A 57671-nucleotide genomic window follows, 5' to 3' on the forward strand; every position below is an offset into this window, starting at 1 on the left:
GTCGGCCAGCGCGTCCGGTACGGCCACCTGGTCGAGCGTGATCGGCTCGTCCAGGAACGGCAACCCGGCCTGATGCGACAGCAGTTGGGCGACCGTCACGGCACGTTTGCCGGCCGCCGCGAACTCGGGCCAGTAGCGGCACACCGGCTGCGCGGGATCGAGGAGGCCGCGATCGATCAGCACCGCCAGGCACGTCGCGACCAGGCCCTTGGTGACCGACCAGACCACCTGCACGGTGTCCGGCTCCCAATCGCGTCCCGTGTCCGGTTCGGCCAGTCCGCCCCACAGGTCCACCACCGGCGCCCCGTCCAGATGGACCGCGAGCGCGGCGCCCACCTCGCCGTTGATCGCGAAGTTCTCCTCGAACGCGGCCTGTACGGGCGCGAATCCGGGCGCGACGAAACCGTCGACGTGCATGGTGTGGTCCTTTCGCGAACGCTCGGGGTCCCCCACCGGCGTCGGCGTGGTCGGCAGCCGTCGCCTCGTCAGTTTCGGGGGGTGACGCCTTCCAGCACGAGCGCCGTGAATTGGGCTTCCAGTTCGGGCAGGGTGCGGTCGATGCCGGACTTCCAACCGGCGGTGAGCCACAGTGGATAGGCCAGGTAGCGGTAGACCAGCTCCGGATCCAGATCGGCGCGGAACTCCCCGGACTCGATGCCCTCCTGAAGGGTGTTCAGCCACAGGTCGCGAACCCGGGCACCGTCCGCCGCCAGATGCGCGAAGCGCGGCAGTGTGGCCAGGTAGGCGTAGTCCCGGACGTACATCGTGGCCGCGTCGGGGTGGTGCTCTATGGTGCGGAACGCGGCGTGCACGAGTCCGCGCAACCGGTCGCTCGAGGTGCGCGCGTCGGCGAACGCCTCGTCGTACCAGGTCGACAGGTCGCGCATCGCGCCGGTGAGGATCTCGTCGATCAGATCCTCTTTCGAGCCGAACCAGTGATAGATGCTGCCCGCGAGAATCCCCGACGCGTCGGCTATCTCGCGCACCGTCGACGCGACGACTCCCTTGCGGGCGAACAGCGTTGCCGCCTCGGACAGGATCACCTCCCGGCGCGGAAGTGCTTCGGGTTCCGTCTTCCTGCGTGACATGAGCGCCCGTTCTCGGTCCGGCGGGTGGATGCGGCTGCGTCGTGCGGTGCGTGCAGCCTAACCGCAGGTGGAGCGGTTGCCGTTGATCGGTGGGGGATTGCCTTCAGGGAGAACCGAACTGCCTATCTAACATTTGTTAGATTGTGCTGAACCTTCTACGCCAGTTCTCGAATCGCTGTCAAGGCCCTTGCGGGCAAAGGGCGTTGCGGTCTAGCTTGTGCCGCATCCGGGACTCCGTGGGGGATGGCCGGGCGGGGAGACGACGCGAGAGGCGTTGGCTCCCATGGCTCGATGGACGGCACGCACGGCGCATGCCGTGCGCACGACACGCACCACCAGAGCGGCACGAGCAGGCCGAGGACCCGCCGGGAATCGATTCCGGACGGGCGGCCCCGTCGTGTCCGCTCGCACCGCGCCGGTCACCGGCGTTCGCGGCGGTGCGTCGACCGAGCTCCCGGCACTCGTGCACGGTGCGGTCTGACCATGGTCACCTTCGTCGCGCCGTTCGCCGCCCCCGCGGTGTCCGGCCGCCTCGGGGCCGATCCGGGCCGACTCCGGCTCGCCGGGCGTAGGTTGCCCGGTCGCTCGGGTGCGCCGTCATCCCTCGTTCCGACTTCGGTGTTCGCGACGCGTCCCGATCGGGTCGTGCTCGGGTGCGTCGACCGGGCCGGGGGCGGCCGGTTGCTCCGAACCAGTACCAACCATGTGTCGTGGCCGGGAGGTGACGCCGGGTCAGGAGGGGAGTCGGCGTCTGTCCGGTTCGCGGAGGTTGTCCCGGATACGTCCGGGTCGGTATCGGACGGGGTGGGGGAGCCCTGTTCGAGCGCCGATCCGGCTTCCGGATCGGCCTCCGATACGGGTGGCGCGCGGGTGGGGGGTGACGCCGTGTCAGGTATGGCGTCCGGTCCCGTGCGCTGCCCGGGGGAAGGGTCCGACGCCGGGGCGTGCCCGCATGCGCGCCTCGGCTCGGGCCCCGGAAAGCCGCGCGGCCGGGGGGCGGCCGTCGCGGCGCGGCAGGTGTTGCTTGGGGAAGCGACACTCGCGGGCCCGCCCGCGCGGGTGCGAACGACCGTTGCACACGCGCGGGATCCGGGCCATGCCAAGGGGGGCGACCATGCCTGACCCGGCGCGCCGGTACGTCCCGGGGCCCGAGCCGGTCCCGGCCGTCGCGTCCGATCAGGCGCGACGACCGGTCCTGCGGGTCCGGGACATCCGGGTGGACTTCGGCGCATTACGCGCCGTGGACGACGTGTCCCTGACGGTGGATCGCGGCGAGGTGCTCGGCGTGATCGGCCCGCGGGGCAGCGGCAAGACCACGCTGCTCAACGCGATCACCGGGGTGGTGCCGGCCGGCGGCAAGTTGTTCGTGGACGGCCGGCCGGTCCGCCTGGGCAGCCCCGAACGCTCGCGCGGGGCCGGCCTGGTCCGGATGTTCCAGACCCCGCAGCCGGTTCGCGCGTTATCCGGCGCGGACAGTGTCGTGCTCGCCGGCTCCGAGACCCGACACCGGCTGCTGCTCGCCTCGTGGTTGTTACGCCCGATGATGGCGCGGGTCGAGCAGGAGCGCAGACCCGGCGGGCCGGCCGCGCCGGGTCGGGCGGGCCCGCGCGGTCGCCCCGAGCGGAACGCGGGCGTGCTCACGTACGGCGAACGACGGCTCCTGGACATCGCGCGCGGCATGGTGGCCGTACCGCGTGTGCTGCTGCTGGACGAGCCGAGCGCCGGATTGACACCGCGCGAGACGGAGGCCCTGCTGCTGCTCCTGCGCGGTGTCGCGGCGGACGGCGTGGGGCTGCTCGTGGTGGATCACGAGAGCGACTTCGTCGACGCGGTGTGCGATCGGGTCACCCTGTTGGAATCCGGCCGCGTGGTTGCGGAGGGCACGCCGGCCGAGGTGCGACGGGACCGTCGCACCATGGACGCCTGTTCGGGAGGGCACGCGTGATGACCGAGACCGAGTCGCCGCACGCCGAGATGAACACCGTCGGCGCGATCGGCGCGATCCACGACATCGACGAGATCGAGGAAAACGGCGGGATCGAGGAAGACGACGGGGTCCGTGGGATCCCGAACGGGGGAACAACAATGACGCACACGCTGCTCGAAGGCGCCCGGTCCGCGGTCGACGGTCTGCCCGGCGACCTCGGGGCCCTGCCCTACGAACCCGACGCCCCGCGCACCCAGACCAGGCTCGTGGCCACGACCGCCGCGAAGCCGGACCCGCGCGGGCCGCGCGTCTCCCGCCGGATCACCCGCGCGCGGCACTGGATCCGGCTGCGCCGGGCGTAGCCCGGACGGCGGTCGTATCCGCCCGGGCCCGGCGTGTCACGCCAGGGCGCGCGGATCGGTCCGCCCGACAACCCCGGCGCGCGGATCGGTCCGGCCTACAACCCCGGCGCGCCCGGCGGGTACTTGATCGCGTTCTTGACCATCTTGTCCCGCAGCGCCTGCGCCGGGTCGATGCCGAGCTGCCCCGCGAGTCCGAGCAGGTAGGCGAGGACGTCCGCGATCTCCTCCCGGACATGCTCGCCGCGCTCCGGATCCGACATCACGTCGGCGGCCTGCTCGGCAGTCAGCCACTGGAAGATCTCCACCAGCTCCGCCGCCTCCACACTCAGCGCCATCACCAGGTTCTTCGGCGTGTGGTACGGCTGCCAGTGCCGCTCGGCGGCGAAGGCGGCGAGCGCGGCGGTCAGTTCGGCGAGTTCGGAATCGGCCGGGGGAGTGGTGTCCATGCCCCATGCCTACCGCATCCGACGCGCCCCGGTCGCACCGGTGGTGTCACCCCGGCGAGGGAGAATGGCCGCGGGGTATGTCCGGCCGGTCCGGCCGCCCCGACCGCCGTCGTCCGCCCTGGAAGGTTCGCATGAGGGTCGCCACCTGGAACATCAACTCGATCGGGGCCCGGCTGCCCAAGCTGCTGGAGTGGCTGGAGCGGGCCGCGCCCGACGTGGTGTGTCTGCAGGAGCTCAAGTCCACACCCGAGGCCTATCCGAGCAAGGAACTGGAGGAGGCCGGCTACACGTCGGCCGTCAACGCCGGTGGGCGCTGGAACGGTGTCGCGGTGTTGTCCAAGGTCGGCCTGGCCGATGTCACCCTCGGGCTGGAGGCCGGTCCGGGCTTCCCCGAGGTCGACGGCCCGCACGAGGCTCGGGCGATCTCCGCGACCTGCGGCGGCGTCCGGGTGTGGTCCGTGTACGTGCCCAACGGCCGCGAGGTGGACAACCCGCACTACGCCTACAAGCTGGAGTGGCTGAGCGCGCTGCGCACCGCGGTCGCCGCCGACGCGGCGGGCTCGCGACCGTTCGCGGTGCTCGGCGACTTCAACGTCGCGCCCACCGACCGCGACGTGTGGGACATCTCGCTGTTCGGCGAGAACTCCACCCACGTGACGCAGGCCGAGCGGGACGCGGTCACCGCGTTGGAGGGCGTGGGACTGCGCGAGGTGATGCCCCGGGCGCTGAAGTACGACGTCCCGTTCACCTACTGGGACTACCGCGAGCTGGGCTTCCCGAAGAACAAGGGCATGCGGATCGACCTGGTTTACGGCAACACGCCGTTCGTCACCGCGACCACCGACGCCTACGTCGACCGCGAGGCCCGCAAGGGCAAGGGCACCAGTGACCACGCGCCGGTCGTGGTGGACCTGGACGTGTAGCCGCCGGCCACCCGGTCCCGGAGCCGGCCGCGCGTCGTCTCCGGGACCGGCCGCCGGTACGGATCCCGCCGGCAGGACCACGGCCGCTACAGATACAACCCCTCGCCATCGTGCCGGGGCCGCTCGACCTCGACCGGCGCCGCGCCGTTGCGCAGCGCGTACAGCTCCGCGAGGGTCGCGTGCGTGCCGATGCCGTCGGCGGTGCCGAGCCACTCGCGCGCCTCGGCGAAGTCCAGCGGGCCGACGTCGATCTGGGCCAGGCAGCGGCCGGGGCGCACCACCGCCGGGTGCAACCGGCCGAGGTTCTCGTTGGTCGTGATCGCCACCATCACGTTGCGGCCCTGACCGAGCAGACCGTCGGTGAGGTTGAGCAGCCGGGACAGCGCCTGACCGGCCGAGCGCTTGGCCTCGCCGCGGATCAGCTCGTCGCAGTCCTCCAGGACCAACAACCGCCACCGCTGCTTCTTGGACTTGTCGTGCGTCTCCTCGTCCTCGTCGCCGCGCCCGATCGCCACGTCCATCAGGTAGCCGGTGTCGCCGAACAGCGCCTCGGGATCGAGTACGCAGTCCATCCGGCACCAGTCCTGCCACGAGCGGGCCAGCGCGCGCAGGGCCGTGGTCTTGCCGGTGCCGGGCGGACCGTGCAGCAGAATCAATCGCCCGGACACGTCGTCGGGCGTCACCTTCATCAGTCGGTCGAACGCGCCGGCGGTCGGCGCGGTGTAGTTGCGCCGGATGTCCTCCCACGGCGCGGCGGTGATCGCCCGGGTGGTGCGGTACGGGCCGCGCCGGGCGGAGAAGTACCAAAAGCCCATCGCGACGGCCTCGTCCTTGGGCGGCGGATCGGCCGCCGCTCCCTTGACCGCCTTCTTCAGCACCGCGCGGCCGACCTTCTCGTCGACGGCGGTCACGGTGACCTCGCCGCCACCGCTGCGCCAGCGCACCGAGCGCAGGGTCCAGCCGTCGCCGACGGCGAGCTGGGAGGAGCGGTCGTCCTCCTCGACGGCGCGGACCACCTTGGCGCCGCGCGGCACGAGTCGGGCGCCGGGCTTGACCCGGTCCAGGCGGGTGGTCCTGGCCCACGGCTGGGCGCCGGTCACGAAGGCGGCGAGGGCGAGCCCGTCCACGGCGTCGTAGGGGGTGTCCGCGTCGTCGAGTCCGAAGACGAAGGGCAGCAGCGTCGAGGGGTCGTCACCGGCTGAGCTCGGCGCCCCATCCGATGGGCGGGACGTCTGGCGAGGCATCGACATGAATTCGATGATCCGGTGCCCCGGGCCGTCCGTACAGAGGTTTTCGCGTAGCGCTTTTTCCCGACCGGGCGGTGCCGGCCGGGGTTCGAGGACCGGGTTCAGGCGTCGTAGACCGCGTCGAACGCGGCCAGCGCGGTGGTGATCGCCTCGTCGCGGGTCAGGCCGAGCCGGTGTGCCCGGTGGGCGTACTCCAACGCGGCCTCGCTCGCGGCCCGGTGTGCGGTGTCGCCGACGGCGGCGACGAAGCTCCCGGAACGACCCCGGGTCTCGATCACGCCGTCGGCCTCCAGTTCGCGGTAGGCGCGGGCGACGGTGTTGGGCGCGAGGCCGAGGTCGCCGGCCAGGCCGCGTACGGTCGGCAGCCGGGTGCCGGCGGGCAGCGTGCCGGCCCGGGCCTGCTCGGCGAGCTGGGCCCGAATCTGCTCGAACGGCGCGACGGGCGAGGCCGGATCGACGGTGATCACCATGGCCGCGAGCCTAGGGCCTGGCGGTGCGGCCCGGCGGCAGCACGGCCGCGCGCCCGGAGCCTGGCTGTGCGGCCCGGCGGCGGCATGGCCGAGAGTCAGGCCGCCTGCGCCGGGCACCACAGCCAGGATCCGGGCGCGGCACCGGTGTCGGAGCCGGGCACGTCGCCCGATCGTGGGGCCGGGTCAGGACGCGTCGACCGTGGTGACCGGATCGCTCACCCGCTGCCCGGTCGGTGCTCGGGACAACGTCCTGACCTCGGGGATCACGAACACCGCGAGCACCAGCACGACACACGCGCCCGCGCAGGCCCACAACATGTTCGGGTAACCGAAGGCGTTGCCCGCCGGGCCCGCCAGTGCGGTGCACGCGGGGGCCAGGGCCATCGAGCCGAGCCAGTCGTAGGCCGAGACGCGGGCCACGTACTCGGGCGGGATCTCCTGGTGCAGGGCCGACATCCAGCACACGCCGAACACCTCCATGCCCACCCCGCAGACGAACATCGACAACGCGAGCAGCGGCCACGGCGCGGGGATCGCGAGCGCGACGAAGGTCGGCGCGACCGGCAGGAGGCCCCAGTTGCCCACCCGAAGCAGTCGGCGCGGCCGATACCGCACCTGGATCAGACCGCCGACCAGGGCGCCCAGGCCCAGCGCGCTCAGCGCCACCCCCCACGGCCAGGCCGCGCCCCAGTGCTCCTCGGCCACCAACGGCCCGTACACCGTCTCGCCGGCGGTCATCACCCCGTTCAGCAACGCGAACTGCAGCACGATCCCCCACAACCAGCGCCGCGCCACGAACGCCCGCCAACCGTCCACGAGTTGCCGCAAGACCGAGTCGTCCTCGACCGGCCCGGACGCGGGCAACCGCATGAATAGCCGCAGCATTGCGGCCGACACGAAGCAGGCGGCGTCCAGCACGAGCACCACCCCGGGCCCGATCGTGGTGGTCAGCGCCCCGCCGAGCGCCGCCCCGCCGATCTGCGAGCCGGTCGCCGCGACCCGGTACGCGGCCAGTGCCGGCCCGGCGTGCTCGGCCTCCATCGAGGCGAACAACAAGCCCTGTGCGGCGGGCAGATACAGCGCCTGCGCCGAACCGCCGATGCCGGAGAGCAGCATCATCACCCACAGGCGGGTGCCTCCGGTGAGCACGTAGACCCCGAACACACCCTGGGACAGCGCGTTCGCGATGTTGGCGAGCACCATCACGTGATGCCTCGGGAAACGATCCGCGATCACACCGCCCAGCAGCAGGAAGCCGACCAGCGGCAGGGTCCGCGCGGCGGCCACGAACCCGACACCGGTCCCGCCGCCACCGGCCTCCAGCACCGCGAAGGCCGCAGCGATCAGCGCCCCGGAATTACCCAGCCCGGTGACGAAGGTGGCCCCGGTCTGCAACACATAGTTGCGGCTCGCCCACGTGGGCAGCGCAAGTCGGCTCGACATTCGTGACTATCGGCACAAACACCGGGCCGCTGTCGAATGATTTCCGGGACACCCGTCGGCGACCGGGCCGGTTGCCGCGCCACGACCCCGGCACGGGAAGGCGGAAGTGCGCGGCGCCGCGGGCGCGGCTGCGGCACGGTGGACCCGTCGAACCCAGCGTGGTCACACGCTCGCCGAAGGGGGAATCCGTGTCCGACATACCGTCGATCCGGGCGTTGTTCGCCGTGGATACCGAGAGGTTCACGCATCACCGCCGGGACCCGGACGACGAGCCGCACGTCGGCGGCTCGGCCCGGGGCGTGTGAGATGAGCCTTCCCGACGAGCGGCCGCTCGACCCGGCCGCCTCGGCTCGCGCCGTCCCGCCGCGCGAGGGCGCCGCCGGACCCCTGCGGTCCGAGCGGCGGATCGACCCGGCACAGGTCGACCGGGACCGAGCGGATGGTGAGGGGCGATATGAGGACCGGCTGGACACGGACCGGCCGGACGAGGACCTCGTGCGTCCGGACGCGGCCGGCACGGTGATCGTCAACCTGGACGGCACGACCGGGACGCACGTCTTCGGCGCACGGATGTTCGCGGACCTGACCTCCGGGGCCGGCCCCGGCAGCGCGGGCCGGTTGCGGCAGGCGCGCGAGGGTCCGATCTGGCCGGAGGAGAGCGAGTTCGTCCGGCGCACGTTCGTGCCGCCGAAGGGCTACCTGCGCGCCCGCAGCATGATGGCCCGCCACCTGATCCTGCTCACCGGCGAGGCGGAGTCGGGCAAGCGCACACTGGCCCTGCACCTGATGCAGGACCAGTACGCCGGGAAGGTGATCGCGCTCGACCCGGACGAGGACCTGACCACCCACCGGATCCAGCGCGGCCGGGGTTATGTGGTCGACTCCGCCGCCGCGGACCCGCTTGCCGGCTACGCCCGCCACGACCTCGAACTGCTGCGCGGTCGCCTGGTCGAACGCGACAGCGTGCTCGTCGTGACCGCGGTCGCCACCGCCCCGGTGCTCGCCCTGTGGGCACCCTGGCACGTGCCGTGTGAACGTCCCGACCCGCTCCAGGTGCTGCACAGCCACCTCGCCCACCACCTGGGTCGGGACTGGGAGCGCCGCCACCTGGACCTGGTGGACGAGGACATCGCCGAACTGGTGCGTGCCGACGGGGGCCGTCCGGACCGGGCCTCGGCCGTCGCCGGCGACCTGGCCGATCTGGCCGACGGCAGGTTCACCAGGACCGAGGTGCTGAACGTGCTGCGCGATCGCGACCACGCGGCCGTGGCCGGCTGGCTGCGGGCGCATCCCGGGCGCGCCGACTGGGCGCTGATGATCGCGGCGGCGGTCTTCGAGGGGCACGACTACGGCATCGTCACCGAGCGCGCGGGGGCGCTGCGCGAGACGCTGACCGAGCGGCTGCCGACCGGGGCCGAGGAACCGGCCGAGGACTGGCCGCCACGGGCCCGGGCGGCCCGGTTGGACCTGATCGACGCGACCACGATCGCCGCCGACGCGACGCGTGACGGTGCCCGCTACCGGCTCGACGTGGTCGCCTTCGACCGACCGCACTGGGCGGCGTCGGTTCGGGCGCACGTGTGGGACGCCTACCCGGACCTGCGCGACCCGCTGCTGGACTGGTTGGCCGCGACCCCGCGGCATCCGCCGGACGTCCACCGGGTCGCGGCGCGCGCCGTGGGCGACCTGATCGCGACCGGCCGCGGGCACCGGCCGTTGGCGCCGGTGCTGCGCTGGGTCCGGGACGACGCCAGGCGCGCGATGGCGGTGCCGGCGTTGCGGGCGGCGGCCCAGGACGCGGTGGTGGCCACCCAGGTGCGGCGCCTGTTGGCGGACTGGAGTCGGGACACCACCCGCTCGGGGCTGCGACTGATGGCGGCCCGGGCGTACCCGGGGCTGGCGTCGGTCTATCCCGGCCGGACGTTGACGGATCTGCTCCGGCTCGCCCGGACGGGGGATCGCGCGGTGGCGGCGGCGGCCCGGGAGGGTCTCGCGGCGCTGTGCCGGGACGGCATGCGCGCCGAGTCGGTGCTGGAACGGGTGGAGGACTGGGAGGAGGCGCGGGCCGCCGCCGAGGTGGCGGCCGTCCTGGTCGGCGAGGACGCCGACGGCGAACTGTTGACCGGCGAGCGATTCCTGGCCGTGGTCCGGCACGCGGTGTGCGATCGGGACGCATACCCGGTGGTGGCCCGGCTGTTCACCGAACTGCTCGGCACCACGCGGGGCGCCTCGACCCGCGCCGCGGCGCTGCGCGCGTCCTTCGTGCTGCTGTTTCGCACCGGCCGTGGCCGCGGCCACGGACTGGAACGCCTCGCGTACGACCTGACCCGGCTGGCCCACCGGGGGCTGCCCGACGGCGGCGTGATCGACATCAAGGTGCTCGAACCCGCCATCACCGCGTTCGAGGAGCCGCCGACCCGAGCGAACGGGGGAGCAAGCGCATGACCGACGACCGGATTGCCCTGGTCCGGCCCGCCACCGGCTCGCGCATCCTGACCTACCTTCGCCATCGGTTCGGGTCGCGCGCCGATCATGTGCTCGTGGTCCCGTCGAGCGCGAAGCCGGGACCGACCCTCGCGGAGGTGCGCAAGGCGCGCGAGCTGTGGTGGGTGGCGGTACGCGAGTTCGCCGACATCCGCGAGTTCGAGCTGCGGGCCGGACCGGACGGCGAGCGTGCCTGTCGGGTGCAGGTACAGCTGCACTGGTGGGTGCACGACCCCGCAACGGTCGCGCGTCTTCGCCCCGTGGACGCGGTCGCCTTCATTCGCCGTGACGTGGAGAACCGGATCCGCAAGGCGATGGCCGTGTCGCATGACGCCGACGAGGGCCGGGTCCAGGACGAACTCGATCTTGTGGCGGCTCAGCCGACGGTGCTGGCGGAATACGGACTCGGCTATCGCCCGGCGGGCGCGATCCTGCTTGCCGAGCCGATTCCGGACAATATCCGGGACGCGCTCGACCAGGCGCGCTGGGCGGTGCCTCTGGAAAAGGAGCGACAGCGGCTCACCCGAATGCGGCTGGATTTTCACCAGGCGCTGATTCGAGAGGGGCCGAAGGCGCTGATCGCGTACTGGCTGACCCGGTTTCCCGATCGAATCGAGGCGGTGGTGGAGCACCTGGATCGCCGTGATTCGGCCGCGGCCGCGGATTCCACCCTGAGTACCGAACTGCTCGCGTTGCTCGGCGACGCCGACGACTTCGAGCGCAATCAACTACGGAAGGCGATCGTGGCCGGCCTTGCCGCGTCCGGGCCGCGTGGCGTGGAGGTGCTGCGCGGCCTGGGCCTGTGGGACGACCTGGTCGAACGCGGTTCGGACGCGAGAGACGAACCGGAATCGGGCGGATAGCGAAATCGAGCACGACCAGGGGCCGCACACCCATGGTAATGTGCGGCCCCTGCGGTCCGGCTGTTTCGCGTCGACATTCCGCCGGCTGTTATTCCCTCCGGCCTGTCGCTCCGCTCGAAGCCTTGCCTAACGCTCTTCGCGGAACAGTACGTGCTTTCCGGCGGCCGGGTCGTACTTGCGCAGGCTCATCCGGTCGGGGTCGTTGCGCCGGTTCTTTCTGGTCACGTAGGTGAAACCGGTCCCGGCGGTGGACCGAAGTTTCACGATCGGACGAAGCTCACTGCGAGCCATGGACGCCTCCCGGAGTTTCGAAGTGTGTCCCGATGGCTGCTTCAAGGCATTGGGACGACCGGTTATTCCACGGCTTCCACGCGGGGGAGGGTCACCCCGTCGGCGCGCGTCGGGTAGGCGCGCGGCATCGGCCGGCGGGGCGGTGGCGGGGGATCGAGGACACGCTCCGGCGACCGCGAGATCGCCCCGGAAACCCCGGGCGCGGTGGGGGTGCGCGATGCGATGCTGGCCCGGTGAATCGATCGGACGTGCTGCTTCAGATCCCCGCCGAGTTGCAACAGTTCCTGCCGCCGAGGCTGCGTGGACTGCCGGTGACCATCCCCGCCGACGGGGATTCGACCCTCGGGCACCTGGTGGAATCCGCCGGACCGCCGCTGCCCGAGGTCGGCGCGCTGCTGGTGGACGGTCGCGAGGTCGGGCCGGGGCATCGACCGGCCGGCGGCGAGGTCGTGGACGTGCTGCCGATCCGGCGCCCGCAGGCCATCCCGGAATTCGCCGACGCGCCGCCGCGCTTCCTGCTCGACGTGCACCTCGGCGCGCTGGCCCGTCGGATGCGTCTGATCGGGATCGACACGGCCTATCACAACGACTGCGACGACCCGACCCTGGTGATCCAGGCCAACGCCGAGCGGCGGGTGCTGCTCACCCAGGACCGCGGTCTGCTCCGGCGCAAGAACCTGTGGTTCGGCGCGTACGTGTACGGGATCCGCGCGGACGGCCAACTCGACGACCTGCTCCGCCGGTTCGCGCTGCCGCTCGCACCCTGGACGCGCTGTACGGCGTGCAACGGCGAGTTGCGGGCGGCGACGCGCGAGGAGGTCGAGTCCGAGGTCGAGGCGGGCACGCTGGACCGGGTGGACGCGTTCGCCCGATGCCGCGCGTGCGACCGGGTGTACTGGCACGGTGCGCACGGCGGTCACCTGGACGAGATCGTCGAGGCCGCACGGCGCACCGTCGCGGGCATCCGCTGACGGTCGCCGCGCACGGCTGCGACCGGTCGCGGACAGCAACCGTGCCCTGTCGCGGCCCCGCGCCGATGGTTACGGTCGGGGCATGGATGCTCGCACCGGCAGGCGCTGCCACACCGTACTGAATCCGCTGCATTCGCTGGTCTACTTCGCGCCCGAGGCCGACTCCGAGTTCGTCGCGGTCGGGTTGCGGAAGGGACGGATGGGCTACTTCGCGTCCCGGGCCGCGCCGATGGGGGCGGTCGGTGCGGCCACCGTCCGGGCGACCTTCTACAACTTCAGCCCGGTGCTGATCGGCCGGCACATCCCGGCGGCATGGGCGCTGGCCACGCCGGAGGCGGTATACGCGGCGCGACTGCGGGTGGTCGACCAGGCGCTGCGCCGGGTCCTCGGCGAGGACCTGGTGCGCTCGGCGGAACTGCGCGAGGCGGCCGAACTGGCGCTGTCCTGCGCGTGGGCGGGCGGTCCGGAGGCCCGGCCGCTGTACGCGGCGCACGCCGAACTCGACCCGCCCGACCCGGCGGTGCAGCCGCACGTCGCGCTGTGGCACGCCGCCACGCTGATCCGCGAGTATCGCGGCGACGGGCACCTGGTGGCCCTGGTCGAGGCCGAACTGGACGGCATCGAGGCGCTGTTCACGCACACCGCGACCGGGCGCGGGTTCGTCCCGGAGTTCGCGATCGGCAATCGCGGTTGGACCGTCGAGCAGTGGGAGGCGGCCCGCGACCGGCTGGCCACGCGCGGCCTGGTCGACGCGGCCGGCGCGCTCACCGACGCGGGGCGCGAGTTGCGTCGTTCCGTCGAGGAACGCACCGATCGCCTCGGCCTGGCCCCGTTCCACCACCTCGGCGACACCGACACCGCCCGCCTCACCGACCTGGCCGCGATGCTCACCGGCACTGCCCTGGCCAACGGCGCGTTCCCGCCGGGCGTCTTCGCGACGCCGAAGGGCTGACCCGGGCGGCAACGCCGACCCGAGGCCGGGCCGGACCCGACGCGGGGTCCGGCCCGGCCCATCCGGTGCCCGATCGAGGACGAGGCCGGATCGGGCACCGACACCCCGCGTCGGCACCTCGCCTCGGCACCCGCCTCGACACCCCGCCTCGACGTCAGCGAACCCGACCCCGGGCCCGCAGCGGTACGGACGGCAATGCGGGCGCGTCCATCCGCGGCCCGTCGTAGCCGTTCACCGTGCCGAAGTCGGACCCGTTCGCCCACGCCGTGCGCGCGGCGGTGACCTCCTCGCCCGTGCGCGCCACGAAGTTCCACCACATCACGATCTCCTCGGCGAAGGGCTCGCCGCCGAGCAGCATCAGGTCGGCTCCGTTCGTCGACCGGATCGAGAGCGAGGTCCGCCCGCAGCCCAGATACAGCAGCCCGCCGGGAGCGAGCGGCACGCCGTCCACCTCGGCCTCGCCGGACATCGACATCACCGCGTACTCGAAGTCCGGCTCCAGCGGCGGCCGTACGTCCGTGTCCGGCGCCAGGGTCAGGTCCGCGCCGACCAGCGGGCTGTAGGTGGTGCCCGGCGAGGTGGACCCGTCCAGCGTGCCCATGATCACGGTGGCGGTCAGTCCGCCGCCGGCGACCACCGGGAGCTCGGTGTGGTGCTCGAAGTGCGGGTCCACGCCCCGATGCGCGTCCGGCAGCGCGACCCACAGTTGCGCGCCGTGCAGCAGTCGGGCGTGTTCGCGCGGGGACTCCTCGGAGTGCGAGATGGCCCGGCCCGAGGTCATCAGGCCCAGCTCGCCGGGTCGCACGGTGGCCAGGCTGCCCAGGCTGTCCCGGTGCAGCACGCTGCCCTCGCGCAACCAGCTCACCGTCTGGAGCCCCAGGTGTGGGTGCGGCGGGACCTGCATGCCGGGCGCGTCCGCGATGTCGTCCGGGCCGTAGTGGTCCACGAAGCACCACGCGCCGATCATCCGCCGGCCCAGGCTCGGCAGCAGCCGGCGGACCATGTGGCTCTCGCCCAGCGGCACCTCGCGGGACTTCAGCAACTCGTGGACGGGTGCGCCGGGGACGTCGGCCCGGCCACCGCACGTGGTCAGGGTCGGTTGGGTATCGAGGTTGCTCATGGCGCCAACGCTACGCGGACCGGGACGTCGGCCCACGGACCCGGCGGGTGGGGAGCACGAACCCGGCGGGGCCGGCGGCGAGGACGGCGAAGTCACGTCCTAGGATCGGTATCGCCCTGGGATGGGTGGAAAACGGACGATCCCGCGAATGCCACCGGGGCGTTTCGCGGCTCGGAAGGATGACACGCGTGCGGCTCGGCTTCCTCACCCACGTGGCCGGAGCCGGCGACGACGCCCGCGCGGTCTATCGCGAGACCATCGAACTGGCGGTCGCCGCAGAGGAGTTCGGCTACGACTCGTTCTGGGTCGCGCAACACCACCTGGGCGCGCAGGGCGCGTCGGCGCCCTCCCCGTTCGTGCTGCTCGCCGCGATCGCCGAACGCACCACCCGGATCCGTCTCGGTACGGCCGTCGTGGTGGCCCCGACCGAGCACCCGATCCGGCTCGCCGAGGACGCCGCCGCGCTCGACACACTCAGCGCCGGCCGGCTGGAACTGGGCCTCGGGGCGGGCTCCGACCCCGCGACGTTCGAAGCGTTCGGCGTCCCGTACCAGGTTCGGCACGCCCGGCTCCGGGAGACCGTGGACACCGTGCTCGACCTGTTGACCGGCGCCGACCTGGTCCCGTCCGCACCCACCCTGCGCGACCGGATATGGCTCGGCACGGGCAGTCCCGAAGGCATCGCGTGGGCGGTCGAACGCGGCCTCGGCATCCTCTCCGGCCGCCGCTCGAGCGGCCCCGCCGGCCCGCTCCCGGGCGACCGCGAGGCGGCGGAACACCTGGCCCGGTACACCCCGACCCGCGTCGCCCTCTCCCGTCCGGTGCACCCCGGCGCCTCGACCGTCCTGACCGAGCGGCTGATCCCGTGGATCACCCGGGGCCGAGCCGCCGGCCGCTTCCCGGTCGATTTCACGCCGACCGACTACCTGGCAATCGGCAACATGTACACGGGTACCCCGCAAACCGTGGCCCGGTCCCTGCGGGCGGACCCCGGCTATCCGCACGCCACCGAGCTCCTGTGCCACACCCAGCCCGCCCGGCTGCCCCCGGCCGCGCTCCTGCCCGTCATGCGCCGCACCGCGCACGAAGTCCGGCCTCTGCTCCGCGCGGCCGCGGCCGAGGTGACGTGAGCCCGGCCGACACGACGGGAGCGGCAGCCGGGTCGACGCCCTCGTGCTCCCGGGCGGGCCCGGGAGCGGTCAGGATTCCCGGTGCGCACCCGCCGACGGCACCGCCTGGAAGAAGCGCGGAGCGGTGAATCCCCGGGTCGCGAAGGACTTTTCCACCGCGTCCGCGACCGCCGCGCACCGATCCGCGTCGACCAGTGCGATCGCCGAGCCGCCGAAGCCCCCGCCCACCAACCGCGCCCCGAGCGCGCCCGCGGCCAGCGCCGTGTCCACGGCGGTGTCGAGTTCGGGGCAGGAGATCGTGTAGTCGTCCCGCATCGACACGTGCGACGCGGTCAACTCGGGCCCGATCGCCCGCACGTCGCCGGCCCGCAGTGCCTCGACCACCCGCAGCACCCGCGCGTTCTCGGTGAGGATATGCCGCACCCGACGGCGCAGCGGCCCGTCCGGCAGCGCCGCCAGGGCCGCGTCCGGGTCGGCCACCTCGCGCAGCGACGGCACCCCGAGCAGTCCTGCCGCCTCCTCGCAGGAGGCCCGCCGTTCCGCGTACCCGCCGTCCACGAGCGCGTGTCGGGCCCGGGTGTCGATCACCAGCAGACGCAGCCCCACCCCCTCGCAGTCGAACGGGACATGAGTGCCCGTCAGATCGCGGCAGTCGAGGAAGAACGCGTGGCCCGCGACGCAGCCGAGCGAGGCCATCTGGTCCAGCATCCCGACCGGGACGCCCACGAAGTCGGTCTCCACGCGTTGCGCGATGCGGGCCAGCCCGACGCGATCCAGGCCCAGTTCGTACAGGTCGTCGAGCGCCAGCACGACCGCGCAGGACAGCGCCGCCGACGAGGACAGCCCCGCGCCCACCGGCACGTCGCTGTCGATCCGGATGTCGGCGCCGCCGACCTCGTGTCCCGCCTCGCGCAGTGCCCACAACACGCCCGCCGGGTACGCGGCCCAGCCGGCCGGTGCGCCGGGCGCCAGGTCCTCGATCGCGATGTCGAGCGATTCGCTGCCCGCATGGCCGGACGCGAGCCGCAGTCGGCCGTCCGTACGTCGCCCGACCGCCGCGCGCGCGGTGTGCGGGATCGCGATCGGAAGCACGAACCCGTTGTTGTAGTCGGTGTGTTCGCCGATCACGTTGACCCGGCCCGGCGCCGCCCAGACGCCCTCGACACGGAACTCGCTCATCGCACGGCCTCGCCGTCCCGCAGGAACGACCACGCGTCCGCGACGATGTCCTCGAGCGAGGTCCGGGTGGGACGCCAGCCGAGCACGTCGCGCGCCCGGTCGGCGGCGGCGACCAGGACCGGCGGATCACCCGCCCGGCGCGGCGCCTCGTGCGCGGGCACCGCGCATCCGGTCACGGTGCGGACCGCGTCCACCACGTCGCGGACCGAGAAGCCGGTGCCGGTGCCGAGGTTGCAGATCAGGTGCCCGGTCGCGGCGCCACCCGCCTCGGTGGCGTCCAGCGCGAGCAGGTGCGCGTCGGCCAGATCGGCGACGTGGATGTAGTCGCGTACGCACGTGCCGTCGGGCGTCGGGTAGTCGGTGCCGTACAGCGCGACCGAGCCGCGCGTGCCGTTGGGCACCTGGAGCGCGAGCGGGATCAGGTGGGTCTCGGTCGCGTGCCGCTCGCCGTACCGGCCGTGGGCGCCCGCGACGTTGAAGTAGCGCAGGCTCACCGCGCGCAGGCCGTACGCGGCGCAGTACGAGGTGATCAGGCGATCGACCGTCAGTTTCGAGGCGCCGTACGGGTTCGTCGGCGCGCACGGCGCGTCCTCGGTGATCGGCGAGACCTCGGGGGCGCCGTACACGGCCGCGGTGGAGGAGAACACGAAGCGGGTGACGCCGTGCGTGCGCAGCGCGTCCAGCAGCGCGAGCGAGCCGCCGACGTTGTTGTGCCAGTACTCGGCCGGGTCGGTGACCGACTCGCCCACCAGGGAGGACGCGGCGAAGTGCAGCACGGCGTCGAACGAGGCGTCCAGATGTTCGGCGGCGTCCTGGACCCGGCCCTCGACGAGTCGCGCCTTGTCCGGGACCGCGTCCCGATGCCCCGTGGACAGGTCGTCGAGCACCACCACCTCGTGGCCGGCCGCGACCAGGTGGGCGGCGACGACGCTGCCCACGTAGCCCGCGCCGCCGGTGACCATGAGCTTCATTCGCCGACCTCCCGCAGTCGTGCCGCCGCGGTCTCCGGCGGCACGTCGCTGATGAACACACCCATCCCCGATTCGCTCCCGGCAAGGTACTTCAACTTGCCCGGTGCCCGGCGAATCGAGAAAAGCTCCAGGTGGAGCGCGAAGTCCTGGCGCCCCGAGCGGACCGGCGCCTGCTGCCACGCGGAGATGTACGGCGCGGGCTCGCCGTCGAACAGCCGGTCGAAGCGGCCCAGCAGGTCCAGGTACATCGCGCCGAACTCGGCGCGCGCGGCCTCCTCCAGCGCGAGCAGGTCCGGCACCCGGCGGTTCGGGTACAGGTGCACCTCGTACGGCCAGCGCGCGGCGGCGGGCACGAACGCCGTCCAGTGCCCGCCCTCGGCCACGATCCGCGACCCGTCCGCGCGCTCGTCGGCCAGCACGTCGTCGAACAGGTTGCGGCCGGTGCGGTGCCGGTGCGCGGTCGTGGTGGCGATCATCGCGGCCGTGCGCGGGGTGACGAACGGGTAGGCGTAGATCTGCCCGTGCGAGTGCGGCAGCGTCACGCCGATCTCCCGGCCGCGGTTCTCGAAGCAGTACACCTGCTCGACGCCGGGCAGCGCGGACAACTCGGCGGTGCGGTCGGTCCACGCGTCCAGGACCAGGCGCGCGCGCTCGGGGGTGAGGTCCTTGAAGGACGCGTCGTGCTCGGGGGTGAAGCACACCACCTCGCACCGTCCGCCGGACGGTCGGCGCGGGAACGGGGCGTGGTCCCAGCCGGGTTCCGGGCCCGCCGGCGGACCGCCGTCGGCCGCGGAGGAGCCGGACATGGACGGGAAGCGGTTCTCGAAGACGACGACCTCGTAGTCGGACTCGGCGACCTCGGTGGCCCGCTCGGGCGTGGACGGGCACAGCGGGCACGCGTCGGCGGCGGGCAGGTGGGTCCGGGTCTGCCGGTGCGAGGCGACCATGACCCATTCGTCGAGCAGTCGGTCGTAGCGCATCTCCGAGCCACTGACCACGGGCGCGAGATCGCGGTGGTCGACGGCGGTGCGCACCGCGTCGTCCCGGGTGTCGTAGTAGACGATCTCGCGACCGTCGGCCATGACGGCCTGCGTCTTCTTCATGCGCTCATTTTGCGAAGCTTTCCAAAACTTGTCAATGAGAAAGGAAAGATGCCGGCAGGCTTGCCATTTGGCGGGATCGACCGGGGGTCACCTGCGGTTTGACAAGTTTCGAAAGGTGTCCGCAAGATGCTGCCCATGCCTGACGACGACACCGACGGACTGCCCGCCGAGGGCCGCCGCGCCCGGATGGCAGCGACGATCGCGGACCGGGGTTTCGCCAAGGTCACCGACCTGGCCGAGGCGTTCGGCATCTCGCGGGTGACGGTCCGGGCCGACCTGGAGGTGTTGGAGCGGCAGGGCCGGCTGCGCCGGGTCCGCGGCGGCGCGATGTTCACCGGCCGCGACCCCCGGGTGGAGCCGTCCTTCGAGGAGGCGTTGACCTCGGCGTCGCCGGCGAAGACGCTGATCGGGCGGGCGGCCGCGGCACTGGTGTCGCCGTCCGAGAGCGTGGTGCTGGACGTGGGCACGACCACCACGTTCGTGGCCCGCGCGCTGGTGGACCGCGAGGAACTGCGCGACCTCGTGGTGTTCACCAACGGGCTGACCATCGCCCTGGAGCTGGAACGGGCGATCCCGCGGTTCTCGGTCGTGGTCACCGGCGGCACGCTGCGGCCGTTGCAGCACTCGCTGATCAATCCGCTCGGCGACCACATTCTGGAGCGGATCCACGCCGACACGGTCTTCATCGGTTGCAACGGCGTGCATCCCACCGGGGGCATCACCAATGTGAACCTGCCCGAGGCCGAGGCCAAACGCGCGATGTTGCGAGCCGCGGGTCGCCGGGTCGTGGTCGCGGACGGCTCGAAGCTGGGCCGGGTCGAACTCGCCGAGGTGTGCCCGCTGGCGGACATCGACCTGCTGATCACGAGCGGCGCGGCCGATGCGGAGGCGCTCGACGCGCTGCGCGACGTGGGGCTGGAGATCCTGGTCGCGGAGTAGGCGGCCGCTGCGCGCAGCGGGTGCGGGGTGGGCATGTACCGGAGCGCGCGGAGTAGGCGGGCACGGCGCGAAGCGGGTAAGGGTGGGCACGTACCCGAGCGCGGGACCCTGCCCGGACCCGAGCCGGTCCTCCCGCCGTGGCCCCTCACTCGGCCGCCGCGACCCTCGGCGCGCCCGTCCCGGCCCCCTCGCTCGACGGTCGAGGCGCCCTGGTTAGGCTGCCCTTGCGAACGGTTCACCCGGCTTCGACCGATTCCGGGTGTCGCAAGAGGGAATCCGGTGCGAATCCGGAACTGCCCCGCAGCGGTAAGTGGGAACGAAAGTCGTCATCACGCACTGGGCCCCGGTCGAACGGGTCCCGGGAAGCGACGACCGGTAGGCATCCCGGCCACACCCGTGGCTCCCGGGACCCGCCCACGAGTCCGAAGACCTGCCGTCGCCCGCGTACGCCTCACGCACGCGGACTTCCGGGACCTCGCGGGCGGGTCCGTCGGACGACGGCGCCGTGCGGTGTCCGCCGCCGTACTCCCTCCCGAGTTCCCCCGACGAGGACTCGCAAGGGAGAGCTTCGACGATGCGTACGCAGATACCCGGGCGGATGCCGGCGGCACACCGATATTCGTGGGCCGCGGCGGTGGCCGCCCTCGCGCTGTTCGCGACCGCGTGCGGCGGCGCCGTGCGGGACGACAAGGCCGCCGCTCCCGCACCCGCCGCCTACAAGCCGTACGCGGACACCGACAACTGCGGTGTGACCACGAGCTACGACCGGCCGCCGCAGCGCGCCGCGACGCTGACCTCCAACGCGACCGAGCTGATGCTCGAACTGGGCCTGGCCGACCGGATGGTGGGCACCGCCTACCTCAAGGGCCGGACCATCGGCGACAAGTACAAGGAGCCGTACGCGCGGATCCCGGTGCTCGCCGACGCGCAACCCTCGCTGGAGAAACTCCTCGAAGCCACCCCCGACTTCGTCTACTCGGGCTACCCGGACGGCTTCTCCGAGTCGTCCGGCCACACCCGGGCGCGGCTCGGCGAGTTGAACATCAAGACCCACCTCAACCCCGAGGGCTGCGCCAAGGCGCCGGTCACCTTCGATCAGCTCTACGGCGAACTCCGCTCCATCGGCGGCATCTTCGGCGTGCCCGAGCGCGCCGAGCGCTCCGCCGCCGCGTTCCGGCAGCGGCTCGACGCGGTCACCGCGCGGCTCGCCGGCGCCGCGCCGGTCAAGGTGTTCGTGTACAACTCGGGCGCCGACGCCGCGCAGACCACCGGCGGCAACTCGATGCTCAACGAGATCATCACCCGTGCCGGTGGCACCAACGTGTTCGCCGACCTGAACGAGCGCTGGACCAAGGTCTCCTGGGAGCAGGTGGCCGAACGCAAGCCGGACGTGGTGCTGATCTACGACTACGTGACGCCGCCGGTCGACGCCAAGATCGCCACCCTCAAGGCCACTCCGGTACTCGCCGACGTACCGGCGCTGCGCGCGAACGCCTTCCCGGTGATCTCGCTGTCCGTAGCGCAGCCCGGGCCGCGCTCGGTGGACGCGGTCGAGGAACTCGCCAGGCAACTGCACCCCGACCGGCCGTGACGGTCGATCGGGACCCGGTGGCGGTACGGGTCGCGGTCCTGCGCGGCGAGGGCCCGCCGACACCACCGGTCGGCCGTGCGGCGGTCGTCCCGGGCGGCCGGGTCCGCCTTCCGCTGGTGGTCGGCGGCCTCCTCGTCGCGCTGTTCGCGGCGGCCGCGGCGGGGCTGCTGGTGGGGTCGGTGTCGGTGCCCTGGTCGGAGACGTGGCGCATCCTCGCGCATCGCGTCGGCGGAGACGCGTGGGTGCGGCCGTCGTGGAGCCGCGCACACGACCTGATCATCGCCGACACCCGGTTGCCCAGGGTGCTGCTCGCCGCCGTCGTCGGCGCGACGCTGGCCGTGGTGGGCATGGTGATCCAGGCGATCGTGCGCAACCCGCTGGCCGGTCCGGACGTGCTCGGCGTCTCCTCCGGCGCGGCCACCGGAGCGGTCCTGGTGATGCGCTGGGGCGTCGCGTCGATCGGCGGCCTTTCGCTGGGCGCGCTCACCCTGAACGCGGCCGCGTTCACCGGCGGACTGATCACCCTGCTCGTGGTCTTCTCGGTGGCCCGCTCCGGCGGCCGGGTCACCGCCGTGCGACTGGTCCTGGCCGGCGTCGCGGTCAGCGCCGTGTTGTCCTCGCTGACCAGCCTGCTCGTGCTGACCTCACCGGATCCGCAACTCGCCGCCCAGGTGCTGTTCTGGACGCTGGGCGGCTTCGGCTCGGCCCGCTGGACCCTGCTGCTCGTCCCCGCCCTCGCGCTCGCGATCGGCCTGGTGGTGCTGCTGCTCCAGGCGCGCAACCTCAACCTGCTCCTGGCCGGCGAGGAGAGCGCGGCCGCGCTCGGCCTGGACGTCCAGCGCTTTCGGCAGGGCATGTTCCTGCTCGCGGCGGTGCTCACCGGGGTCGTCGTCGCGGTCAGCGGCGTGATCGGCTTCGTCGGCCTGATGTTGCCGCACGTGGTGCGATTGCTGGTCGGCGCGGATCATCGGCGCGCGCTGCCGGTGGCCGCGCTGCTCGGCGCGGTGTTCGCGATCTGCGCCGACCTGGTGGCGCGTACGGTGCTCGCGCCGCAGGAGTTGCCGGTGGGCATCGTGACCTCGCTGGTCGGCGGCCCGTTCTTCGTCTGGCTGCTGCGCCGGGACGCGCGCCGGGAAGCGGGCGCACGATGACCGGGCCCGCGGCACGCCTGGTCCTGGACGACGTCACCTTCGCGATCAACGGCCGGCCCCTGGTCGACGCGGTGTCGCTGACCGTCGAGCCCGGCGAGGTGGTCGGTCTGCTCGGCCCCAACGGCAGCGGCAAGTCGACCCTGCTGCGCAGCGTGTACCGGGTGAACCGGCCGACCTCGGGCCGGGTACTCCTGGACGGCGAGGACGTGTGGACGCACTCGGCGCGCTGGGCCGCACGCCGGATCGGCACCGTACTCCAGGACATGCCCACCGACTTTCCGCTGACCGTGCGGGACGTGGTCGCGATGGGCCGCTCCGCGCACAAGGGCCTGCTCGACCCGGACGACGCGACCGACCGGGCGATCGTGGCGGCGGCGGTGGAGCTGCTGGAACTCGCCGACCTGACCGAGCGCGCGTTCGCGCTGCTGTCCGGCGGTGAGCGGCAGCGGGCGCTGGTGGCACGGGCGTTGGTACAGCAGCCGGGCCTGCTGGTATTGGACGAGCCGACCAACCACCTCGACATCCACCACCAGCTCGCACTGCTGCGGTTGGTCCGTCGGCTGGGCGTGAGCGTGCTGGTCGCCCTGCACGACCTCAACCTGGCGGCGATGTTCTGCGACCGGATCTGCCTGTTGGCCAACGGCCGGGAGGTGGCGACCGGCACGCCGGCGCAGGTGCTGACGGCACCGACGATCGAGCGGGTGTACCGGATCGAGACGGACATCCGGACGCACCCCCGGACCGGGACGCCGCTGGTGGTGGTGTTGTAGGGGAAGCCGGGCCGAGACGGGCGGTCGGGGCGGCTGTGCCCGGTGCGTTCGCCGTGTTCGCCGTGTTCGCCGTGTTCGAGAGGTCCGGTGTGTCCGATGCGTTCGATATGTCCGATGCGCGGCGGGTGCCGTCCGGGCGGGTGAAGGGCGGAAGTGAGTAGTTGTACGGATGTTCGCGTCGGACCCGCCGCCTAGCGTGATCCGCATGACCTACACGCCTCCCACCCCGGGCAGCAATGGCGAAGGCTTCGCCCGCGCGGCGGCGTTCGTCGTCGGCCTGTTCCTTTTCGTCGTGGTCGCGATGGTCGATCTGTTCGTCCTGATCGGCTTCGGCGGCGCCACCGAATCCTGCGCCAACCAGACGTGCCGCGACTGGTACGGCACCCGACTTCCCTGGGTCTTCGGCCTGTTCGCGCTCAGCTTCGTGACGGCCCTGATCGCCCTGGTCCGCCGTCCCCGCCGCCGCGGCGGCCGTCGCGTGACGATCACCCTGCCGTTGTCCCTCGCCGCCATCGCGCTCCAGGCCACCGCCTTCGCCCTGAGCCAGAACGGTCCGGCCGCCTGAACGCACGGGCGGCCCGTCGGGCCGGATCGCGCACGCGCCGGGGCCGGTGTGTTTTCGGCCGGCGGTCCACGCCGCACAAAGAGCGTGAAGAGGTCATATCGGCGCGCGGGTTCCGGTCGTCGCACGCGTTCTGTCACCGCTCGCGCAAGCACGGTGACGGTCGGACACCATCGGCCCGCCGACGGCCGGCGCCGAAGCCGCTCGGCGCCGCACGACGTTCCCCACCAAGGCGCTGACCTGCGCGGACGCCGCCCGGGGGTGCGGGCGGCGGACGGCGGCGTGACTGTGCCCCCGGCAGGACTCGAACCTGCGACCAAGTGCTTAGAAGGCACCTGCTCTGTCCACTGAGCTACGAGGGCGTGGGCGAATCAGGATCTTGCACTGGATCCGGTCGCGGCACAACAGAATAGGGCCGTGTGCATGCCTCACCGACGTTCCGGCGGTCACCGTTACCTGATCAGACGCAGTTGGCGGCCAGAATGTGATCAGAGAAGGGCCGAATCGGGCAGAGGGAGGCGCAGTGGGTCCCACAAGGACTGTACTTGTCGGCTACGGCGTAGGGGGCTCGGCCTTCCACGCACCGGTCATCGAGGCCACGGAGGGGCTGGAACTGGCCGCCGTGGTGACCGGGAATCCGGAGCGCCGGGCGACGGCGCACGAGCGGCATCCGCAGGCCGAGCTGATCGGGACGACCGACGAGATGTTCGCTCGCGCGGGTGACTTCGACCTCGTGGTGATCACTGTGCCGAACCGCTTCCACGTACCGCTGGCGGAGCGCGCGCTGGAGGCCGGGCTGCACGTGGTGGTGGACAAGCCGTTCGCGGGGACCGCCGCCGAGGGGCGGGCGCTGGCCGCGACGGCGGCGCGCTGCGAGCGGGTGCTGGGGGTGTACCAGAACCGTCGGTTCGACGGCGACTTCCGGACCGTGCGGCGGTTGGTCGAGGAGGGGCGGCTCGGTGAGGTGTACCGCTTCGAGTCGCGGTTCGAGCGGTGGCGACCGCAGGTGCGGACCTCGGGGTGGAAGGAGCAGGCCGATCCGGCGGCGCTGGGCGGGATCCTGTACGACCTCGGGACCCACCTGATCGACCAGGCGGTGACGCTGTTCGGGCGACCCACCCACGTGTACGCCGAGTTGTCCGCCCGGCGGGCCGGGGCGCTCGTGGACGACGACTCGTTCGTGGCGCTCACCCACGCGAGCGGGGTGCGGTCGCACCTGTGGATGAGCGCGGCGGCGGCCGACCTCGGACCGCGCTTTCGGGTGCTCGGTTCGAAGGCGTCGTATGTGAAGTTCGGGATGGACCCGCAGGAGGAACTGCTGCGCGCCGGGGCGGAGGTCGGTACGCCCGGGTGGGGGACTGAGCCACCGTCGGCGTGGGGAAGGCTCGGTACGCCCGGGGACACCGTGCCGGTGGAGACCGAGCCGGGTGCCTACCAGGACTACTACGCCGCGTTCGCGCGCGCGGTGCGGGGCGAGGGCGCGCCGCCGGTGGCGATCGAGGAGGCGGTGTCCGTCCTGGAGACGATCGAGGCGGCGCAGCGGTCCTCCGCCGACGGAGTGACCGTCGCGTTGTAACCGCGACGGCACGTTGGGAATGCGGACAATTCGGGCACTGGTCGCCCGTGGTGATCATGGGAAGCGACACCCTGTCCGCAGCCCTCGCCGACCTGCGGGACAAGGTCGTGGCGACGTGCTTCCCGCTCGACCTGCCCGGCGCCGTGCAGGCGCGGTCGGCCCGTCGCGAGTTGATCGACCAACTCGGCGACTACGTGCTGCCCCGGCTCGCGGTGCCGCGCGCGCCGCTGCTCGCGGTGGTCGGCGGGTCCACCGGCGCGGGTCGGTCCACCCTGGTGAACGCCTTGGTCGGGCGCGAGATCACGGTGGCCGGCTCGCTCCGGCCGACCACCCGGGTGCCGGTCCTGGTGTGTCGGTCGGGGGACCGGCACTGGTTCGCCGCGGAGCCCGGGATCGACCTGAAGCTGGACGAGCGGGTACCGCCCGGGATGGCCCTGCTGGACGCGCCCGACATCGACTCGGTCTCCGCCGACAACCGGCGGATCGCGGTTCGCCTGCTCGGCGCCGCCGACCTGTGGATCTTCGTCACCACCGCGTCGCGCTACGCCGACGCCGCGCCGTGGCACCTGCTCCGGCTCGCGCGCGATCGCAACACCCGTCTGGCGATCGTGTTGAACCGGGTGCCGGCGGAGGTACTCGACCGGGTCCGGCCCGACTACGTCCGATTGTTGCGGCACGCCGGATTGGGCGATGTGCCGCTGTACCCGATCGTGGAGACCGAGCCGGGGGCCGGGTTGCCCGAGCGCAATGTGGTGCCGATCCGCACGTGGCTCGCCGAGCGCGGCGCGGATCCGGACGCGCGGGCCGCGGTGGTCCGGCGCACCCTGGGCGGGCTGTTGCACAGCCTGGATCGGCGGGTGCCGCCGCTCGCGCAGGCGGTGGGGCGACAGTACGAGGCGGCCGGGCGGGCGCGCGAGTGCGTGGATCGGGCGTACGCGGCGACCTCGCGATGGGCGCTGCGGGCGCTCGACGACGGGTCGTTGTTGCGCGGCTCGGCGGCGGGACGCTGGTACGAGGGGGACGAGGCGGGGGCCGCGCGGGCGGTACTGGAGAGCCTGGACGCGCTGGTGGCGGACGCCTTCGCGCGGGGCGCCGAGCGGTCGGCGGGGTGTCTGCCGCGCGGCGGGATCCGTCGGCCCGGGCCCGGGCCGCTCGCGTGGCCGGACCGGGCCGAGCCCCTCGCGCTGATCGCCGCGGTCGGTGGCGCCGAACTCGGGCCCGGCATCGGCCGCGACGCGGCGGGGCGGCTCGGCGTCCGGATCGGATCCGAGCCGGCCGCGCGGCTGATCACCGATCTCCATCGTGCGCTGCGCGCCGTCGTCGCGGAGGCGCTGGACGGTGAGCGCGCGCGGCGGGTGGCGGCAGTGGCGCTCCTGCCCGCCCGGGCCGACGCGGGGTTGATCGAGGCGCTCGACGTGGTGCGGAGGAGCGCGTGAGGGGCGGCGGGGCGCGGCCCGAGCGCGAGCAGGGGCCGCGTACCGGTCTCGCGCGGAAGCCGGGTCGTACGCGGTGCGGCGGGCCGGCTCGGGTGCGCCGCCGCGAGAGGCGGGTCGGGGTGCGACCCGGTTCCGAGCGGAGGCCGGGGTGACCGCCGGTGGGCAGGATGTCGATCGGTTCGCCGTGCGTCGGGCCCGGCACGCGAGTGGGACCGAGGAGGCGGGGCGGCTGATGGCTCGGCTGGCCGCGCTCGATCGCACCGCGGCGCTGGCCCGGGATCGGCTGCCCGGCACCGATCTCGCCTTGATCGAGGACCTGCTCGGGCATGCCGAGACCAGGTTGGGCACGGCCACGTGGCACACCGTGGTCGCGCTCGCCGGCGCCACCGGCGCCGGCAAGTCGTCGTTGTTCAACGTGCTCACCGGGTTGCGGCTGGCGGACACCGGCGCTGAACGGCCGACCACCCGGACCACGCTGGCGTGCGCGTGGGATCCCGAGGGCGCGGCGCCGTTGCTGGACCTGCTCGGCATCGAACCGGCGCACCGGGTGGCCCGGCACGGTTCGTTGGACGCGCGCCGAGGCGGCGGGATGCCGGCCGGCCTGGTGCTGCTCGACCTGCCCGATCACGACTCGATCGACCTCGCGCACCGGGCCGAGGTGGACGCGGTCGTGGCGGTCGCGGATCACATCGTGTGGGTGCTCGATCCGCAGAAGTACGCCGACGCGATCGTGCACGAGCGCTACCTGCGGCCGTTGCGGCATCACGGGCCCGGCATGACGGTGGTGCTCAACCACGCGGACCGGCTGCCGGCCGGGGACCTCGCTGCCTGCCTGACCGACGTGCGGGCGCTGTTGGCGGCCGACGGGCTCGCCGAGGTGCGGGTGCTGGCGACGTCGCCGGAGACCGGGATCGGGATCGCCGAACTGCGCCGGGTGGTGGTGGCCGCGGCCGGACCCGGCGAGGCGTCGGTGACCCGGCTGGCCGCGGATCTGGACGCGTTGACCGAACGCCTCGAGCCGTATTTCGCGGGTGTGGCGCCGGACGTGGACGGGTTCACCGCCGAGGACCGCGACGCGCTCGTGGACGGGTTGTGCGACGCGGCCGGGGTGGCGGTTCTCGCGGCGGCCGCCGGGGAGGGGCAGCGGGTGCCGCGCGGGCCGCTGTCGGGTCGTCGGGTGCGGCGGCCGGCGACGCGGCCCGCGCCGGTACAGATGCATCGGGCCGAGCGGGTGATCCGGCGGGCGGGGGCGAGGTGGACGCGGGGGTTGCCCGCGCAGTGGGTGGGTGGCGTGCACCGAGTGTCGGCCGAGGGGTTGCGGAGGTTGCCGGACGAGTTGCCCGCGGTGCTGACGGGGGCCGGGCCGGAGGCCGCTCCGCCGGCGCTCGGCGTGCGGGTCGCGGTGGGCGCGCAGTGGGTCGGGGTGCTCGCGGTGGCGGCCGGGGTGGTCGGTGCGGGCTCGGCCCGGGCCGGGGGGCCGGCGGCGCGTGGGTTCGGGATGCCGGCCTCGTGGTGGGTGGTGGTGGCGGGGCTCGTGCTGGTGGTGGCGGGAGTGTGGTGCGCGCGCCGGGTGGCGCGGACGGCGGCGGACCGGCGGACGGCGGAGGTGGCGGCGGCGTTGCGGTCGCGGGTCGGGGAGGTGGCGGATCGGTTGTTGGTCGGGCCGGTGGAGGGGGAGTTGGCGCGGTATCGGGAGGCGCACGGGTATTTCGTGACGGCTCGGGAGCCGATGCGGCGGGGGTGAGGGGAGGGGCGGGGCGGGGCGGGAGGCGTGGCGGGGGCGGTGTCACCCACGTGGGCGACGGGCGGCCGGGGCGTCCCTCACGTGGGTGACGTGGTGTCGTGCACAGGGGCCGAGTTGTCCACAGCCCCTCCCGGCCCGCCGCCGGTCGACCGCCCGGTGCCGGATCGTCGAGGGCGGACGGCGATGTCGCGGGGCACGCCGTGACCCGCGGCGACACAGGAGGCAAGCGTGGACACGTACGTGACGGTGATCGGCAATGCCGCCAGCGATGTCCGGGTCCAGATGACCCAGGCGGGCGTGCCCCTGGCCCGCTTCCGGATGGCGGTGTCGCCCCGGCGCTTCGATCGGGAGACGGGGACGTGGGTGTCGGGGGACGCGTCGTTCTACACCATCGTGTGCTTTCGGGGCCTGGCGGAGAACGTGACGAGTTCGATCGACAAGGGCGACCCACTGGTGGTCACGGGTCGGCTGCGGGTGCGCGAGTGGGAGCGCGAGGGGCGATGGTGGACGGTCACCGAGATCGACGCGTCCTCGGTGGGACACGACCTCGCCCGCGGGGTCGCGGAGTTTCGGCGGGTGGGTCGGCCCGCGCGTCTGTCGGTGGTGGCGGACGGCGTCGCGGCGGGTTCGGCGGCGGAGCAGGGCACCCTCGCGATCGGGTCCGATCCCGGATCCGTCGGCGCGGAGGAGGCCGCGTGAATTGCCGCGGCGTGTGATCGCGTGTTCGGGAAAGCCATTCATTGTTGATGGCGGAGATAATTCAAGGCGGTTTCGGGAACGAATCTGGAACAGAATTGTGACGACTCGGAGCGGGTGCGATCCGCGTCAAATCAGACCAACCGTCGCATGTCCCTCAACCGATGGGGTGGGAGGGTGGAAAAAGCCGGATCATGGGGGCGAATAGCGCCCGAGACGAGGCGTTGATCACGAAAAAGACCGATTCGGTCGGTTGTGAACACTGACAAATCAATAGCGGATGAGATGGCCCTGATCAGCGTCTAAGCGGCTTGACGCACCCCATAGGCGGCTATATCCGTCGAAGACTTGTCGACTTCCCGATATGCGAATTGACATCCTCGACGTGGATCTTCTCCCGAGGTAAAGAACGTGAAACAAATGAGTACCCCGGGTCGCGAGAGGTGGCCCGACTCCTCATACCATTCAACGGTTCTTTACTCGCGCCCCGCTCGGGGGAACCATGCGCCGCGCGAGTCGGCATACATTTTCGAGGGGACCACCACATGTTCCGTACACCGGGACGGACGGCCACCCGCTTGTCGGCCATGATCATTGCCGGCGGCTTGGCGGCGGCCGGCGTGATCGGTTTCGCGGGTGCGGCCAGTGCGGAAGGCGCCAAGGGCGTCTACAAGGGCGGCGATGTCGGTGCGGACATCTTCCTGCAGGGCAAGGACAAGTCGCAGCGCGCCTCGATCCTGAAGCTCGAGGTCGACGGCAAGATCCTGCGCACCTACTGCATCGACTTCCACACGCTCGTTCGTGACGAGGCGAAGTACGACGAGTCGGGCTGGAAGGAGACTTCCTTCGGCACCAAGGCCGACAAGGCCAAGGTCAAGTGGGTGCTCCTGAACTCGTTCCCGACGGTGGACCTGGGGGCCGTTCGCGCGAAGGTCGGCGCTCCTGAGCTGACCGAGGGCGAGGCCGCCGCCGCCACGCAGGTCGCCATCTGGCACTTCACCGACGGCCAGAAGCTGGACGAGAGCAAGAAGAACGACGGCGACATCGTCAAGCTCTACAAGTACCTGGTCGGCGACGCCAACAAGGGCGACGTCACCGAGCCTCCCGTCTCGCTCTCGGTGACCCCGGGCGAGAAGGCCGGCAAGATCAACGACAAGCCCGGCATCGGCCCGTTCGAGGTCAAGACCAACGCCGAGGGCAAGTCGATCAACGCCAAGCTGCTCGAGGGCGACGCCGACGCCAAGGCGACCCTGGTGGACGCCGACGGCAAGCCGGTCGACAAGGTCGGCAACGGCGACAAGCTCTACGTGAACGCCTCCAAGGCCACCAAGGCGGGCAGCCAGACCTTCCAGGTCTCCGGTGAGTCGACCGTGCAGGCGGGTCGGGTCTTCCAGGGCGTCAACAAGGACGGGTCGACCAGCCAGCTCCTGATCGTCGCGGACAAGCAGAAGGTGCAGACCTCCGACAAGGCGATCGCCAAGTGGGGCAACCCCGGCAAGGGCCCGCTCCCGGAGATCAACGCCACCAAGGACTGTGTCGACGGCGGCGTGAAGGTCACCGTCAAGAACACCGGTGACGAGTCGTACAAGTTCAAGCTCGACGGCAAGGAAACCACCGTCGAGGCCGGCAAGTCGGTCGACCAGGTCGTCAAGGTCGCCGAAGACCAGGCCTACAAGATCACCATCGTGGGCCCCGACGGCAAGACCGCCAAGGAGTTCACCGGCACGCTCGACTGCAAGACCGCCGGCGCCACCGAAGGTGTCACCGGTGGTACCTCGGGCGGCAGCACCGGCGGGACGCCGGCTCCGGTGAACCCGAAGGGTCCGGACCTGGCCGCCACCGGTAGCGACAGCAGCAACACCCCCGCGATCCTGGGCGGCGCCGGTGCGCTCCTGCTCGCGGGTGGCGGACTGGTGTTCTACATGCGCCGCCGCAACAACGGCTCGGACGGCGCCGCCGCCTGATTCGGGCGCCGCTGATCGAAGCACACCGATAACCGTCGGGCCCCGACGCGCAGCCGGCGCGTCGGGGCCCGACGTCGTCCCCCGGCACCACCGTCGCGGGCCGGTCCGGCGTTCGAGGACGAGTGGCCCGCCTGCCCGGCCGAGGAGCCCCGCGGCCGACGATCGCGCGGCCCGGCGCCGAAATCCCGCGACCCGGCGCCGACGATCGCGCGCCCTGCGGGCACCCATGCACGGGCACTGCCCGGCAGACCATAGGCTTGGACGCATGGCTGAGTACATCTACACCATGCGCAAGGCGCGTAAAGCGCACGGCGACAAGGTGATCCTCGACGACGTGACGCTCAGCTTCCTGCCGGGAGCCAAGATCGGCGTCGTCGGCCCGAACGGCGCGGGTAAGTCGACCGTTCTGAAGATCATGGCCGGGCTGGAACAGCCGTCCAACGGCGACGCGTTTCTGTCCCCCGGCTACACCGTCGGCATCCTGCTGCAAGAGCCTCCGCTGGACGAGTCCAAGACCGTTCTGGAGAACGTCGAGGACGGCGTCAAGGAGATCAAGGGCAAGCTGGACCGGTTCAACGCCATCGCCGAGGAGATGGCGACCAACTACACCGACGAGCTGATGGCCGAGATGGGCGAGCTGCAGGACCAGCTCGACCACGCGAACGCCTGGGAGCTCGACTCGCAGCTCGAACAGGCCATGGACGCACTGGGCTGCCCGCCCGGCGACTGGCCGATCGTGAACCTCTCCGGTGGCGAGAAGCGCCGCGTGGCGCTGTGCAAGCTGCTCCTCGAAGCGCCCGACCTGCTCCTCCTGGACGAGCCGACCAACCACCTCGACGCGGAGAGCGTCCAGTGGCTGGAACAGCACCTGGAGAAGTACGCCGGCACCGTCGTCGCGGTCACCCACGACCGGTACTTCCTGAACAACGTCGCCCAGTGGATCTGTGAGGTCGACCGCGGTCGGCTGCACCCCTACGAGGGCAACTACTCCACCTACCTGGACACCAAGGCCACCCGCCTCAAGGTCGAAGGGCAGAAGGACGCCAAGCGGCAGAAGCGGCTCAAGGACGAGCTCGAGTGGGTCCGCTCCAACGCGAAGGGCCGCCAGGTCAAGAGCAAGGCGCGCCTGGCCCGCTACGAGGAGATGGCCGCCGAGGCGGACAAGATGCGGAAGCTGGACTTCGAGGAGATCCAGATCCCGCCGGGTCCGCGCCTGGGCAACGTCGTGGTCGAGGTGGACCACCTCAGCAAGGGCTTCGACGAGAAGCTGCTGATCGACGACCTGTCCTTCACGCTGCCGCGCAACGGCATCGTGGGCATCATCGGTCCGAACGGCGCGGGCAAGACCACGCTGTTCAAGATGCTGATCGACGCCGAGACGCCGGACGCGGGCAACATCAAGGTCGGCGAGACCGTCAAGGTCTCCTACGTCGACCAGTCGCGCGGCGGCCTGGACCCGAAGAAGAACTTGTGGGAGGTCGTCTCCGACGGCCTGGACTACATCAAGGTCGGCAACGTCGAGGTGCCGTCCCGGGCCTACGTCAGCGCGTTCGGGTTCAAGGGCCCGGACCAGCAGAAGCCCACCGGGGTGCTCTCCGGCGGAGAGCGCAACCGCCTCAACCTGGCGTTGACGCTCAAGCAGGGCGGCAACCTGCTGCTGCTCGACGAACCGACCAACGACCTCGACGTCGAGACCTTGTCCAGCCTGGAGAACGCGCTCCTGGAGTTCCCGGGCTGCGCCGTGGTCGTCTCGCACGACCGCTGGTTCCTGGACCGGGTGACCACGCACATCCTCGCCTACGAGGGTGACTCGAAGTGGTTCTGGTTCGAGGGCAACTTCGAGTCGTACGAGAAGAACAAGATCGAGCGCCTGGGCGCCGAGGCGGCCCGGCCGCACCGCGCGACGTACAAGAAGCTCAAGCGCAACTGACCCACCCGGTCGGCACGGCGTAACCGGTGGCCTGTCGTATGCCCGCATACGGCAGGCCACCGGCGTCCTCCGGCCGGCACGCTCGGGCACTCGGGACGCATCGACACGGGAACAGAGAAGAGGACTGGGCACGTGGCCAGGCACATCTACCAGGCGACGCTTCGGTGGTCCGACATGGACGCCTACCGGCACATCAACAATGTGCAGTACCTCCGCTACCTGGAGGAGGCGCGCGTGGACATGATGTTCACCCTCGGACAACGCGAGGGGGCCAAGACGCTCTCCGAGGGTGTGGTGATCGCCCGGCACGAGATCGACTACAAACGACCGCTGGTGTGGCGTGCCGAGCCGGTGCGGGTGGAGACGTGGGTGACCCACATCGGCGCCGCCCGGTTCACGCTCGCCTACGAGGTCAAGGACGACGAGCAGGTGTACGCGACGGCGCTGTCGGTGCTGGTGCCCTATTCGCTCGACGAGCAGCGCCCCCGGCGACTGAATGCGGAGGAGCGGGCCTATCTGGAGCGCTTCGTCGAGCCGCGGGACGAGCCCGAGGGGCGGCCGGTCCGCCCATGACCGTGTTGCGCTTCGCCGATCCCGCCGCCGCCGCGGACCTGGGCGGCTATCTGAGCCGACTGTTGCGCTACGACCGCCGCGCGGTGGTGCGGGTGCGGGCCGAGGGCTCGGTGCTCGGTACGTTCGGCCACCCGCCGTTCGGCGAGGCCGCGTCGGGCGTGATCACGCTGCGCGCGAGCGAGTTGGCCGGGCCCGCGACCGTGGACGCGACCGTGTCCGCGGGGCAACTCCTGGACGCGATCACCGACGACGCGAGCGTTACCCTGCCGCCGTCGGTGACCGGTCCCGGGTGGGCCGGCCTGCTCCCCCCGCGCACCGGCTGGGAGCGGGTCGCCGAGCTCGCCGTGCTCGACCTGGCCCGCGAAGTGGCCGCCGGTGTCGCGGAGTTCCGATCCCGCGCCGAGCCCGGCCTGCCGCGCGCCGAACTCGACCGAATCGCCGCCGACATCTGGACCCGACCGATGACCGGACGACTCCCGCTGCGCGCCGCGCACGCCGCCCAGTCGTTCGGCTTCCTGGGCCCACCCGACCCCGAGGCACGGGTGGAGATCCTCGCCTGCGGCACCTGGTTGCGCCTGGAGGCCCGCTTCGGCTCGGTCTCCGTCCGCCGGGAAGGCGCCCCGGGCATCCTCTTCACCCGCTGAAGCCCCGGTCCGGTCCGGGGCCCTCGACACGCCCGAGGCACCCGCCCCGGCCCGCGCGTCGACCGACATGCCCCGAGGGCCGACGCCTGTGGCCGGCCGAGACCGCTGTTCGGGCCGAACCGACGTCGCACCGACGCCTCCTGATGCCTCGTCAGGTTTCCTTGACGCTCCGTCATGTTCGGCGACGTGGTGTGTCGATCTTTGTCTCGGGAGACACATACCGGCGTTGTGTGACGAGCGTTGTTCGTGGCGAGGGGACCGGACCATGGAGCGCGTCAAGGCGATGGCCACTTGGCCCTGTGGGCGGCGATCCAAGTGGGTTGTGCTGATCGTGTGGGTGGCGCTGCTGGTCGGCGCGTTCCCGCTCGCCGGCAAGCTGCCGGACGTCGAGCGCAACGAGGCGTCCGCGTGGCTGCCGGGGGCGGCCGAGTCGACCAAGGTGATCAAGTTGCAGAGTCGGCTCCAGGACGTCGACACGGTCACCGCGGTTGTCGTCTACGAGCGCGCCGCGGGGCTGAGCGAGCCGGACCGCGCCGCGATCCTGGCGCAGACCGAGCGGATCCGGCACACCCCGGGCGTCGTCGGGCCGATCGCGGACCCGACGTTCGAGCCCGGCGGCCGGGCGGCCCAGGTGCTGGCGCCGATCGAGATGGACCCGAAGGTCGGCTGGAGCGAGTTCATCGACGTCGTCGACGACGTGGACACGATCACCGAGGGGTCACCGCCGGGGTTGCGCGCCTACGTGACCGGCCCGGCCGGGATCGGCGCGGACCAGGGCAAGGCGTTCGAGGGCATCGACGGCGTACTGCTGTACAGCGCGCTCGCCGTGGTGATCGTGCTGCTCCTGCTCACCTATCGCAGCCCCACCCTGTGGTTGCTGCCGGTGCTCACCGTGGTGGCGGCGCTGTTCGGCGCGCAGGCCTTCGTCTACCTGTTCGCCAAGCACGACGTGGTCGTGGTCAACGCCCGGAGCGCGGCCATCCTGACCGTGTTGATCTTCGGGGCGGGCACCGACTACGCGCTGCTCCTGGTCGCGCGCTATCGCGAGGAGTTGCGCCGCTACCAGGACCGGCACGAGGCGATGGCGCACGCGCTGCTGCGCGCCGGACCCGCGCTGCTCGCCAGCGCCGCGACCGTCGGCGTGGGCATGTTGTGCCTGCTGGCCGCGCGGATGAACTCCACCTCGGGGCTCGGCCCGGTGTGCGCGCTGGGCATCCTGGTCGGCCTGGTCGCGATGGTCACGCTGTTGCCCGCCCTGCTGGTGATCTGCGGTCGATGGGTCTTCTGGCCGGTCCGGCCCGGGTACGGCACCGCCGACCCGGCCGCCACCGGCATGTGGGCCCGGATGGGCAACGGGATCGCCCGCCGGCCGCGGATCGTGTGGATCGGCACGAGCCTCGCGCTGGCCGCCCTCTCGCTCGGCCTGTTCGCGCTCAAGGCCGACGGGCTCAGCAACAAGGACACCTTCATCGGGCGCCCGGAGTCGATCAAGGGCGCCGCGGTCGCGGCCCGCTACTTCCCGCAGGGCTCCGGCGCCCCGGTCGTGGTGATCGCTCGCGAACCGGCGGCCGGCGCCGTGGTCGCGGCGCTGTCCACCGACCCGGGCGTGCTGCCCGCACACCAGGTCCGGGCCCGGAACGGGCTGGTGGAGATCGACGCCACGCTCAAGGACGGCGCGGACAGCACCGCGGCGCAACGCACGGTCGAGCGGCTGCGCGACGTGGCACACGCCGTACCGGACGCGGCGGCCAAGGTCGGCGGTACCACCGCGGTGAACATCGACATCGCCCGGGCCCAGCGGCACGACGACAAGTGGATCATCCCGCTCGTGCTCCTGGCCGTCCTGGTGATCCTGGCGCTGCTGCTGCGCGCGGTGGCCGCGCCGGTGATCCTGGTGGCCACCGTCGTGTTGTCCTTCGCCGCGGCGCTCGGTGCCAGTGCGCTGGTCTTCGAGTACGTCTTCGGCTTCGCCGGCGCCGACACGTCGCTGCCGCTGTTCGTGTTCGTCTTCCTGGTCGCGCTCGGGATCGACTACAACATCTTCCTGATGACCCGGGTGCGTGAGGAGAGCGCCCGGCACGGTGCGCGGCCGGGGGCGTTGATCGGGCTGCGCGCCACCGGCGGTGTGATCACCTCGGCGGGCCTGGTGCTGGCGAGCACGTTCGGCGTCCTGGGCACGCTGCCGGTGGTCACGTTCGCCGAGATCGGCTTCGCGGTCGCGCTCGGCGTGCTCCTGGACAGCATCGTGGTCCGCTCGATCCTGGTCACCGCGCTCACCCTGGACGTGGGCCGGGTGATGTGGTGGCCCAGCGTGCTGTACCGGCACCCGGTGCGTGCGTCCGAACCCGATCAGTCCCCGTCCGACCACCACACGGCCGTGTCCGGCGGCGGCACGAGCTGATCGCCGTCGCCCGGACCCACCGGGCCGGAGGCGAGCGACAACGCGCCGACCGGCGCCGGCCGCACCGGGTTCGCCGTCCGCGAAGCCGCGCACGTGGATTCGGTGGAAGATCGCGTCGTGCCACCGACCACGTGCCGGCGGCAGCCTCCGTCGCATCGCGGATGCGGCCGTCGGCCCGTCAGTCCAGTCGGTTCACCATCGACTGTGCGGCGTAGACCAGGTAGTCCCACAGGGTGTTCTCCTGCTCGGCCGGCAGCGCGATGTCGTCCACCGCCGCCCGCATGTGCCGCAGCCACGCGTCCCGGGCCTCCTCGGTCACCGCGAACGGCGCGTGCCGCATCCGCAACCGCGGATGCCCGCGCTGGTCGCTGTAGGTGCGTGGACCGCCCCAGTACTGCACCAGGAACATCCGCAGCCGGTCCTCGGCACCGTCGAGGTCCTCCTCCGGATACATCGGGCGCAGCAGCGGATCCTCGCGCACGCCCTGGTAGAAGCGGTGCACGAGCTTGACGAACGTCTCCTCGCCGCCCACGGCTTCGTAGAGACTCGGTTCCGGCTCTCGCATCTCGGTCACCGTTCCATCCTCCCAGATGGCCCGGCGGGCCGGGCAGGCTCAGCCCGATCGTTCCGCGGCCCGGGCGATGCCTCGGCGCATGCCTCCGAAGACGATGCCGTGGAAGGGGAACACCGCCCACCAGTACAGGTGCCCGAGCAGGCCCCGGGGGTGGAACAGCGCACGCTGGCGATAGCGCGTGCGGCCGTCCCGGGTACCGACGGTGAACTCCAGCCAGGCCAGTCCCGGCAGCCGCATCTCCGCGCGCAGCCGGAGCAGTTCGCCGGGCACCACCTCCTCGACCCGCCAGAAGTCCAGCGAGTCGCCGACCCGCAGGCGGTGCGGATCCCGGCGCCCGCGGCGCAGCCCGACCCCGCCCACGATCCGGTCCAGCGCACCGCGCACCGACCAGGCCAGCGGCCACGAGTGCCAGCCGTTGTCGCCACCGATGCCCTCGATCACCCGCCACACGGCCGCCGGGGAGGCGGCCGGCTCCGCCTCGCGGACGTCCTCGTACAGCGAACCGCCGGACCAGTCCGGGTCGGTGGGCAGCGGATCGCTCGGCGCACCGGGCAGGCCCGCCGAGGACCAGCGGGTGGCCACGTCCGCGTCGCGGATGCGCTTGAGGGCCAGTTCGAGCGCACGGTCGAAACCGGTCGGGCCGCCCGGCGGGTCCGGGATCCAGCGTGCGATGTCGTGCTCGTGGCAGATCACCTCGCTGCGCAGCGACTCCACCAGCGGTCGGGCCAGGGCGCCGGGCACCGGTGTGATCAGGCCCACCCAATGACTCGACAACGAGGGTGTGAGCATCGGTACCGGCAACACGCGCCGCCGGGGCAGGCCCGCCACCGCCGCGTAGTGCTGCATCATCCGCTCGTAGGTCAGCACGTCGGGCCCGCCGATGTCGAAGGCGCGGTCCACCTCCGGCGGCAGCTCGGCACATCCGACCAGGTAGTGCAGGACGTCGCGGACCGCGATCGGCTGGATCCGCGAGGTGACCCAGCGTGGGGTGACCATCACCGGCAGCCGCTCGGTGAGATGGCGCAACATCTCGAACGAGGCCGACCCCGAGCCGATGATCACCGCCGCGCGCAGCACCGCCGCGGGCACCGAGGACGCGAGCAGGATCTCGCCGACCTCGGCGCGCGAGCGCAGGTGCGGCGAGGAGTCGCGGGCGGCGGACCCGGCGGCCGGGCCCAGCCCGCCGAGGTAGACCAACCGGCCCACGCCCGCGTCCTCGGCCGCGGCGGCGAAGGTGCGCGCACTCTCGCGGTCCGTGTCGGCGAAGCGCGGCCCGCTGCCGAGCGCGTGGATCAGGTAGTACGCGACGTCCACGCCGTCGAGGGCGCGGCGCACCGCGGCTCGATCGAGCACGTCGGCGCGGACGATCTCGACCCGGTCCGCCCAAGGGTGGTCACGCAGCTTGGCCGGGGTTCGGGCCATACAGCGGACGCGGTAGCCGGCCGCGAGCAGTTCGGGCACCAGCCGGCCACCGAGGTAGCCGGTGGCGCCGGTGACCAGGCACAGGGGAGAGTCCACCCGGCCCAGTCTCGCGGATGGCACGCGCGACCCGGCGCGGACGCGCCCGAGGGCAACCCGTTCGGTCCGCAGGACGGGGCCGGCGGTAACCCGTTCGTGGGCAGGCCCGGCGACTACCCGCGTCCGCCGTGCGGCCCGACGGCGATCCGTCCGCGCCCGCCGTGCGGCCCGGCGAGCATGCGTTCGCGCCCGCCGCCCCCGGCGACCACCCGCCCGCGCCCGCCGTCCGGCCCGGGGTCAGGAGCCTCCCGGCGCACCCGGTGCCTGCGGCGTCGGCGGGGCCGGCGGCGGGTTCACCGGAACCGGTGCCGGCTCGGCCGGGGCGGGCGCCGGGCCCTCCTCCGTGCCGGGTCCCGTCGCGCTCGCGATCGGCTCGCTGATCCGGATGCCCGCGTCGTCGAACGCACGCTTGAGGCGGCCGCGCAGCTCGCGCGCGACCGGCAACTCCTGGCCCGGCATGGTCTTGATCTGGACCTGGAGGACCACCGAGTCGGCGGTCACCGACTCCATTCCGACCACGTTCGCGGAGCCCCACACGCGCTCGTTCCACGGCTCGATCTCCGCCAGCGCCTCGGCGGTGGAGGCGATCACCGCGCGCACCTTGTCCACGTCCTCGTGATAGCCGACCTGGACGTCCACCTTGGCGGTGCCCCAGCCCTGGCTCTTGTTGCCGATCCGCTTGATCTCGCCGTTGCGGATGTACCAGACGGTGCCGTCCACGTCGCGCAGCTTGGTGATCCGCAGGCCCACCTCGACCACGGTGCCGGTCGCGGGGCCCGCGTCGACCAGGTCGCCCACGCCGTACTGGTCCTCCAGGATCATGAACATCCCGGACAGGAAGTCGGTGACCAGGTTGCGCGCGCCGAAGCCCAGCGCGATGCCGGCGATGCCCGCGCTGGCCAGCAACGGCGCGAGGTTGACCTTGAACTCGCCGAGCACCATCAGCCCGGCGATGCCCAGGATCACGAACGACGCGGTGCTGCGCAGCACCGAGCCGACCGTCTCGGCGCGCTGGCGGCGCCGCTCGGCGTTCAACAGGAAGCCGGTCACCGGCCGCCCGCTGCTGTCGGTGCCGCTGTTGGCCATCCGGCCGACCAGTTGGGTGATCAACTTCCTGGTCACCGCGCGCAGGATCAGCGCCACCAGGATGATCACCAGGATCCGGATCGGCGTCACCACGAGGGACTCGCCGTGCCGGTCGAACCAGGACGACACCTTGCCGTCGCTCTCGGCGACGTCGTACGACAGCAGGATTCCGGGGACGGGCGCGGACACGTACGAGACCTTTCGGACGACGAGCGGGAGACACTGCCCCCGCGAGGGGGGATCGGCTCCCCACAGTAGCCACGAGGCCGAGGGCCCTCGTGCGATACCTCTTGTTCGTACCTTCTGTCGTTGATCACCGTTATCTCACCGAACCCCCATCTCTGCCGTCTTCGTCCGCGCGCGCGTTCAGATCAAGACCGGTCCGGTCGGCCAGGAAGGACAGGGTGTCCACGGTGAGTTCGACCGTGCGCGAGACCGAGCGGGCCGCGTGGCCGACCTCGGCCTCGGCGCGCAGCAACACCGGGCGCCCGCTCGTGCTCGCGTCCTGCAGGGCCGCGCACATCTTGCGCGCGTGCAGCGGGTCGACCCGACTGTCGCCGTCGAACACGGTGAACAGCACCGCCGGGTAGCGCACGCCCGCGCGCACGTGGTGATAGGGCGAGTAGCCGAGCAGCCAGTCCAGTTCCTCGGCCACCTCGGCGCTGCCGTACTCGTCGGACCACAACCGGCCGAGCCCGAACCGCTCGTAGCGGACCATGTCCAGGAGCGGCATCGAGCAGGCCACGGCGGCGTACAACTGCGGCCGCTGGGTCAGCGCGGCGCCCACCAGCAGCCCGCCGTTGGAGCCGCCGGACGCGGCCAGCCGGTCGGGCGCGCTCCAGCCCCGGGCGGTCAGGTGCTCCGCGGCGGCGTGGAAATCGTCGAACACGCGTTGCTTGTTCCCACGCATGCCCGCACGATGCCACTCCTCGCCCTCTTCGGCGCCGCCGCGCAGATTCGCGATCGCGTACACGCCACCGGCCTCCACCCAGGCGAGCGCGCCCGCCGAGTAGGCCGGGCCGAGCGAGATGCCGAAGCCGCCGTAGCCGTACAACACGGCGGGTCGGGGCCGGTCCGGCTCGGCGGTCGGCGCGATCACGAACATCCGTACCTCGGTGCCGTCCGCCGACCGGTAGCACTCCTGGCGCACGTGCACGTCCGGCAGCGTCGCGGTGCCCGGTGCGGTGGCCCACGTGTCGATCGCGCCGGTGCGCGCGTCGTAGCGCAGCACCGCCGACGGCGCGGTGTAGTCGGACCAGCCGAACCACGCCTCGTGCCCGCCCTCGGGGTGCTCGGCCAGACCGCCGATCGAACCGGGCGAGCCGCCGGGCGTCGCCGGCCGGGCCAGCACCGCGCCGGTGGCCAGGTCGCACACGGTCAACTCGCCCACCGCGTGCCGGGTCCGGGTGACCAGCAGCGTCGGTGTGGGCGCGTGCGTGCCGTCCAGGATCGCGAAGCCGGTCAACACCGCGTCCGGGTCCTCCGCGACCAGATCGCGCCAGCCCTCGGGCCCGGGCGCCGCCGGGTCGGCCACACACAGCCGACCGCGCGGCGCGGCCAGGTCGGTGAACACGTACAACCGCCCGTCCCGGCCCACCCGCACACCGGTGAGCGCGTCCAGGCCCACCGTCACCGGCCGCAGCACCGGCCGCTCCGGCGAACCCGCGCGCAGGTCGGCCAGCCACAGGTCGTTGCGCGGCGCGGTGCCCAGCGACGCGGACACGGTGAGCCAGCGGCCGTCCCGACTGACCCCGACACCGAAGTAGGTGGCCGGCTCGGTACCCGCGCCGAACACCTCGACGTCCGCGACCGGGTCGGTGCCCACCCGGTGCAGGTACACCCGGCGGTGGTACTGCTCCTCGCCCGCGGGCACCTCCTCCGCCGGCAACCGGCGCACCAGATAGAACGCGTCGCCGCCCGGGAGCCAGGCGATCGAGGTGTCGCGCACCCGTTCGATCGGGCCCTCGATCCGGGCGCCGGTGCGCACGTCGAGCACGTACAGGCGGGATTCCTCGTCGCCGCCGGTGGAGAGCAGGTAGGCGAGCCGGTCGCCCTCGTCCGAGGGCACCCACTGGTCGAGTGTGGTGGTGCCGGTCGGGTCGATCGCGATCGGATCCACCAGCGCCCGTTCGGCGCCGTCCGGCTCGACCACGAACAACACCGCGTGCTCGCGGCCGGGGTCACGGCGGATCAGGAAGTGCCGGTCGCCGCGCCAACAGGGCAGCCCGGTCAGGCCGGTGGCGAGCAGCTCGGCCAGCCGAGCGCGCAGCGCGTCGCGTCCGGCCAGATGGTCCACATGGGCGTGGAACCACTCGTCCTGCGCGGCGGACCACGCGCGGGTGGCCGGCGCGTCCGGGTCCTCCAGGGCGCGATAGGGATCCGGGACGGGGCGGCCGAACAGCACGTCGACCGTGTCCGCACGGGCGGCGGCGGGGGCGCGCGGGGTCTCGAAGGGGGCGTGTTCCGCGGGCTGCACAGAGCGCGTCATGGGCGCACCCTAGACGTCCGGGCCCATCGGTGCGCACGGTCACCACTCGGCCACGCGGGGCCACTCGTGCAGGTGAACGCTCTGTGACCTTGTCGATTCCTGGTAGCGCGGGGGGTATCCCGGCATGGACACTGGAGGCCGATCGTCCCCGGCGCGAGCCACGCGCTGTCGGCGTCACAGGGAGGCATACGTGCCGCATTCGCTGGTCCTCAACGCGTCGTACGAGCCCCTGTGCGTGGTGCCCGTTCGCCGCGCACTGATCCTCGTGCTGAACGACAAGGCAATGTGCCTGGAAGAGACAGGCACCATCCTGCACAGCGCCACCACCGAGATTCCCGTACCCAGTGTGATCAGACTGACCCGTTTCGTCCGCATCCCCTTTCGGGGCCAAGTACCGCTCACCCGCCGGGCGCTGTTCGCTCGCGACGGAGGGCGTTGTGTCTACTGCGGAAGCGCCGCCACCAGCGTCGACCACGTCGTCCCGCGCAGCCGGGGCGGGCAACACACGTGGGACAACGTGGTCTCGGCGTGTCGTCGCTGCAATCACGTCAAGAGCGACCGGTACATCGCCGAGTTGGGCTGGCGAATGCCGCGCCCCCCATCCCAACCCACCGGCCTGGCCTGGCGGATCCTCGGAACCGGCTTCCGTGATCCGCGCTGGGAGCCATACCTGGCGCCGTACGGTGCACAGGAAGCGGGCTTCGACCATTTCGACCAGGTCGCGAGCGCCTAGAAGGCGGCGGATTTCCTCAGGGGAGCCCGTCGCCGTTTTTGTTTCGACGGGTTCCCCCGGGGCCGCGGTCCGGAACCCGACACACCACGTCGCGTGTCGGCCGGACACGCCGACACCGGAGCCGTTCGGGTGCGATGCTCGCGGGCATGGAGGAACCACGCGTATCGCAACTGTCTCCCGAATTGGTCCGGCTCGCCTCCGCGTTCGGCGTGGCCACGGAGTATCAGGGGTGGCGCGGCGAGGTCGTGCACGCCGACCCGGCGACGGTGATAGCGGTGCTCGGTGCGCTCGGGGTGGACGCGTCGACACCCGAGAGCGCCCGGGCCGCACTCGCCGCGCACGAGGAACTGCGTCGGACCCGGTTGTTGCCGCCGGTTCTGGTGCTGCGCTCGGGCCGCGCGGCCGGATTCACCGTCAACGTGCCGGCCGGACACCGGGTCGACCTGTGGCTCGAACTGGAAAACGGCGGGATACGGCGTGACCTCGGCCCCGGACCGGACCGTGGACCGCTCGGTGACCCGGTCGGCGGGCACCGGATTCCCGGCGACCTGCCCCTGGGCTGGCACACCCTGCACGCGCGCTGCTCGCCCGAACCCGAGGAGTCGCTCGGCTCGGGCGGCGTGCCGAGCACGGGCGGCGAGGACGTCCGCGCCTCGTGCCCGGTCGCGATCACCCCGGCCGTGTTGCCCACGCCCGAGCGGCGCTCGTGGGGATACATGGTCCAGCTCTACTCGCTGCCCTCGCGCCGGTCGTGGGGAATCGGCGATCTGGCCGATCTCGCCGACCTGGCGGTGTGGTCGGCGCGCACCCAGGGCGCCGGCTTCGTGCTGGTCAACCCGCTGCACGCGGCCTCGCCGGTGCCGCCGGTGGAGGCATCGCCGTATCTGCCGGTGAGCCGACGCTTCCCGGACCCGATGTACGTCCGGGTCGAGGCCATCCCCGAGTTCGCCTACCTGACCCCGGTCGAGCGCGCGGTCGCCGAGGAGCTCAGGGCCGCGGCGGGGGACGGGCACGACGGCGCCGAGCACCTGGACCGGGACGCGGTACGGGTGGCCAAGCGGGAGGCGCTCGCGCTGGTCCACAAGGTGCCGCGCAGCCTGGGACGGGACGCCGACTACCGCGCGTTCGTCGCGCGCGAGGGCCAGTGGCTGACCGACTTCGCCACGTGGTGCGCGCTGGTGGAGGAGTACGGCCCGTCCTGGCGCTCCTGGCCCGAGGAACTGCACGACCCGGACGCGGCCGAGGTCGACGCCGAGCGCGAACGGCTCGCCGGCGCGATCGACTTCCACCGGTGGACCCAGTGGGTGCTGGCCGACCAGTCGCGGGCCGCGCAGGACGCGGCGACCGCCGCGGGCATGGCGGTGGGCATCGTGCACGACCTCGCGGTCGGCGTGCATCCCGACGGCGCGGACGCGTGGGTGCTGGGCTCCGAGCGCGGCGGCCGGGTGCTCGCCCTGGGCGCCACCGGCGGTGCGCCGCCGGACGCGATGAACCAGATCGGCCAGGACTGGAACCAGCCGCCGTGGCACCCGCTGCGGTTGGCCGAGGTGGGCTACGCGCCGTATCGCGAACTGTTGCGCGCGGTGTTCCGGCACGCCGGCGCGGTGCGGGTGGACCACGTACTCGGGTTGTTCCGGTTCTGGTGGGTCCCCAAGGGCAACAGCCCGGCCCAGGGCGCCTACGTGCGCTACGACCACGAGGCGATGGTCGGCATTCTGGCACTGGAGGCGCACCGCGCGGGAGCGGTGGTGATCGGCGAGGACCTGGGCACGGTGGAGCCGTGGGTGCGCACCTATCTGGCCGAGCGCGGCATCCTGGGCACGTCGGTGTTGTGGTTCGAACGCGACGACAAGGGGCGGCCGTTGCCACCGGAGCAGTGGCGGGCCGGCTCGCTGGCCACGGTGACCACGCACGACCTGCCCCCCACCGCGGCCCGGCTCGCGGGCGAGCACATCGATCTGTGGGAGCGGCTGAGCCTGCTGGTACGGGATGCGGAGACCGAACGCGCCGAAGACCTCGCCGACCGTGAGCAGTGGCTCGAACTGCTGCGCCGGCGCGGCTACCTGCGGCCCGGCGCGGGCGAGCGGGAGACGATCGAGGCCCTGCACCGACTGCTCGCCGCGACGCCGTGCCGACTGCTGGGCGTGTGGCTGCCGGACGGGGTCGGCGATCGCCGACCGCAGAACCTGCCGGGCACCTGGAACCAGTACCCGAACTGGTTGTTGCCGGTGGCCGACGGCGAGGGCCGGCACGTCTACCTGGAGGACCTGCCGGTCAACCCGCGCGCGGTGTCGCTGGCCCGGGCGTTTCGCGGCCTGTAGAGGGCGGACGCGCCGAAGCCGCCGACCGGGTGCGGACCCGGTCGGCGGCTTCGGTCGAACGTCAGTGCTTCTTCTTGATGATGTCCGGAAGCATCACGAGACCCGCGATGATCAGGAAGGACAGGATCGGGATGCCGACGAAGATCCCGAGGGTCTCGCCGATACCCAGCTTGGGAGCCGGGTCGTCGCCGTCGTCGCGGACGTTCGCGAACGCCGGCGCCGAAATCAGCGACATGAGCGTGACAACGGCCGACACGGCCCCGGCGCGAAGTGCATTCCTGTTCACCACGAAACCCACGCTACCGGGCGCACACCCACACCCGCGCACCGGGTTGACCCTTCCGTGCAAACCGACCACCACCGGCCTCGACCGCCACCCGCCGGCGTCGACCGCCGGCCGGGCTGATCAACAGCCCGGCCGGCGTTCGAGGCCAAGTAGCCCGGCCGGCGCTCGACGTCGAGGCCAAGGCCGGGCCGCAGGCCGGCAACCCGCGCCGCACGGCTAACGTGTGTCGCGCGCCCGCGCCCGAAGCGCCCGGGCCACCCCGTCGCGGCTCTCCACCACCAGGCGCCGCAGCCCGGCCGGGTGTTCCGCCGCCGCGAGCCACGCGTCGGTGCGGTCCAGGGTGTCGGCGGTGACCTGGAGGGTCGGGTACAGGCCGATCACGATCTGCTGGGCGATCTCGTTGGTGCGGGTCTTCCACACGTCCGCGATCGCGGCGAAGTACCGGTCGGTGTAGGTCGCGAGCAGGTCGCGCTGGGCCGGCTGGACGAAGCCGCCGATCACCGCCGCCTGGATCGCGTTGGGCAGCGCGTCGGATTCGACCACCGAAGCCCACGCCTCGTCCTTGGCCGCGGCGGTCGGTCGCGCCGCGCGGCAGGCCGCCGCGTGCCGCTGTCCGGCCGCGGTCGAGTCCCGCTCCACCTCGGCGTCCACGTCGGCGTCGGTCGCCACGCCCGTCGCGGACAACCGCAGCAGCAGCGCCCAGCGCAGGTCCGCGTCGACGGCCAGGCCCTCGATCCGCTCCCCGCCGTCCAGCAGCCCGCGCAGGAGCTGCAGGTGGTCCTGCCGCGCGGCCACCGACGCCAGGCAGCGGGCCCAGGCGAGCTGGTGGTCGCTGCCCGGCTCGGCCGCGCGCAGGAACCGCTCGGCCGCCACCGCGAGTTCGGCCAGCGAGCGCTCGCGGTGCGCCGGGTCGGCGTACAACTCCAGCGCGCTGGTGACCTGGCGCTGGAGCGACTGGACGATGTTGATGTCCTTTTCGCCGCCCGCGCCGGCCAGCACCAGCTTGAGGTAGTCGCGCGTCGCCATCTCCGCGTCGCGCGTCATGTCCCACGCGGCCGCCCAGCACAGCGCGCGCGGCAGCGGGTCGACGAACTCGCCGATCGCGTCGGTGACGAACGCGAGCGACTCCTCGTCGAGCCGGATCTTGGTGTAGGTCAGGTCGTCGTCGTTGAGCAGCACGACGGCCGGCCTGGTCAGGCCGACCAGGTCCGCGACCTCGGTCCGGGCGCCGGTGATGTCCAGCTCCAGGCGGTGGGTGCGGACCAGGCCCGCGTCGGTGCGGTCGTAGAAGCCGATCGCGATCCGGTGCGAGCGCAGCGTCGGCCACTCCCGCGGAGCCTCCTGGAGCACCGCGAACGAGGTGATCAGGCCGTCCGAGGAGGTCTCGATCGCGGGCCGCAGCGTGTTCACGCCGGCGGTCTCCAGCCACTCGCGCGACCACGCCTTCAGGTCCCGGCCCGAGGTCTCCTCCAGTGCGCCGAGCAGGTCGGCCAGCCGGCTGTTGCCCCAGGCGTGCTTCTTGAAGTACGTCCGCACGCCCGCGAAGAAGTTCTCGCTGCCCACGTAGGCGACCAGTTGCTTGAGCACCGAGGCGCCCTTGGCGTAGGTGATCCCGTCGAAGTTGACCTCGACGTCCTCCAGGTCCCGGATGTCCGCGAAGATCGGGTGCGTGGACGGCAGTTGGTCCTGCCGGTAGGCCCAGGTCTTCATCCGGTTGCCGAACGTGGCCCACGCGTGCGACCAGCGGGTCACCTCGGCCTGGCAGCGCACCGACGCGTAGGTGGCGAACGACTCGTTCAGCCACAGGTCGTCCCACCACTGCATGGTGACCAGGTCGCCGAACCACATGTGCGCGAGCTCGTGCAGGATGGTCTCGGCACGCGTCTCGTAGGACGTGTCGGTGACCTTCGAGCGGAAGACGTAGTCCTCCAGGATCGTCACGCAGCCCGCGTTCTCCATCGCGCCCGCGTTGTACTCGGGCACGAAGAGCTGGTCGTACTTCGCGAACGGGTACGGGAAGTCGAACTGCTTCAGGAAGTAGTCGAAGCCCTGCTTGGTGACGTCGAAGATGTTGTCCGCGTCCAGGAACGGCGCGAGCGAGGCTCGGCAGTACACGCCGAGCGGGACGACGGTGCCGTCCTCGGCCGTATAGCTGTCCTGGACCGCGTGGTAGTGGCCCGCCACCAGCGCGGTGATGTACGTGGAGATCCGCGGGGTCGGCTCGAACGCCCACACCGAGGTGCCGTCGGCGCCGGCCGAGGGCTCGGGGGTGGGTGAGCAGGAGACCACGTGCCAGTCGCTCGGGGCACTGATCGTGAAGGCGAAGGTGGCCTTCAGATCCGGCTGTTCGAAGTTGGCGAACACCCGGCGCGCGTCAGCCACCTCGAACTGGGTGTAGAGGTAGGTCTTGTCGTCGACCGGGTCGACGAAGCGGTGCAGGCCCTCGCCGGTGTTCATGTACGCGCAGGACGCGACGACGCGCAGCTCGTTGCTCTCGGCGAGGTCGGTCAGCGCGATCCGGCTGTCCGCGTACACCGAGGAGACGTCGAGCGCCTTGCCGTTGAGGGTGATCTCGTGCACCTCGGGGGCGACCAGATCGACGAACGTCGTCGCGCCGGGCTCGGTACACCCGAACCTCAGCACGGTCGTGGACGGGAACGTCGCACCGGTGCCGGTCAGGTCGAGGGTGATGTCGTACGAGTCGACGGACAGTATCCGAGCCCGCTCGCGGGCTTCGTCACGCGTCAGATTGGTACCGGGCACGCTGCGCTCCTTGTGGGATGGGCGCCGCCGGGAAGGGGCGGCCGACGGATCGGACCCCGCCCGGGATGACGGCGGGGTCCGCGAAGGTTTTTCAGTTCCGCTGGTCGCGCTTTCGAGCCTTGAGCGCACGCGCCACGTCGTCGCGGCATTCCAGCACCAGCCGGCGCAGCGCCGGCACCGGCTCGGCCGCGGCCAGCCAGTCGTCGGTCCGGCGCAGCGTGTCGGCGTCGACTCGACCCGACGGGTACAGGCCGACCACGATCCGGCGGGCGATCTCGATCGAACGGTCCCGCCAGACCGGCGCGAGCGCGGCGAAGTAGCGGTCGGTGTACGGCTCGGTCAGCTCTTCCTGGCCGGGCGTGGCGAAGCCCGCGATCACCGCGTTGAGCATCGCGTTGGGCAGCTCGTCGGTCTCCACCACGAGCCGCCACGCCTCGGCCTTGGCCGCCGCGGTGGGTCGCGCGGCCCGGCACTCGATCGCGTGCCGGCGGCCCGCCGCGGTGCCGTCGCGCTCGACCTCGGCGGTGATGTCGGGCTCGTCGGCGGCGCCGCCCGCGCACAACGCGCGCAACAGCACCCAGCGCAGCTCGGTGTCCACCGCCAGCCCGGCGATCTCGGCGTCACCGGTCAACAGGTCGCGCAGGAAGGAGAGTTCCTCGGTGGTCGAGGACGCCGAGGCCAGGCAACGGGCCCAGGCCAGTTGGTGGTCGCCGCCGACCGGTGCGGCCCTGAGCTCGGCCAGCGCACCGGCCGCGAGCAGGCGCAGGCCCTCGGCCCGGAACGCGGGGTCGGTGTAGCGGTCCAGGCCGGTCTTGACCTGCACCTGAAGCTTTTGCACCACGCCCACGTCGCTCTCCCGGCCGGCGTGCCGCAGCACCAGCGCCAGATACTCGCTCGCGGGCAGCTCGCCGTCCCGGGTCATGTCCCAGGCCGCGCCCCAGCACAGGGCGCGGGCGAGCGAGGAGTCCAGCTCGCCGAGCGAGTCGAGCAGGGCCTGCCACGACCGCGCGTCGAAGCGCACCTTCGCGTAGGTGAGGTCGTCGTCGTTGAGCAGGATCAGCGGGGTGCGGGCGCGGCCGACCAGCTCGGGCACCTCGGTGCGCGCGCCGACCACGTCCACCTCGACCCGGGCGACGCGTTCGGCGCCGTCGTACAGGCCGATCGCGATCCGGTGCGGACGCAGTGTGGGGAACCCCGGGGCGGCCTCCTGGAGCACCGCGAACGAGGTGATCACGCCGTCCGCGTCGGTCTCGATCGCGGGCCGCAGCGTGTTCACGCCGGAGGTCTCCAGCCAGTCCGCCGACCAGGACTTGAGGTCGCGACCGGAGGTCTCCTCCAGGGCGGAGAGGAAGTCGGCGAGCGTGGTGTTGCCCCACGCGTGCCGCTTGAAGTACGACCGGGCACCCGCGAAGAACTCGTCCTCGCCCACGTAGGCGACCAGTTGCTTGAGCACCGAGGCGCCCTTGGCGTAGGTGATCCCGTCGAAGTTGAGCTTGGCGTCCTCCAGGTCGTTGATCACCGCCACGATCGGGTGGGTGGTGGGCAACTGGTCCTGGCGGTACGCCCAGTCCTTGCGTCGCGCGGCGAAGCTGGTCCACGCGTCGGTCCAGCGGGTGGCCGCACCCTGCGAGTAGGAGCCCATGAAGTCCGCGAAGGACTCCTTCAGCCACAGGTCGTCCCACCAGCGCGGGGTGACCAGGTCGCCGAACCACATGTGGGCCATCTCGTGCAGGATCACGTTGGCGCGGTTCTCGTACGCCGAGTCGGTGACCTTGGAGCGGAAGACGAAGTCCTCGGTGAAGGTGACCGCGCCCGGGTTCTCCATCGCGCCGAGGTTGTACTCGGGCACGAAGAGCTGGTCGTACTTGCCGAACGGGTACGGGAAGTCGAACCGGTCGTGGAACAGGTCCAGGCCCTGCCGGGTGACCTCGAAGATCTCCTCGTGGTCGAAGGCGTCGGCCAGCGACGCGCGGCAGAACCCGCCGAGCGGGACGACGAGGCCGTCGGGGCCGGTGTAGGTGTCGAAGACCGCGTGGTAGGGACCGGCCACGACCGCTGTCAGGTAGGTGGAGATGCGCGGCGTCGGCGCGAAGTCCCAGCGGGCGACCCCGTCGCGGACCGGCACCGGGTCCGGCGTGGTCGAGTTCGAGACCACGTGCCAGTCGGCCGGCGCGGTCACCGAGAAGCGGAACGCGGCCTTGAGGTCCGGCTGTTCGAAGTTCGCGAACACCCGGCGCGAGTCGGCCGGCTCGTACTGGGTGTAGAGGTAGACCCGCTCGTCGACCGGGTCGACGAAGCGGTGCAGGCCCTCGCCGGTGCGGCTGTAGGCGCACGACGCGAGCACACGCAGTTCGTTGGCGCCCTCGACCAGGTCGTCCAGCAGCACCCGGGTGCCGTCGAAGACCTGCGCGGGGTCGAGCTCGCGGCCGTTGAGCACGACCTCGTGTACGTGCGGGGCGAGCAGATCCACGAACGTGGCCGCACCCGCCTCTCGGCATCCGAAACGGAGCACCGTCTCGGAGCGGAACGTCTCCGTGCTGTCGGTGCTGACGTCGAGCCTGACGTCGTAGTCCTCGACGCTCAGGATCCGGGCCCGCGTGCGGGCCTCCTCGCGGGTCAGGTTCCTGCCGGGCACTGGATCACTCCCTGGTTGGCTGCGGTCCCGGCCGATCCTTTCACGGCGGGGGCGACGGTGTCGGCCCGGTTTCCCGGCCGGATTCGCGGCGGCGGGGACGCCGTCGGTCGGGGTGGGCGCGCGGCGCCGCGGGGATTGTCCCGGTCGGCAGGAATGGCACGGTGCCCTCGCGGGTTGCACAGCATCGACGGCCGGCCCGCCGTCCGGCGTTCGGCCACGCGCACGGCGCGGTCGGGCGCGAGGCACCGCGCACCAGGTATCAGGATCGAGAGGAACCCCGCTGTGACCACCAAGGACGACGGATCCGCCCGCGACATAGCGCACTTTTGGTTCGACCCGCTGTGTCCGTGGGCGTGGATGACCTCCCGCTGGATGCTCGAGGTGGAGAAGATCCGCCCTGTGGACGTGCAGTGGCACGTGATGAGCCTGTCCGTGCTCAACAGCGGCCGGGACGACATCCCGGACGCGTACAAGGAGATGCTGGAGCGGGGCTGGGGGCCGGTGCGCGTGTGCATCGCCGCCGAGCAGCGCTTCGGCAACGAGGTGCTGCTGCCGCTGTACACCGCGCTGGGCACCCGCCGACACCCGGGTGGTGAGGAGTTCACGCGCGAGGTGATCGAGGCCGCGCTCACCGAGGCCGGGCTGCCCACCGAACTCGCCGACGCCGCCGACTCGACCGAGTACGACGAGGCGCTGATCAAGTCGCACCACGACGGCATGGACCGGGTGGGCATGGACGTCGGCACCCCGGTGATCAGCGTCAACGGCGTGTCGTTCTTCGGCCCGGTGGTGACGCCGGCGCCCAAGGGCGAGGACGCGGGCAAGCTCTGGGATGGTGTGGTGCTGGTCGCGGGCACGCCGGGCTTCTTCGAGATCAAGCGCACCCGGGACCAGGGGCCGATCTTCGACTGACCGACTCGACCGGCTTCGACTGACCGGATGAAACCTGCCGGCGTCGACCGGAAACCGCTACAAAACAAAGCAAAGCTAATTAATCTGGATAAATGACGGCTCCGGAACGCCAGAGCAGCGTGATCCACACCTCCCGAACCGGGCGGCCGGATCCGTGCACGCCCAACGGCAACGCCCCCTACGGGTCCCGCATGCCGCGGCTGCGCGACCGCGCGCTCGCCTTCGGGCTGCGCGCGGTCGTGCCGCTGTGGCGGTGCGTGGGACTGCGGATGGGGGCGGCCTCGCTGCGGCACTACCTGGTCGGGCGCGGCGCGCCGTTCGTGATCGACCCGACCCAGCCGCTGCGGGCCAAGCCGTTCCGCCGCGCGGCGCTCACCCACTTCGAGGAGTGGTGGGCGCTCGCGGCGATCCGCTGGCACGACAGCGGGGGCCTGGAGAGCGTCTTCGAGACCACCACGCACTGGCACGGCGTGCTGATCCGGCGCGGTGACGACACCGACTGGTGGCTGGCCATGCGTGGTCTCCAGTACCGGATCACCGGCCGGATCGAGGTGCTGCCCGGCACCACCTCGGTCCCGGGCTCGCCGGTGCTGCCCGACGTGCGCCTGGTGTATCGGGTCGAGGTCTACAAGGACTGGGGCTTCGACAAGGGTCAGGGCGAGTACGGGGTGTCCTTCACGCCGCTCGCGCGCCTGCACGAGGTCGGCCTGGCCCGCGAGTTCCCGGTCACCGGCCGCAGTGGCGACCTGGTGTGGACGTCGAACGGCCCACACGGACGCACGGATCCGTCCAGGTTCTGAGCGGGCCCGCCCAGCGGCCGATGCGCCCGGGCGCGGGTTCTCGGGCCGGCTCTGTGTATTGCACACGTGTCGACGTACGCTCGGCTGCGTCCCAGTGACGAGCGGCGAGGAGTCCGGCGGCATGACCAAGGCTTACGACACGATCTACATCGACGGCGCGTGGACGGCTCCCTCGTCGAGCGAGACCATCGAGGTCGTCGACCCGAACACCGAGCGGGTCGTGGCGACCGTGCCGCAGTGCACGCCCGCCGACGTGGACCTGGCCGTGGCCGCGGCCAGGCGTGCCTTCCCCGGGTGGGCGGCGACGCCGCCGGCCGAGCGGGCCGCGCTGCTCGCGAAGGCGCGGGACCTGCTCGCCGAGCGCTCGGCCGAGATGGCCGAGGTGATCGTCGCGGACATGGGCGCGCCCGCCGCACTGGTCGAGCGGGTGCACCTGGGTCTGCCGCTGGTCGTGCTGGGCAGCTACGTCAAGCTCGCCGACGAGTTCCCGTGGGAGGAGAACATCGGCTCCTCGCTGGTGGTGCGCGAACCGGTCGGCGTGGTCGGCGCGATCACCCCGTGGAACTTCCCGTTGCACCAGATCACCAACAAGCTCGGCCCGGCGCTGGTCGCGGGCTGCACCGTGGTGCTCAAGGCCAGCGAGGTCGCGCCGCAGGCCGCCCACCTGTTCTTCGAGATCCTGCACGACGCGGGCTTCCCGGCGGGCGTGGTCAACCTGGTCTCCGGCACCGGACCGGTGGTCGGCGAGGCCATCGCGGCCCACCCGGACGTCGACATGGTCTCGTTCACCGGCTCGACCAGGGCCGGCACGCGCGTGTCCGAACTCGCCTCGGCGACGGTCAAGCGGGTCGCGCTCGAACTCGGCGGCAAGTCCGCCAACGTGATCCTGCCCGGCGCCGACCTGGAGAAGGCGGTGCGCGCGGGCGTGGGCGGCGCGTACCTCAACAGCGGGCAGACGTGCAGCGCGCCGACCCGGATGCTGGTGCACCGCGACGACCTGCCGCGCGCGGTCGAGTTGGCCGCGGAGACTGCGACGGCGATGACCGGAAAGCTCGGCCCGCTGGTCAACGCGACCCAGTTCGAGCGGGTGCGCGGCTACATCGCCAAGGGCATCGAGGAGGGCGCGACCCTGGTGGCCGGCGGCCCGGAACTGCCCGAGGGCGTCGAGAGCGGCTACCACGTGCGGCCCACGGTCTTCTCCGACGTCACCAGCGAGATGACCATCGCGCGCGAGGAGATCTTCGGCCCGGTGTTGTCGATCCTGGCCTACGACACCGAGGAGGAGGCCGAGCGGATCGCCAACGACACCCCCTACGGTCTCGCCGGCGCGGTGTGGGGGCCCAGCCGCGAGGCCGCGGTCGCGTTCGCCCGCAGGATGCGCACCGGCCAGGTGGAGATCAACGGCGGGGCGTTCAACCCGCTTGCCCCGTTCGGCGGTTACAAGCAGTCCGGCAACGGGCGCGAACTGGGTCGATTCGGCCTGGAGGAGTACCTGGAGGTCAAGTCGCTGCAACTGTGACGCTCGGCCGAACGCTGTCGGTGGTGCTCGACACGGTGCTTTCGGTGGCGCTCGACAATGTTCGGATCGATACGTTGTCGGGCGCCGCCGTGATCGTTCGATGTCCGATTGGTTAAGTTCACAGGGTCCCGCAACACAAGAGTGTGGAGTCAGCTGTGAGTAATGCCCTTCTCGACGCGCGCCGCCCCGTCCTGGCCGACCTGATCCCGGCCCGGGTCTTCAAAGGCGCCGCCGTGCGCGACGCCGCGCTGGTCGTCGGCGCGTCCGCGTTCGTCGGCCTCGCCGCCCAGATCTCCGTCCCGGTGCCCGGCTCGCCGGTCCCGGTGACCGCGCAGACCTTCGCCGTGCTGCTCGCCGGCAGCGCGCTCGGCGCCTGGCGCGGGCTCGCCGCGATGGTGCTCTATCTGGGTCTGGGCGCGGCGGGCATGCCGTGGTTCGCGGAGGGCACCTCCGGCACCGGCTTCCCGACCCTGGGCTATGTGTTCGGCATGGTGCTCGCCGCCGCCGCGGCCGGCTTCCTGGCCCAGCGCGGCACCGACCGCAGCCCGCTGCGCACCGTCGGCACGATGGTGCTGGGCAACGCGGTGATCTACGCGGCCGGCCTCACCTACCTCGCGCACGACCTCGGCATCTCGATGTCCAAGGCGTACGAGATCGGCATGCAGAACTACCTCTTCGGCGACGCGGTCAAGATCCTGCTCGCGACGGCGCTGCTGCCCACCGCGTGGAAGCTGGTCGGCCGGCGCGGCTGACGCCCCGTCACCGGTCGGGCCCCGTTTCCCCGTCAGGGGAGGCGGGGTCCGATTTTTTTTGGCGAGCGGCACCCGCGGACGCCTACTCTCGTCCCATGAGACCGGGGGCAACCAAGCGCATCGCCATCAGCGGAACCGTCGTCGCGTTCCTGATCGTGGCCGGACTGGGCAACCAGTGGGTGTTCAAGGAGTCGTGGGGCGAGAGCAGCGACAGCGACAAGTGGTACATGGTGCTGCTGCGGATCATCGGCCATCCGCTGTGGATCGCGGACAAGGGCGAACTCGGTGACGAGTTCCGGGTCAGCTTCACCACCAAGGACGTCACCGCCGGCTATGTCGGCATCGCGGTGCTGTTCGTGGTGGTCGCGGCGGTGCTCGCGCTCGGTGCGCGCGGCCTGAGCGAGCGTGCCGGCGGCTTCGTGGCGTTCGTGGTCGGCTGGTTCTCGCTGGTGCTCGGCGGCGCGCTGCACTCGCTGACCGTCTTCACGATCGTGCACGACGAGGCCGGGCGCAGGCGCGGCGTCTCGGGCTTCCAGGACGCGATGACCACGATCCAGGCCGGCGCCTACTTCGGGCTGCTCACCGGCTGGCTGGTGGGCCTGGCCGCGGCGGCCGGCTACGTCGCGGCGCGCGGGGCGGCGAGCCCGGCAGGTTACCCGCCGCCCCCGATGACCGTCTACGGCCAAGCCGGCGCGTACGGCCCGCCCGGCGCCCCCGGCAACCTCGCCTTCGGCCTCCCGCCGCAGTCGCCCTACGGTGCCCCCACCACCATCAGGCCCGCGGGCCCGCCGCCCACCGCGCCGCCTCGGCCGACCGGTGCGCCGGACACGCCACCCGGTGGATACCGGCCCTGATGGGACGTTCGGGACCGAGCCTGAGAGACTGCGGCCCATGCGCGTTTACCTCGGCTCCGACCATGCCGGCTACGACCTCAAGCAGCACCTCATCGCGTGGCTCGACGCCAACGGCCACGAGGCCGTCGACTGCGGCCCGGCCGTACAGGCCGACTCCTACGACTACCCCGTGTTCTGCCTGCGGGCCGGCGAGCGGGTGGCCGCCGACCCGGGCAGCCTCGGCGTCGTGCTCGGCGGCTCCGGCAACGGCGAGGCGATCGCGGCGAACAAGGTCAAGGGGGTGCGCTGCGCCCTGGTGTGGAGCCAGGAGACCGCGTCGCTGGCCCGCGAGCACAACAACGCGAACGTGATCTCGATGGGCGCGCGCATGCACTCGCTCGACGAGGCGACGAAGTTCCTCGAGGTCTTCGTGAACACCCCGTACAGCGAGGCCGAGCGGCACACCCGCCGGATCAACATGCTCACCAAGTACGAGAACACCGGCGAACTGCCGACCCTGCCGTAGCCCGAGGCCGCTCCGCCGGCGCCCCCGATCGGTCCGTCCGGTCGGGGGCGCCGCCATGTCGGTGCGGATCGGTAGCGTGGAGGCGTCACACCACCGCGCATCCACCACCGGGTTTCACCACCGAATCCACCACTTCGCATTCGTCGCCGCACTGGAGGCCGCGTGCCCGAGGGCCACACCATCCACCGTCTCGCCACCGCCCACCAGGAGCGCTTCGGCGGACTGCCGCTGCGGCTGAGCAGCCCGCAGGGCCGATTCGCGGAGAGCGCGGCGCTGCTCGACGGGGAGCCCCTGGTCGCCACCGACGCGCACGGGAAGCACCTGTTCCTGGAGTTCTCCGGCGAGCGCTACATCCACGTGCATCTGGGCCTGTACGGACAGTTCTCCTTCGGCGAGGGCGACAAGCTGCCCGACCCGGTCGGTCAGGTCCGGCTGCGGCTGGCCGCGAAGGTGCCGGGCGGCGCGGCCTGGGCCGACCTGCGCGGCCCCACCGCCTGCCGACTGCTGGACCGGGCCGAGAAGGACGCGGTGCACGCCCGGCTGGGCCCCGACCCGCTGCGGGCGGACGCGGACCCGGCGGCGGCGTGGCAGCGGATCCAACGCAGCGCGAAGCCGATCGGCGCGCTGCTGATGGAGCAGAACGTGCTCGCGGGCGTGGGCAACGTCTACCGCGCCGAGGTGCTGTTCCGGTTCGGCGTCGATCCCCGACTGGCGGGCAACCGGCTCGCGCGGGAGACCTGGGACGCGATGTGGGCCGACCTGGTGCTGCTGATGCGCGAGGGCGTGCTGTCGGGCCGGATCGACACCGTGCGCCCCGAGCACACCCCCGAGGCGATGGGCCGCGAGCCGCGCAAGGACGACCACGGTGGCGAGGTGTACGTCTACCGGCGCACCGACATGCCGTGTTTGGTGTGTGAAACCCCGGTCAAGACCGCCGAGTTGGTCGGCCGGAATCTGTTCTGGTGCCCCACCTGTCAG

49 protein-coding genes, 1 tRNA gene and 1 riboswitch (2 of these 51 only partly in view) are annotated in these 57671 nt (G+C 72.1%); of the genes, 31 read left to right on the plus strand and 19 right to left on the minus strand.

What is annotated here, in order from left to right:
- On the minus strand, positions 1-417 hold the 5' portion of the coding sequence (locus ACIRL2_RS22860; RefSeq protein ID WP_402234223.1) for a serine hydrolase domain-containing protein. It extends 720 nt beyond the left edge of the window; only the first 417 of its 1137 coding nucleotides appear in the window; it begins with the start codon at positions 415-417; the stop codon falls past the left edge of the window.
- A gap of 68 nt (positions 418-485) precedes the next feature.
- Positions 486-1088: a TetR/AcrR family transcriptional regulator gene (locus ACIRL2_RS22865; RefSeq protein ID WP_395863102.1), complete on the minus strand. Its 603-nt coding sequence runs from the start codon at positions 1086-1088 to the stop codon at positions 486-488.
- A 1114-nt stretch (positions 1089-2202) separates the two neighbouring features.
- Here ACIRL2_RS22865 and ACIRL2_RS22870 point away from each other — a divergent pair.
- A complete protein-coding gene (locus ACIRL2_RS22870) occupies positions 2203-3033 on the plus strand; it encodes an ABC transporter ATP-binding protein (RefSeq protein WP_402234224.1) in 831 nt (276 codons plus the stop codon).
- Positions 3033-3377, plus strand: a complete 345-nt coding sequence (locus tag ACIRL2_RS22875; RefSeq protein ID WP_402234226.1) for a hypothetical protein — start codon at positions 3033-3035, stop codon at positions 3375-3377. The genes ACIRL2_RS22870 and ACIRL2_RS22875 overlap by 1 nt, the downstream gene beginning before the upstream one ends.
- Before the next feature lie 95 nt (positions 3378-3472).
- On the opposite strand, the gene ACIRL2_RS22880 is transcribed toward ACIRL2_RS22875, so the two are convergent.
- Positions 3473-3823, minus strand: a complete 351-nt coding sequence (locus ACIRL2_RS22880) for a nucleotide pyrophosphohydrolase (RefSeq protein ID WP_395863096.1) — start codon at positions 3821-3823, stop codon at positions 3473-3475.
- A 131-nt stretch (positions 3824-3954) separates the two neighbouring features.
- Here ACIRL2_RS22880 and ACIRL2_RS22885 point away from each other — a divergent pair, with 131 nt between their 5' ends.
- Positions 3955-4746, plus strand: a complete 792-nt coding sequence (locus ACIRL2_RS22885; RefSeq protein WP_402234228.1) for an exodeoxyribonuclease III — start codon at positions 3955-3957, stop codon at positions 4744-4746.
- Positions 4747-4832: 86 nt separating this feature from the next.
- On the opposite strand, the gene ACIRL2_RS22890 is transcribed toward ACIRL2_RS22885, so the two are convergent.
- The 3 genes from ACIRL2_RS22890 to ACIRL2_RS22900 form a co-directional block, all read right to left on the minus strand.
- Positions 4833-5996, minus strand: a complete 1164-nt coding sequence (locus ACIRL2_RS22890; protein WP_395863092.1) for a DUF5925 domain-containing protein — start codon at positions 5994-5996, stop codon at positions 4833-4835.
- A 98-nt stretch (positions 5997-6094) separates the two neighbouring features.
- The gene (locus ACIRL2_RS22895) at positions 6095-6463 is read right to left on the minus strand and encodes a GntR family transcriptional regulator (RefSeq protein WP_395863090.1); all 369 of its coding nucleotides are present in this window, start codon (positions 6461-6463) and stop codon (positions 6095-6097) included.
- Positions 6464-6646: 183 nt separating this feature from the next.
- Entirely contained in the window at positions 6647-7906 is a 1260-nt protein-coding gene (locus ACIRL2_RS22900) for an MFS transporter (RefSeq protein ID WP_402234230.1), read from the minus strand.
- 306 nt (positions 7907-8212) lie between these two features.
- On the opposite strand from ACIRL2_RS22900, the gene ACIRL2_RS22905 reads away from it, so the two are divergent.
- On the plus strand, positions 8213-10351 hold the full coding sequence (locus ACIRL2_RS22905; protein ID WP_402234232.1) for a hypothetical protein: 2139 nt from the start codon (positions 8213-8215) through the stop codon (positions 10349-10351).
- Positions 10348-11253, plus strand: a complete 906-nt coding sequence (locus ACIRL2_RS22910; protein WP_402234234.1) for a hypothetical protein — start codon at positions 10348-10350, stop codon at positions 11251-11253. Before ACIRL2_RS22905 ends, ACIRL2_RS22910 begins: the two co-directional genes overlap by 4 nt.
- 126 nt (positions 11254-11379) lie before the next feature.
- Here the strand turns inward: ACIRL2_RS22910 and rpmG are convergent, their stop codons facing one another.
- Positions 11380-11544, minus strand: coding sequence for a 50S ribosomal protein L33 (rpmG, locus tag ACIRL2_RS22915; protein WP_395863083.1), 165 nt, complete (start codon positions 11542-11544; stop codon positions 11380-11382).
- Positions 11545-11777: 233 nt separating this feature from the next.
- Between rpmG and ACIRL2_RS22920 the strand changes: the two genes are divergently transcribed.
- Together ACIRL2_RS22920 and ACIRL2_RS22925 are read left to right on the plus strand one after the other, a co-directional pair.
- Positions 11778-12515, plus strand: coding sequence for a Mut7-C RNAse domain-containing protein (locus ACIRL2_RS22920; RefSeq protein ID WP_402234236.1), 738 nt, complete (start codon positions 11778-11780; stop codon positions 12513-12515).
- Between the two features lie 82 nt (positions 12516-12597).
- Positions 12598-13467 carry a hypothetical protein gene (locus ACIRL2_RS22925; RefSeq protein WP_402234238.1) on the plus strand — a complete coding sequence of 290 codons (870 nt, stop codon included), beginning with the start codon at positions 12598-12600 and terminating at the stop codon, positions 13465-13467.
- A gap of 154 nt (positions 13468-13621) precedes the next feature.
- Here ACIRL2_RS22925 and ACIRL2_RS22930 read toward each other — a convergent pair whose 3' ends face one another.
- Positions 13622-14587, minus strand: a complete 966-nt coding sequence (locus tag ACIRL2_RS22930) for a pirin family protein (protein WP_395863077.1) — start codon at positions 14585-14587, stop codon at positions 13622-13624.
- A 188-nt stretch (positions 14588-14775) separates the two neighbouring features.
- Here ACIRL2_RS22930 and ACIRL2_RS22935 point away from each other — a divergent pair, with 188 nt between their 5' ends.
- Positions 14776-15717: an LLM class flavin-dependent oxidoreductase gene (locus ACIRL2_RS22935; protein ID WP_402234240.1), complete on the plus strand. Its 942-nt coding sequence runs from the start codon at positions 14776-14778 to the stop codon at positions 15715-15717.
- A 69-nt stretch (positions 15718-15786) separates the two neighbouring features.
- On the opposite strand, the gene galK is transcribed toward ACIRL2_RS22935, so the two are convergent.
- From galK to galT, 3 genes are read right to left on the minus strand one after another with little or no spacing between them, the layout of a single operon-like run.
- Positions 15787-16896 (minus strand): galactokinase, encoded by a 1110-nt coding sequence (galK, locus tag ACIRL2_RS22940; protein WP_402234242.1) that lies wholly within the window; start codon positions 16894-16896, stop codon positions 15787-15789.
- Positions 16893-17858, minus strand: a complete 966-nt coding sequence (gene galE / locus ACIRL2_RS22945; protein WP_402234318.1) for a UDP-glucose 4-epimerase GalE — start codon at positions 17856-17858, stop codon at positions 16893-16895. The genes galK and galE overlap by 4 nt, the downstream gene beginning before the upstream one ends.
- A 5-nt stretch (positions 17859-17863) precedes the next feature.
- Positions 17864-18970, minus strand: coding sequence for a galactose-1-phosphate uridylyltransferase (galT, locus tag ACIRL2_RS22950; protein ID WP_402234244.1), 1107 nt, complete (start codon positions 18968-18970; stop codon positions 17864-17866).
- Between the two features lie 135 nt (positions 18971-19105).
- On the opposite strand from galT, the gene ACIRL2_RS22955 reads away from it, so the two are divergent.
- The 5 genes from ACIRL2_RS22955 (at position 19106) to ACIRL2_RS22975 (ending at position 23986) form a co-directional block, all read left to right on the plus strand.
- A complete protein-coding gene (locus tag ACIRL2_RS22955) occupies positions 19106-19909 on the plus strand; it encodes a DeoR/GlpR family DNA-binding transcription regulator (RefSeq protein ID WP_395863069.1) in 804 nt (267 codons plus the stop codon).
- 214 nt (positions 19910-20123) lie between these two features.
- Positions 20124-20362: riboswitch (cobalamin riboswitch) on the plus strand.
- Positions 20363-20483: 121 nt separating this feature from the next.
- Positions 20484-21500 (plus strand): ABC transporter substrate-binding protein, encoded by a 1017-nt coding sequence (locus ACIRL2_RS22960; protein WP_395863068.1) that lies wholly within the window; start codon positions 20484-20486, stop codon positions 21498-21500.
- Entirely contained in the window at positions 21497-22651 is a 1155-nt protein-coding gene (locus ACIRL2_RS22965; RefSeq protein WP_402234246.1) for a FecCD family ABC transporter permease, read from the plus strand. Before ACIRL2_RS22960 ends, ACIRL2_RS22965 begins: the two co-directional genes overlap by 4 nt.
- The gene (locus tag ACIRL2_RS22970; RefSeq protein WP_402234248.1) at positions 22648-23421 is read left to right on the plus strand and encodes an ABC transporter ATP-binding protein; all 774 of its coding nucleotides are present in this window, start codon (positions 22648-22650) and stop codon (positions 23419-23421) included. Before ACIRL2_RS22965 ends, ACIRL2_RS22970 begins: the two co-directional genes overlap by 4 nt.
- A gap of 205 nt (positions 23422-23626) precedes the next feature.
- Positions 23627-23986 carry a hypothetical protein gene (locus tag ACIRL2_RS22975; protein ID WP_395863062.1) on the plus strand — a complete coding sequence of 120 codons (360 nt, stop codon included), beginning with the start codon at positions 23627-23629 and terminating at the stop codon, positions 23984-23986.
- 286 nt (positions 23987-24272) lie between these two features.
- Here the strand turns inward: ACIRL2_RS22975 and ACIRL2_RS22980 are convergent.
- Positions 24273-24345: transfer RNA gene (locus ACIRL2_RS22980), tRNA-Arg, on the minus strand.
- Positions 24346-24506: 161 nt separating this feature from the next.
- Here ACIRL2_RS22980 and ACIRL2_RS22985 point away from each other — a divergent pair.
- The 9 genes from ACIRL2_RS22985 (at position 24507) to ACIRL2_RS23025 (ending at position 36947) form a co-directional block, all read left to right on the plus strand.
- Positions 24507-25559, plus strand: a complete 1053-nt coding sequence (locus tag ACIRL2_RS22985) for a Gfo/Idh/MocA family oxidoreductase (protein WP_402234250.1) — start codon at positions 24507-24509, stop codon at positions 25557-25559.
- A gap of 56 nt (positions 25560-25615) precedes the next feature.
- Positions 25616-26995 (plus strand): ATP-binding protein, encoded by a 1380-nt coding sequence (locus ACIRL2_RS22990; RefSeq protein WP_402234251.1) that lies wholly within the window; start codon positions 25616-25618, stop codon positions 26993-26995.
- Positions 26996-27143: 148 nt separating this feature from the next.
- Positions 27144-28739, plus strand: a complete 1596-nt coding sequence (locus ACIRL2_RS22995) for a GTPase (protein ID WP_402234253.1) — start codon at positions 27144-27146, stop codon at positions 28737-28739.
- A gap of 228 nt (positions 28740-28967) precedes the next feature.
- Positions 28968-29438 carry a single-stranded DNA-binding protein gene (locus ACIRL2_RS23000; RefSeq protein WP_395863013.1) on the plus strand — a complete coding sequence of 157 codons (471 nt, stop codon included), beginning with the start codon at positions 28968-28970 and terminating at the stop codon, positions 29436-29438.
- Between the two features lie 584 nt (positions 29439-30022).
- Positions 30023-31399, plus strand: coding sequence for a Cys-Gln thioester bond-forming surface protein (locus tag ACIRL2_RS23005; RefSeq protein WP_395863011.1), 1377 nt, complete (start codon positions 30023-30025; stop codon positions 31397-31399).
- 265 nt (positions 31400-31664) lie between these two features.
- The gene (gene ettA / locus ACIRL2_RS23010; RefSeq protein ID WP_395863009.1) at positions 31665-33329 is read left to right on the plus strand and encodes an energy-dependent translational throttle protein EttA; all 1665 of its coding nucleotides are present in this window, start codon (positions 31665-31667) and stop codon (positions 33327-33329) included.
- Between the two features lie 132 nt (positions 33330-33461).
- Positions 33462-33902 carry an acyl-CoA thioesterase gene (locus ACIRL2_RS23015; RefSeq protein WP_395863007.1) on the plus strand — a complete coding sequence of 147 codons (441 nt, stop codon included), beginning with the start codon at positions 33462-33464 and terminating at the stop codon, positions 33900-33902.
- The gene (locus ACIRL2_RS23020) at positions 33899-34546 is read left to right on the plus strand and encodes a hypothetical protein (RefSeq protein WP_395863005.1); all 648 of its coding nucleotides are present in this window, start codon (positions 33899-33901) and stop codon (positions 34544-34546) included. Before ACIRL2_RS23015 ends, ACIRL2_RS23020 begins: the two co-directional genes overlap by 4 nt.
- Positions 34547-34811: 265 nt before the next feature.
- Complete coding sequence (locus tag ACIRL2_RS23025) at positions 34812-36947, plus strand: MMPL family transporter (protein WP_395863003.1); 2136 nt, start codon at positions 34812-34814, stop codon at positions 36945-36947.
- A gap of 178 nt (positions 36948-37125) precedes the next feature.
- Here ACIRL2_RS23025 and ACIRL2_RS23030 read toward each other — a convergent pair whose 3' ends face one another.
- The 4 genes from ACIRL2_RS23030 to ACIRL2_RS23045 form a co-directional block, all read right to left on the minus strand.
- A complete protein-coding gene (locus ACIRL2_RS23030) occupies positions 37126-37512 on the minus strand; it encodes a globin (RefSeq protein ID WP_395863471.1) in 387 nt (128 codons plus the stop codon).
- Between the two features lie 48 nt (positions 37513-37560).
- Complete coding sequence (locus tag ACIRL2_RS23035; RefSeq protein WP_395863001.1) at positions 37561-39039, minus strand: SDR family oxidoreductase; 1479 nt, start codon at positions 39037-39039, stop codon at positions 37561-37563.
- Positions 39040-39276: 237 nt separating this feature from the next.
- Complete coding sequence (locus tag ACIRL2_RS23040; protein ID WP_395862999.1) at positions 39277-40314, minus strand: mechanosensitive ion channel family protein; 1038 nt, start codon at positions 40312-40314, stop codon at positions 39277-39279.
- A 130-nt stretch (positions 40315-40444) separates the two neighbouring features.
- Positions 40445-42613: a prolyl oligopeptidase family protein gene (locus tag ACIRL2_RS23045; protein ID WP_402234257.1), complete on the minus strand. Its 2169-nt coding sequence runs from the start codon at positions 42611-42613 to the stop codon at positions 40445-40447.
- 190 nt (positions 42614-42803) lie between these two features.
- On the opposite strand from ACIRL2_RS23045, the gene ACIRL2_RS23050 reads away from it, so the two are divergent.
- Positions 42804-43346, plus strand: coding sequence for an HNH endonuclease (locus tag ACIRL2_RS23050; RefSeq protein WP_126642612.1), 543 nt, complete (start codon positions 42804-42806; stop codon positions 43344-43346).
- Between the two features lie 146 nt (positions 43347-43492).
- Complete coding sequence (malQ, locus tag ACIRL2_RS23055) at positions 43493-45667, plus strand: 4-alpha-glucanotransferase (RefSeq protein ID WP_395862994.1); 2175 nt, start codon at positions 43493-43495, stop codon at positions 45665-45667.
- A 61-nt stretch (positions 45668-45728) separates the two neighbouring features.
- On the opposite strand, the gene ACIRL2_RS23060 is transcribed toward malQ, so the two are convergent.
- From ACIRL2_RS23060 to pepN (ACIRL2_RS23070), 3 genes are all read right to left on the minus strand, one after another.
- The gene (locus ACIRL2_RS23060; protein WP_395862992.1) at positions 45729-45902 is read right to left on the minus strand and encodes a hypothetical protein; all 174 of its coding nucleotides are present in this window, start codon (positions 45900-45902) and stop codon (positions 45729-45731) included.
- 267 nt (positions 45903-46169) lie between these two features.
- Positions 46170-48716 carry an aminopeptidase N gene (gene pepN, locus ACIRL2_RS23065; RefSeq protein ID WP_402234259.1) on the minus strand — a complete coding sequence of 849 codons (2547 nt, stop codon included), beginning with the start codon at positions 48714-48716 and terminating at the stop codon, positions 46170-46172.
- A 91-nt stretch (positions 48717-48807) separates the two neighbouring features.
- On the minus strand, positions 48808-51351 hold the full coding sequence (gene pepN / locus ACIRL2_RS23070) for an aminopeptidase N (RefSeq protein ID WP_395862989.1): 2544 nt from the start codon (positions 51349-51351) through the stop codon (positions 48808-48810).
- A gap of 282 nt (positions 51352-51633) precedes the next feature.
- Between pepN (ACIRL2_RS23070) and ACIRL2_RS23075 the strand changes: the two genes are divergently transcribed.
- From ACIRL2_RS23075 to ACIRL2_RS23105, 7 genes are all read left to right on the plus strand, one after another.
- Positions 51634-52263: a disulfide bond formation protein DsbA gene (locus ACIRL2_RS23075; protein ID WP_395862987.1), complete on the plus strand. Its 630-nt coding sequence runs from the start codon at positions 51634-51636 to the stop codon at positions 52261-52263.
- 92 nt (positions 52264-52355) lie between these two features.
- Positions 52356-53063 (plus strand): hypothetical protein, encoded by a 708-nt coding sequence (locus tag ACIRL2_RS23080; protein WP_402234261.1) that lies wholly within the window; start codon positions 52356-52358, stop codon positions 53061-53063.
- 121 nt (positions 53064-53184) lie between these two features.
- A complete protein-coding gene (locus tag ACIRL2_RS23085) occupies positions 53185-54582 on the plus strand; it encodes an aldehyde dehydrogenase family protein (protein WP_402234263.1) in 1398 nt (465 codons plus the stop codon).
- 155 nt (positions 54583-54737) lie between these two features.
- Positions 54738-55334, plus strand: coding sequence for a biotin transporter BioY (locus ACIRL2_RS23090; RefSeq protein WP_402234264.1), 597 nt, complete (start codon positions 54738-54740; stop codon positions 55332-55334).
- Between the two features lie 95 nt (positions 55335-55429).
- Complete coding sequence (locus ACIRL2_RS23095; RefSeq protein ID WP_395862980.1) at positions 55430-56188, plus strand: hypothetical protein; 759 nt, start codon at positions 55430-55432, stop codon at positions 56186-56188.
- A gap of 37 nt (positions 56189-56225) precedes the next feature.
- Positions 56226-56693, plus strand: coding sequence for a ribose-5-phosphate isomerase (locus ACIRL2_RS23100; protein ID WP_395862978.1), 468 nt, complete (start codon positions 56226-56228; stop codon positions 56691-56693).
- Positions 56694-56855: 162 nt separating this feature from the next.
- Positions 56856-57671 carry the 5' portion of an Fpg/Nei family DNA glycosylase gene (locus ACIRL2_RS23105; RefSeq protein WP_395862976.1) on the plus strand. It continues 12 nt past the right edge of the window, so only the first 816 of its 828 coding nucleotides appear in the window; it begins with the start codon at positions 56856-56858; the stop codon falls past the right edge of the window.

It is taken from the genome of Embleya sp. NPDC127516, from assembly GCF_044765325.1.
Classification (GTDB): domain Bacteria; phylum Actinomycetota; class Actinomycetes; order Streptomycetales; family Streptomycetaceae; genus Embleya.

Coding starts and splice junctions, on each gene's coding strand:
- ACIRL2_RS22865 (WP_395863102.1), bottom strand. CDS start 1,088: ATGTCACGCAGGAAGACGGAACCCGAAGCACTTCCGCGCCGGGAGGTG.
- ACIRL2_RS22870 (WP_402234224.1), top strand. CDS start 2,203: ATGCCTGACCCGGCGCGCCGGTACGTCCCGGGGCCCGAGCCGGTCCCG.
- ACIRL2_RS22875 (WP_402234226.1), top strand. CDS start 3,033: ATGACCGAGACCGAGTCGCCGCACGCCGAGATGAACACCGTCGGCGCG.
- ACIRL2_RS22880 (WP_395863096.1), bottom strand. CDS start 3,823: ATGGACACCACTCCCCCGGCCGATTCCGAACTCGCCGAACTGACCGCC.
- ACIRL2_RS22885 (WP_402234228.1), top strand. CDS start 3,955: ATGAGGGTCGCCACCTGGAACATCAACTCGATCGGGGCCCGGCTGCCC.
- ACIRL2_RS22890 (WP_395863092.1), bottom strand. CDS start 5,996: ATGTCGATGCCTCGCCAGACGTCCCGCCCATCGGATGGGGCGCCGAGC.
- ACIRL2_RS22895 (WP_395863090.1), bottom strand. CDS start 6,463: ATGGTGATCACCGTCGATCCGGCCTCGCCCGTCGCGCCGTTCGAGCAG.
- ACIRL2_RS22900 (WP_402234230.1), bottom strand. CDS start 7,906: ATGTCGAGCCGACTTGCGCTGCCCACGTGGGCGAGCCGCAACTATGTG.
- ACIRL2_RS22905 (WP_402234232.1), top strand. CDS start 8,213: ATGAGCCTTCCCGACGAGCGGCCGCTCGACCCGGCCGCCTCGGCTCGC.
- ACIRL2_RS22910 (WP_402234234.1), top strand. CDS start 10,348: ATGACCGACGACCGGATTGCCCTGGTCCGGCCCGCCACCGGCTCGCGC.
- rpmG (WP_395863083.1), bottom strand. CDS start 11,544: ATGGCTCGCAGTGAGCTTCGTCCGATCGTGAAACTTCGGTCCACCGCC.
- ACIRL2_RS22925 (WP_402234238.1), top strand. CDS start 12,598: ATGGATGCTCGCACCGGCAGGCGCTGCCACACCGTACTGAATCCGCTG.
- ACIRL2_RS22930 (WP_395863077.1), bottom strand. CDS start 14,587: ATGAGCAACCTCGATACCCAACCGACCCTGACCACGTGCGGTGGCCGG.
- galK (WP_402234242.1), bottom strand. CDS start 16,896: ATGAGCGAGTTCCGTGTCGAGGGCGTCTGGGCGGCGCCGGGCCGGGTC.
- galE (WP_402234318.1), bottom strand. CDS start 17,858: ATGGTCACCGGCGGCGCGGGCTACGTGGGCAGCGTCGTCGCCGCCCAC.
- galT (WP_402234244.1), bottom strand. CDS start 18,970: ATGAAGAAGACGCAGGCCGTCATGGCCGACGGTCGCGAGATCGTCTAC.
- ACIRL2_RS22955 (WP_395863069.1), top strand. CDS start 19,106: ATGCCTGACGACGACACCGACGGACTGCCCGCCGAGGGCCGCCGCGCC.
- ACIRL2_RS22960 (WP_395863068.1), top strand. CDS start 20,484: ATGCGTACGCAGATACCCGGGCGGATGCCGGCGGCACACCGATATTCG.
- ACIRL2_RS22970 (WP_402234248.1), top strand. CDS start 22,648: ATGACCGGGCCCGCGGCACGCCTGGTCCTGGACGACGTCACCTTCGCG.
- ACIRL2_RS22975 (WP_395863062.1), top strand. CDS start 23,627: ATGACCTACACGCCTCCCACCCCGGGCAGCAATGGCGAAGGCTTCGCC.
- ACIRL2_RS22990 (WP_402234251.1), top strand. CDS start 25,616: ATGGGAAGCGACACCCTGTCCGCAGCCCTCGCCGACCTGCGGGACAAG.
- ACIRL2_RS23005 (WP_395863011.1), top strand. CDS start 30,023: ATGATCATTGCCGGCGGCTTGGCGGCGGCCGGCGTGATCGGTTTCGCG.
- ettA (WP_395863009.1), top strand. CDS start 31,665: ATGGCTGAGTACATCTACACCATGCGCAAGGCGCGTAAAGCGCACGGC.
- ACIRL2_RS23020 (WP_395863005.1), top strand. CDS start 33,899: ATGACCGTGTTGCGCTTCGCCGATCCCGCCGCCGCCGCGGACCTGGGC.
- ACIRL2_RS23025 (WP_395863003.1), top strand. CDS start 34,812: ATGGAGCGCGTCAAGGCGATGGCCACTTGGCCCTGTGGGCGGCGATCC.
- ACIRL2_RS23030 (WP_395863471.1), bottom strand. CDS start 37,512: ATGCGAGAGCCGGAACCGAGTCTCTACGAAGCCGTGGGCGGCGAGGAG.
- ACIRL2_RS23045 (WP_402234257.1), bottom strand. CDS start 42,613: ATGACGCGCTCTGTGCAGCCCGCGGAACACGCCCCCTTCGAGACCCCG.
- malQ (WP_395862994.1), top strand. CDS start 43,493: ATGGAGGAACCACGCGTATCGCAACTGTCTCCCGAATTGGTCCGGCTC.
- ACIRL2_RS23060 (WP_395862992.1), bottom strand. CDS start 45,902: ATGTCGCTGATTTCGGCGCCGGCGTTCGCGAACGTCCGCGACGACGGC.
- ACIRL2_RS23080 (WP_402234261.1), top strand. CDS start 52,356: ATGACGGCTCCGGAACGCCAGAGCAGCGTGATCCACACCTCCCGAACC.
- ACIRL2_RS23085 (WP_402234263.1), top strand. CDS start 53,185: ATGACCAAGGCTTACGACACGATCTACATCGACGGCGCGTGGACGGCT.
- ACIRL2_RS23095 (WP_395862980.1), top strand. CDS start 55,430: ATGAGACCGGGGGCAACCAAGCGCATCGCCATCAGCGGAACCGTCGTC.
- ACIRL2_RS23100 (WP_395862978.1), top strand. CDS start 56,226: ATGCGCGTTTACCTCGGCTCCGACCATGCCGGCTACGACCTCAAGCAG.